The sequence below is a fragment of the Burkholderia sp. APQ4-4ca genome (assembly GCF_057837105.1).
Genome location: NZ_JBYQCG010000234.1, coordinates 105,586 through 163,256 on the forward strand (window position 1 = coordinate 105,586; position 57,671 = coordinate 163,256).

At 65.8% G+C, this 57,671-nt stretch carries 49 protein-coding genes and 1 pseudogene (1 of these 50 running past the window's edge); 21 read left to right on the top strand and 29 right to left on the bottom strand.

Features of this window, described 5'->3' with window-relative positions; all coding sequences use genetic code 11:
* A pseudogene (locus AC3IFE_RS29490) lies at positions 1 to 372 on the bottom strand (M20 peptidase family dipeptidase); the annotation flags it as partial.
* A 134-nt stretch (positions 373 to 506) separates the two neighbouring features.
* Here AC3IFE_RS29490 and AC3IFE_RS29495 point away from each other — a divergent pair.
* A complete protein-coding gene (locus AC3IFE_RS29495; RefSeq protein WP_489193714.1) occupies positions 507 to 1,403 on the top strand; it encodes a LysR family transcriptional regulator in 897 nt (298 codons plus the stop codon).
* A gap of 272 nt (positions 1,404 to 1,675) precedes the next feature.
* Here the strand turns inward: AC3IFE_RS29495 and mdeB are convergent, their stop codons facing one another.
* Together mdeB and AC3IFE_RS29505 are read right to left on the bottom strand one after the other, a co-directional pair.
* On the bottom strand, positions 1,676 to 4,333 hold the full coding sequence (gene mdeB, locus AC3IFE_RS29500) for an alpha-ketoglutarate dehydrogenase (protein WP_489193716.1): 2,658 nt from the start codon (positions 4,331 to 4,333) through the stop codon (positions 1,676 to 1,678).
* Between the two features lie 110 nt (positions 4,334 to 4,443).
* Positions 4,444 to 5,460 (bottom strand): 1-aminocyclopropane-1-carboxylate deaminase, encoded by a 1,017-nt coding sequence (locus AC3IFE_RS29505; protein ID WP_089471069.1) that lies wholly within the window; start codon positions 5,458 to 5,460, stop codon positions 4,444 to 4,446.
* 173 nt (positions 5,461 to 5,633) lie between these two features.
* On the opposite strand from AC3IFE_RS29505, the gene AC3IFE_RS29510 reads away from it, so the two are divergent.
* The 5 genes from AC3IFE_RS29510 to AC3IFE_RS29530 all read left to right on the top strand — a co-directional run bounded on the left by AC3IFE_RS29510 (position 5,634) and on the right by AC3IFE_RS29530 (position 9,989).
* Positions 5,634 to 6,146: an Lrp/AsnC family transcriptional regulator gene (locus AC3IFE_RS29510; protein WP_089471068.1), complete on the top strand. Its 513-nt coding sequence runs from the start codon at positions 5,634 to 5,636 to the stop codon at positions 6,144 to 6,146.
* A gap of 461 nt (positions 6,147 to 6,607) precedes the next feature.
* The gene (locus tag AC3IFE_RS29515; protein WP_489193719.1) at positions 6,608 to 8,338 is read left to right on the top strand and encodes a methyl-accepting chemotaxis protein; all 1,731 of its coding nucleotides are present in this window, start codon (positions 6,608 to 6,610) and stop codon (positions 8,336 to 8,338) included.
* Between the two features lie 34 nt (positions 8,339 to 8,372).
* Positions 8,373 to 8,903, top strand: coding sequence for a chemotaxis protein CheW (locus tag AC3IFE_RS29520; protein WP_489193800.1), 531 nt, complete (start codon positions 8,373 to 8,375; stop codon positions 8,901 to 8,903).
* Positions 8,900 to 9,313, top strand: coding sequence for a hypothetical protein (locus tag AC3IFE_RS29525; protein ID WP_089471065.1), 414 nt, complete (start codon positions 8,900 to 8,902; stop codon positions 9,311 to 9,313). The genes AC3IFE_RS29520 and AC3IFE_RS29525 overlap by 4 nt, the downstream gene beginning before the upstream one ends.
* A gap of 406 nt (positions 9,314 to 9,719) precedes the next feature.
* Entirely contained in the window at positions 9,720 to 9,989 is a 270-nt protein-coding gene (locus AC3IFE_RS29530; protein ID WP_489193721.1) for a hypothetical protein, read from the top strand.
* A 205-nt stretch (positions 9,990 to 10,194) separates the two neighbouring features.
* On the opposite strand, the gene AC3IFE_RS29535 is transcribed toward AC3IFE_RS29530, so the two are convergent.
* Positions 10,195 to 11,763 (bottom strand): methyl-accepting chemotaxis protein, encoded by a 1,569-nt coding sequence (locus AC3IFE_RS29535; protein WP_489193723.1) that lies wholly within the window; start codon positions 11,761 to 11,763, stop codon positions 10,195 to 10,197.
* A 275-nt stretch (positions 11,764 to 12,038) separates the two neighbouring features.
* On the opposite strand from AC3IFE_RS29535, the gene AC3IFE_RS29540 reads away from it, so the two are divergent.
* Entirely contained in the window at positions 12,039 to 12,329 is a 291-nt protein-coding gene (locus tag AC3IFE_RS29540) for a hypothetical protein (protein WP_489193725.1), read from the top strand.
* On the opposite strand, the gene AC3IFE_RS29545 is transcribed toward AC3IFE_RS29540, so the two are convergent.
* The 13 genes from AC3IFE_RS29545 to AC3IFE_RS29605 all read right to left on the bottom strand — a co-directional run bounded on the left by AC3IFE_RS29545 (position 12,291) and on the right by AC3IFE_RS29605 (position 33,098).
* Positions 12,291 to 13,205 carry an endo alpha-1,4 polygalactosaminidase gene (locus AC3IFE_RS29545; RefSeq protein WP_489193727.1) on the bottom strand — a complete coding sequence of 305 codons (915 nt, stop codon included), beginning with the start codon at positions 13,203 to 13,205 and terminating at the stop codon, positions 12,291 to 12,293. The genes AC3IFE_RS29540 and AC3IFE_RS29545 overlap by 39 nt on opposite strands.
* A gap of 66 nt (positions 13,206 to 13,271) precedes the next feature.
* Positions 13,272 to 14,645 (bottom strand): exopolysaccharide Pel transporter PelG, encoded by a 1,374-nt coding sequence (gene pelG / locus AC3IFE_RS29550; RefSeq protein ID WP_489193729.1) that lies wholly within the window; start codon positions 14,643 to 14,645, stop codon positions 13,272 to 13,274.
* On the bottom strand, positions 14,645 to 16,291 hold the full coding sequence (gene pelF, locus AC3IFE_RS29555) for a GT4 family glycosyltransferase PelF (RefSeq protein WP_489193731.1): 1,647 nt from the start codon (positions 16,289 to 16,291) through the stop codon (positions 14,645 to 14,647). Before pelF ends, pelG begins: the two co-directional genes overlap by 1 nt.
* Complete coding sequence (locus AC3IFE_RS29560) at positions 16,288 to 17,382, bottom strand: tetratricopeptide repeat protein (protein WP_301736746.1); 1,095 nt, start codon at positions 17,380 to 17,382, stop codon at positions 16,288 to 16,290. Before AC3IFE_RS29560 ends, pelF begins: the two co-directional genes overlap by 4 nt.
* Positions 17,375 to 18,835: a PelD GGDEF domain-containing protein gene (locus AC3IFE_RS29565; protein WP_489193733.1), complete on the bottom strand. Its 1,461-nt coding sequence runs from the start codon at positions 18,833 to 18,835 to the stop codon at positions 17,375 to 17,377. The genes AC3IFE_RS29560 and AC3IFE_RS29565 overlap by 8 nt, the downstream gene beginning before the upstream one ends.
* A 34-nt stretch (positions 18,836 to 18,869) precedes the next feature.
* Entirely contained in the window at positions 18,870 to 19,367 is a 498-nt protein-coding gene (locus tag AC3IFE_RS29570; protein WP_080287820.1) for a penicillin-binding protein activator LpoB, read from the bottom strand.
* Between the two features lie 171 nt (positions 19,368 to 19,538).
* Complete coding sequence (locus tag AC3IFE_RS29575) at positions 19,539 to 23,672, bottom strand: tetratricopeptide repeat protein (protein WP_489193735.1); 4,134 nt, start codon at positions 23,670 to 23,672, stop codon at positions 19,539 to 19,541.
* A complete protein-coding gene (locus tag AC3IFE_RS29580) occupies positions 23,662 to 26,436 on the bottom strand; it encodes a bifunctional glycoside hydrolase/polysaccharide deacetylase family protein (RefSeq protein WP_489193737.1) in 2,775 nt (924 codons plus the stop codon). Before AC3IFE_RS29580 ends, AC3IFE_RS29575 begins: the two co-directional genes overlap by 11 nt.
* A gap of 91 nt (positions 26,437 to 26,527) precedes the next feature.
* Positions 26,528 to 26,998, bottom strand: a complete 471-nt coding sequence (locus AC3IFE_RS29585; RefSeq protein ID WP_489193739.1) for a hypothetical protein — start codon at positions 26,996 to 26,998, stop codon at positions 26,528 to 26,530.
* Between the two features lie 536 nt (positions 26,999 to 27,534).
* A complete protein-coding gene (gene prnD, locus AC3IFE_RS29590) occupies positions 27,535 to 28,620 on the bottom strand; it encodes an aminopyrrolnitrin oxygenase PrnD (protein ID WP_489193802.1) in 1,086 nt (361 codons plus the stop codon).
* Between the two features lie 24 nt (positions 28,621 to 28,644).
* Positions 28,645 to 30,345: a monodechloroaminopyrrolnitrin halogenase PrnC gene (gene prnC, locus AC3IFE_RS29595; protein WP_089471057.1), complete on the bottom strand. Its 1,701-nt coding sequence runs from the start codon at positions 30,343 to 30,345 to the stop codon at positions 28,645 to 28,647.
* A gap of 51 nt (positions 30,346 to 30,396) precedes the next feature.
* The gene (gene prnB, locus AC3IFE_RS29600) at positions 30,397 to 31,482 is read right to left on the bottom strand and encodes a monodechloroaminopyrrolnitrin synthase PrnB (protein WP_089471056.1); all 1,086 of its coding nucleotides are present in this window, start codon (positions 31,480 to 31,482) and stop codon (positions 30,397 to 30,399) included.
* Entirely contained in the window at positions 31,482 to 33,098 is a 1,617-nt protein-coding gene (locus tag AC3IFE_RS29605) for a tryptophan halogenase family protein (RefSeq protein WP_489193742.1), read from the bottom strand. The genes prnB and AC3IFE_RS29605 overlap by 1 nt, the downstream gene beginning before the upstream one ends.
* Positions 33,099 to 33,892: 794 nt before the next feature.
* Here AC3IFE_RS29605 and AC3IFE_RS29610 point away from each other — a divergent pair.
* The 4 genes from AC3IFE_RS29610 (at position 33,893) to AC3IFE_RS29625 (ending at position 38,361) form a co-directional block, all read left to right on the top strand.
* Positions 33,893 to 34,495, top strand: a complete 603-nt coding sequence (locus AC3IFE_RS29610; RefSeq protein WP_489193744.1) for a LysE family translocator — start codon at positions 33,893 to 33,895, stop codon at positions 34,493 to 34,495.
* A gap of 470 nt (positions 34,496 to 34,965) precedes the next feature.
* Positions 34,966 to 35,892, top strand: a complete 927-nt coding sequence (gene rbsK / locus AC3IFE_RS29615) for a ribokinase (protein WP_089471053.1) — start codon at positions 34,966 to 34,968, stop codon at positions 35,890 to 35,892.
* A 40-nt stretch (positions 35,893 to 35,932) separates the two neighbouring features.
* Complete coding sequence (gene fucP / locus AC3IFE_RS29620; RefSeq protein WP_489193747.1) at positions 35,933 to 37,306, top strand: L-fucose:H+ symporter permease; 1,374 nt, start codon at positions 35,933 to 35,935, stop codon at positions 37,304 to 37,306.
* A gap of 2 nt (positions 37,307 to 37,308) precedes the next feature.
* Entirely contained in the window at positions 37,309 to 38,361 is a 1,053-nt protein-coding gene (locus AC3IFE_RS29625) for an aldose 1-epimerase family protein (protein ID WP_489193749.1), read from the top strand.
* Between the two features lie 19 nt (positions 38,362 to 38,380).
* Here AC3IFE_RS29625 and deoR read toward each other — a convergent pair whose 3' ends face one another.
* Positions 38,381 to 39,151: a DNA-binding transcriptional repressor DeoR gene (deoR, locus tag AC3IFE_RS29630; RefSeq protein ID WP_012337409.1), complete on the bottom strand. Its 771-nt coding sequence runs from the start codon at positions 39,149 to 39,151 to the stop codon at positions 38,381 to 38,383.
* Between the two features lie 146 nt (positions 39,152 to 39,297).
* Here deoR and deoC point away from each other — a divergent pair, with 146 nt between their 5' ends.
* Entirely contained in the window at positions 39,298 to 39,978 is a 681-nt protein-coding gene (gene deoC, locus AC3IFE_RS29635; RefSeq protein ID WP_089471049.1) for a deoxyribose-phosphate aldolase, read from the top strand.
* Between the two features lie 116 nt (positions 39,979 to 40,094).
* On the opposite strand, the gene AC3IFE_RS29640 is transcribed toward deoC, so the two are convergent.
* The 3 genes from AC3IFE_RS29640 to AC3IFE_RS29650 all read right to left on the bottom strand — a co-directional run bounded on the left by AC3IFE_RS29640 (position 40,095) and on the right by AC3IFE_RS29650 (position 43,174).
* A complete protein-coding gene (locus AC3IFE_RS29640; protein WP_301736734.1) occupies positions 40,095 to 40,547 on the bottom strand; it encodes a hypothetical protein in 453 nt (150 codons plus the stop codon).
* Positions 40,548 to 41,297: 750 nt separating this feature from the next.
* Complete coding sequence (locus AC3IFE_RS29645; RefSeq protein ID WP_489193752.1) at positions 41,298 to 42,269, bottom strand: ATP-binding protein; 972 nt, start codon at positions 42,267 to 42,269, stop codon at positions 41,298 to 41,300.
* Complete coding sequence (locus tag AC3IFE_RS29650; protein ID WP_489193754.1) at positions 42,266 to 43,174, bottom strand: DMT family transporter; 909 nt, start codon at positions 43,172 to 43,174, stop codon at positions 42,266 to 42,268. Before AC3IFE_RS29650 ends, AC3IFE_RS29645 begins: the two co-directional genes overlap by 4 nt.
* Positions 43,175 to 43,265: 91 nt before the next feature.
* On the opposite strand from AC3IFE_RS29650, the gene AC3IFE_RS29655 reads away from it, so the two are divergent.
* A complete protein-coding gene (locus tag AC3IFE_RS29655; protein WP_489193756.1) occupies positions 43,266 to 44,066 on the top strand; it encodes an AraC family transcriptional regulator in 801 nt (266 codons plus the stop codon).
* On the opposite strand, the gene AC3IFE_RS29660 is transcribed toward AC3IFE_RS29655, so the two are convergent.
* The 4 genes from AC3IFE_RS29660 to AC3IFE_RS29675 all read right to left on the bottom strand — a co-directional run bounded on the left by AC3IFE_RS29660 (position 44,023) and on the right by AC3IFE_RS29675 (position 48,301).
* Positions 44,023 to 44,364: an anthrone oxygenase family protein gene (locus AC3IFE_RS29660; protein ID WP_489193758.1), complete on the bottom strand. Its 342-nt coding sequence runs from the start codon at positions 44,362 to 44,364 to the stop codon at positions 44,023 to 44,025. The two genes, AC3IFE_RS29655 and AC3IFE_RS29660, sit on opposite strands and share 44 nt — an antisense overlap.
* Before the next feature lie 128 nt (positions 44,365 to 44,492).
* A complete protein-coding gene (locus tag AC3IFE_RS29665; protein WP_489193760.1) occupies positions 44,493 to 45,347 on the bottom strand; it encodes a 3-hydroxybutyryl-CoA dehydrogenase in 855 nt (284 codons plus the stop codon).
* Between the two features lie 38 nt (positions 45,348 to 45,385).
* A complete protein-coding gene (gene bktB / locus AC3IFE_RS29670) occupies positions 45,386 to 46,579 on the bottom strand; it encodes a beta-ketothiolase BktB (RefSeq protein ID WP_089471044.1) in 1,194 nt (397 codons plus the stop codon).
* A 48-nt stretch (positions 46,580 to 46,627) separates the two neighbouring features.
* Positions 46,628 to 48,301 carry an electron transfer flavoprotein-ubiquinone oxidoreductase gene (locus tag AC3IFE_RS29675; protein WP_489193762.1) on the bottom strand — a complete coding sequence of 558 codons (1,674 nt, stop codon included), beginning with the start codon at positions 48,299 to 48,301 and terminating at the stop codon, positions 46,628 to 46,630.
* A gap of 179 nt (positions 48,302 to 48,480) precedes the next feature.
* On the opposite strand from AC3IFE_RS29675, the gene AC3IFE_RS29680 reads away from it, so the two are divergent.
* Together AC3IFE_RS29680 and AC3IFE_RS29685 are read left to right on the top strand one after the other, a co-directional pair.
* Positions 48,481 to 49,263 carry an SDR family oxidoreductase gene (locus AC3IFE_RS29680; protein ID WP_089467273.1) on the top strand — a complete coding sequence of 261 codons (783 nt, stop codon included), beginning with the start codon at positions 48,481 to 48,483 and terminating at the stop codon, positions 49,261 to 49,263.
* Between the two features lie 32 nt (positions 49,264 to 49,295).
* The gene (locus AC3IFE_RS29685; RefSeq protein ID WP_089434924.1) at positions 49,296 to 49,736 is read left to right on the top strand and encodes an acyl-CoA thioesterase; all 441 of its coding nucleotides are present in this window, start codon (positions 49,296 to 49,298) and stop codon (positions 49,734 to 49,736) included.
* A gap of 120 nt (positions 49,737 to 49,856) precedes the next feature.
* Here the strand turns inward: AC3IFE_RS29685 and AC3IFE_RS29690 are convergent, their stop codons facing one another.
* Entirely contained in the window at positions 49,857 to 50,402 is a 546-nt protein-coding gene (locus tag AC3IFE_RS29690; RefSeq protein ID WP_089467274.1) for a LuxR C-terminal-related transcriptional regulator, read from the bottom strand.
* A 216-nt stretch (positions 50,403 to 50,618) separates the two neighbouring features.
* Between AC3IFE_RS29690 and AC3IFE_RS29695 the strand changes: the two genes are divergently transcribed.
* Positions 50,619 to 51,323, top strand: coding sequence for a CoA transferase subunit A (locus AC3IFE_RS29695; protein ID WP_489193765.1), 705 nt, complete (start codon positions 50,619 to 50,621; stop codon positions 51,321 to 51,323).
* Position 51,324: 1 nt separating this feature from the next.
* Entirely contained in the window at positions 51,325 to 51,966 is a 642-nt protein-coding gene (locus AC3IFE_RS29700; RefSeq protein ID WP_089467276.1) for a CoA transferase subunit B, read from the top strand.
* A gap of 76 nt (positions 51,967 to 52,042) precedes the next feature.
* Here the strand turns inward: AC3IFE_RS29700 and AC3IFE_RS29705 are convergent, their stop codons facing one another.
* From AC3IFE_RS29705 to AC3IFE_RS29715, 3 genes are read right to left on the bottom strand one after another with little or no spacing between them, the layout of a single operon-like run.
* Positions 52,043 to 52,756: an SDR family oxidoreductase gene (locus tag AC3IFE_RS29705; protein WP_489193767.1), complete on the bottom strand. Its 714-nt coding sequence runs from the start codon at positions 52,754 to 52,756 to the stop codon at positions 52,043 to 52,045.
* Positions 52,757 to 52,809: 53 nt separating this feature from the next.
* Positions 52,810 to 53,820 (bottom strand): polysaccharide deacetylase family protein, encoded by a 1,011-nt coding sequence (locus tag AC3IFE_RS29710; RefSeq protein ID WP_489193769.1) that lies wholly within the window; start codon positions 53,818 to 53,820, stop codon positions 52,810 to 52,812.
* Between the two features lie 11 nt (positions 53,821 to 53,831).
* The gene (locus tag AC3IFE_RS29715) at positions 53,832 to 54,389 is read right to left on the bottom strand and encodes an ester cyclase (RefSeq protein WP_489193771.1); all 558 of its coding nucleotides are present in this window, start codon (positions 54,387 to 54,389) and stop codon (positions 53,832 to 53,834) included.
* A gap of 134 nt (positions 54,390 to 54,523) precedes the next feature.
* Between AC3IFE_RS29715 and AC3IFE_RS29720 the strand changes: the two genes are divergently transcribed.
* The 4 genes from AC3IFE_RS29720 to AC3IFE_RS29735 form a co-directional block, all read left to right on the top strand.
* Entirely contained in the window at positions 54,524 to 55,432 is a 909-nt protein-coding gene (locus AC3IFE_RS29720; RefSeq protein WP_489193773.1) for a LysR family transcriptional regulator, read from the top strand.
* 125 nt (positions 55,433 to 55,557) lie between these two features.
* Complete coding sequence (locus AC3IFE_RS29725; protein ID WP_489193774.1) at positions 55,558 to 56,454, top strand: alpha/beta fold hydrolase; 897 nt, start codon at positions 55,558 to 55,560, stop codon at positions 56,452 to 56,454.
* A gap of 79 nt (positions 56,455 to 56,533) precedes the next feature.
* The gene (locus AC3IFE_RS29730) at positions 56,534 to 56,887 is read left to right on the top strand and encodes a RidA family protein (protein ID WP_006486103.1); all 354 of its coding nucleotides are present in this window, start codon (positions 56,534 to 56,536) and stop codon (positions 56,885 to 56,887) included.
* A gap of 39 nt (positions 56,888 to 56,926) precedes the next feature.
* On the top strand, positions 56,927 to 57,671 hold the 5' end (the start) of the coding sequence (locus tag AC3IFE_RS29735; RefSeq protein WP_489193777.1) for a RelA/SpoT family protein. 1,493 nt of this gene lie beyond the right edge of the window; only the first 745 of its 2,238 coding nucleotides appear in the window; it begins with the start codon at positions 56,927 to 56,929; the stop codon falls past the right edge of the window.

A 57,671-nucleotide genomic window follows, 5' to 3' on the forward strand; every position in this document is an offset into this window, starting at 1 on the left:
GCCCCGCCCAAACCATCGGTCTCCTTCGACCGTGACGTTCCATGGCGACATCTGATCCTGCCACTGTCCGTCATGGCCACGGACGACATCACCGTGCCCGTACATCAGGATCGTCGGAAGCGAGGGGTCCTCCATACGCGTCGCAATCAAAAACGGCGCGCTCCCCGCAACCGGGTTCTCGACGATACGAGACTCGAAACCCATACGGTCGATCGACGGCGCGATCTCGTCGACGAGGTAGGCTCGAAGCTCGCTTGCCCTTCCGGAATCCTGACTTTCCGTCATCATGTGGACGCGTCGCGCGAGATCTTTCAGGAAGCTTCCCGAATCGAAATATGTTGTGGCAGAGTCGATTGCTTGGTGGCGCGTCATGGAGATCCTCGCGTGTATCGTGGAAGAGCGGTTTGTTCAACCCTGATGGATCGAGCGTACGAAGCCAAAACGCGCACTACAATTGACTTTTTTGCGCGCCCTGCTTTCCAATAACGCAAACTTGGCGGCCCGTCATGCACAACGCTGCACTCCGATACTTCCTTGCCGTTGCCAACACCGGTTCGTTGAGCGAGGCGTCCGAGAAGCTGCACGTTTCGATCTCGGCGCTCAGCCGTCAGATTACGAAGCTCGAGGAGGAGGTCGGCTGCCCGCTGTTCGAGCGTCAGGCGCGTGGCATGGTCCCCAACAAGGCCGGGGAGCTGTTGGCTGCGCATGTCCGACGGACCCTGCTGGAAGGTCAGCAGGTGATCGACGAGATCAAGGCGCTGAACTCGTTCGATCGAAGCACGATCCGCGTCTCGACGTCGGAGGCGTTTTCCCGAGATGTGCTCCCTCGCGCCATCACGCAATTTCTGGAAAAGTCGCCCGGTACCCGTTTCGAGGTGGCGGTGACTGCGCCGGCAGAGGTAACGGCACACGTAAGGAGCGGCGAAGCGGATATCGGCCTGACGTTCGGTGTCGTACGAGAGCCGGAGATCAACGTCGAGTACACGCAGAGCGCGCCCATTTGCGCGGTCATGCCTCGTACACACGCGCTGGCCGGGCATGCGACGGTATCGATGGACGAGTTGCGGAATTACCCGATTGCCTTGCTTGATCGCGGCACGACGATCCGTCAGCTTTTCGATACGACGGCGAGCCTTGAGAATCTTCTCTTCGAGCCCATCCTGACCTGCAACAATTCCGGCACTCTGTATGCATTCACACAAATGTCGGGGGTGGTGTCCCTGACGAGCCGCCTGACGGTGCAGGCGCGTCTGGCGACGGACGGCCTGGTCGCGATCCCGATCGATCATCCGGGCATGTCGTTACGTGCGATCCAGATCCAGACCTTGACTGGAAGGGTGTTGTCGACCGTATTGATCGACTTCGTTGGCGAATTGGTGAAGCAACTGCATACGACCGACTAGGTACGCAGCGACGTCGTACCTGTATAACAACCGCCCCGAATACCACGAACTGGGGCAGCAAACAAAACACGAACCTGAGCAGAGCCTCCTTTGCCGTCCGCCCAAGGACGCGCCTTTCTTTTGGTTACTTTTCTTTGGAAGACAAAGAAAAGTGACCGCCGCCCCGCGCAGGGGCGACGCTAATAGACCGCCAGCAAAACAGGTTCAACGACAAGCGCATGGAGCGCGCCTAAAAGAACGACCCCCGCACATATCCAACCGATATCCCACCGTTATCCCGCCACCAACCCGACGACATTAGCAGCACCCGATTGCTTGCAAACCTCATTCCCCGCCCCCTGCCCCTCGAGGGCCCGCAGGCTTGCCTGCACGATGGCATGAGCATCCACCTCAAAATACCGCCGCAACTCCGCCCGCGAATCGCTCCGCCCAAACCCATCGGTCCCAAGCGTGACATATCGCCGCCCTTCCGGAATATACGCACGAACCATTTCCGGAAGCGCCTTCACATAATCTGACGCGGCGACGATCGGCCCGACCGTCGCGCGCAGCCGGCTATAAATCCACGACTCCCCGATATCGCCGGAACCAAGCCGCCATTCCCGCTCACATCGCGCGCCATCGCGCCCCAGCTCGACATAGCTGGTGACACTCCAGACGTCCGCGCCCACCCCATGTAACCGCTCGAGTTCGTCCGCCGCCTTGAGCACCTCGCCCATGATCGCGCCGCTGCCGAACAACTGAACCCGCCTCTGAAAACGGCCGCCCTGTCGAAACAGATACATGCCTTTCACGATACCTTCGTGCGAAGCATTGGCAATACTTGGTTGCGCGACGTTCTCATTGGTCACGGTGACGTAATAGAACTCGTCCTGCGCATCACTCAGCATGCGCCGCAGCCCATAGTCGACCAGGACAGCCAGCTCGCCGGCAAAGGACGGATCGTACGCCCGACACGTCGGTATCGTCGACGCGAGAAGATGACTCGAACCATCCTGATGCTGCAATCCTTCTCCACCGAGCGTCGTGCGACCCGACGTGGCGCCGACGAGAAAACCTCTGGCTCGCTGGTCCGCGGCCGCCCAGATCAGGTCGCCGATACGCTGAAAGCCGAACATGCTGTAGTAAATGTAGAACGGCATCATCGGAACACCGTGCACGGCGTAACTCGTCGCAGCGGCCGTCCACGACGAGATCGCCCCTGCCTCCGTGATCCCTTCCTCGAGAATTTGACCATCGGACGCTTCACGATACGAGAGCATCGATGAATTGTCTTCCGGATCGTACAACTGCCCGAACGGCGCGTAGATTCCGACCTGTCGGAAAAGATTCGCCATCCCGAACGTTCTGGCCTCGTCCGCCACGATCGGAACCAATCGCGGGCCGAGGTTGGCGTCCTTGAGCAGCGCACCGAGCTGCCTGACGAAGGCGGTCGTCGAACTCATGACCTTGCCGTCCGCATTCATCGAAAAACCCGCGACGCTCGCCAGCGGGGGCACCACGAGTCGCTCGGATGCCGCACGTCGCTCAGGGAGATAGCCGCCGAGCGTCTCGCGACGCGTGCGCAAGTACCGCAGTTCATCGCTATCGTGCGGCGGCCGATAAAACCGCGCTTCCGATGCCGCTTCGTCGGAAAGCGGGAGCGCGAATCGATCCCGAAACGCGATCAGGTCGTCCCGTTCCAGCTTTTTCTGCTGATGCGTCGTCATGCGCCCTTGCGCGATCGTGCCCATGCCATAGCCCTTCATGGTCTTGGCCAGCACGACCGACGGCCGGCCATTCCTGACCGTCGCCGCGGCAAAGGCGGCATGGATTTTCACGGGATCATGCCCGCCGCGCCGAAGCATCGCGATGTCGTCGTCGGACAACGAATCCACCAGCGCTCGCAGTTCCGGCGTCCGACTGAAGAACGTCTCGCGATTGAACGCGCCGTCATTGGCCGACAATGTCTGAAAATCGCCATCGACGGTGTTCGCGAAAGCCCGCTCCAGCACACCCTCACGATCGCGGCCGAGCAACGCATCCCACTCGGAGCCCCAGATGCATTTGATAACGTTCCATCCGGCGCCGGCGAACAACGCCTCGAGCTCGTCGATGACCCGGCCGTTGCCGCGAACCGGCCCATCCAGTCGCTGGAGATTGCAGTTGATGACGAATACGCAGTTGTCGAGCCGCTCGCGAGCCGCGAGCGTCAATGCGGCGATCGACTCGGGCTCGTCCATTTCTCCATCGCCGAAGAAACCCCACACGCGACGCTCGCCGTGCTCCTTCAGGCCGCGATTTTCCATGTACCGCATGAACCGCGCCTGATAGATGGCGTTGAGCGGCCCCAACCCCATCGATCCGGTTGGAAACTGCCAGAAGTCCGGCATCAGGAAGGGATGAGGATATGAACTCAATCCCCGGATGCCGCGAGCCTCCGCCACGATCTCCTGGCGGTAATGGGACAGCGATTCTTCCGACAGTCGTCCCTCGAGGAACGCCCGGGCATAGACGCCCGGCGCGGAGTGCGCCTGGAAGAACACCAGATCGCCGCCGTGCACCGCATCCGGGCCGCGAAAAAAATGCTGGAAACCGACCTCGAACAAATCCGCGGCGGAAGCATAGCTTGCAATGTGCCCGCCCAGTTCACCTTGCGCACGGTTGGCACGGACCACCATCGCGAGCGCGTTCCACCGTATCAACGCCGCGATCCGCCGCTCGATTTGCAGATCGCCCGGATAGGCCGGCTGCTCGTCGGGCGCCACGGTATTGACGTACGGCGTGACCAGGGGCGGCCGCCACCCGACGCGACGGGCCTGTGCGTGGGCCAACAACGAATCGAGAAGATGGCGCGCACGTGCGTTGCCTTGATCGCCGCCCCACGCATGCAACACGCCATCGAGCGCGTCGCACCATTCCCGGAGTTCCTCCGGGTCGGGATCCGTCATCGTGCTGGTCGGAAGTCGATTCTGCATGTCCATACTTGGCACCCCGAATTGGCGATATGCACGCCGCGTTCCGACTCTGACTCTAGTTGCAGCCGGAACGCGGCCAAGCCTCAACCGTTCTTGAACAGGAAGCTGTAGGCGTTCAATGCGGGGACGCCGCCGAGGTGCGCATACAAAACCCGGGACCCTTCCGGAAACTCGCCGCGGCGCACCTTATCGATCATGCCGTGCATCGACTTGCCTTCGTAAACCGGGTCGGTCAGCATCCCCTCGGTCTTCGCGCACAGGCGAATCGCTTCGAGCGTGCCTTCCGACGGCAGGCCGTATTCCGGGCCGCCGTAGCGCGTGTCCAGCACCACGTCCGCGTCCGCGATCGGCCGATCGAGTTCCACGAGATCGGCGGTCTGGCGTGCGATGCGCAGAATCTGCTCGCGCGTCTGCTCGGGTTTGGCCGACGCATCGATACCGATCACGCGATCCGCGCGTCCGTCCGCCGCGAACCCGACGACCATGCCGGCCTGCGTGCTTCCGGTCACCGAACACACGACGATGTAGTCGAACTTGAATCCGAGTTCCGCTTCCTGGGCGCGTACTTCCTCCGCGAAACCGACGAACCCGAGGCCGCCCAGCCGATGCTCGGAACAACCGGCGGGGATCGGATACGGCTTCCCGCCCGCGTTGCGAACACTCTCCATCGCCTGTTCCCAGCTCGGGCGAATGCCGATGTCGAAGCCGTCGCTGACCAGCCGAACGTCGGCGCCCATCATGCGGGACATCTGGATGTTGCCGACGCGGTCATACACCGCGTCCGAGTAGTTGACCCAGTTTTCTTGAACCAGCACGCATTTCAGGCCAAGATGAGCCGCGACTGCGGCGACCTGACGCGTCTGGTTCGACTGGATGCCGCCAATCGATACGAGCGTGTCGGCGCCGCTCGCCAGAACGTCCGGCACGATGTACTCGAGCTTGCGGGTCTTGTTGCCGCCGAACGCCAGGCCGCTGTTGCAGTCTTCGCGTTTTGCATAGAGATGCACTTTTCCACCCAGCTCCTTGCTGAGGCGCGGCAACTCATGGATGGGGGTGGGTCCGAAGGTCAGCTTGTGGCGAGGAAAGCGATCGAGGTTCACGGAGGTTCTCCGAAAGATGGGCGGTGGGTTCCGACGCCCGATGTCGCCGGGGCGACCGGGCACGAAGAAATTCTAGTTAAATACCCGCGAAACGTGGTTGCAAACATATTTCCTTCTCCGTGCCTTGAAATACAATTTCCAGCATCTCCACGAACGTAAATTTTTTCGAATCGATGAAATCGACAACAAAATTTCTCGACAAATCGCGCCCGGACGACGCCAGCCACGTCGAACTTGACCGCACGGACAAAGCGATCCTGCGCGCCCTTCAGAAGGACGCATCGATCTCGAACGTGGCGCTGGCGGCGAAGGTGAATTTGAGCGCGCCGGCCTGTTTGCGCCGCGTCGAACGGCTCAAGAGCCTGGGTTTGATCCGAGGAATCGTCGCGCTACTCAACGCGCCTGCCCTCGACGCGGGCATGGTCGTCATCATCGGGGTCGTGCTGGATCGATCGACCCCGGAATCCTTCGCCGCGTTTGAAAAAGCGGCCCAGAACGTATCCGGCTGCATGGAATGCCACGTGGTGACCGGCGAATTCGACTACTTCATGATGCTGCGCACCCGCGATAGCGAAAGCTTCAACCGACTCCATGCCGAGCAACTGCTTTATCTGCCCGGCGTGCGTCAGATCCGGACTTTCATGGTGCTCAAGCAGGTCTTTTCTTCGACGCAGATCGCCATATAGCGGCTGAGCCAGGCCGCCGTTTCCCGCGCACGCCGGAACTCGCCGGCGACGATCGCGCGGAAGCAGCGAAGCGGCTCGGCATCAGCCGCCAGCCTCCGCGCACGCGCATCGCGAGCCTCGACATCGGCTAGCGTCGGATTTCCGGACACGCGTGTCCGGGCACGTTGACACTCCCGCCGCCGCACTGCCGGCACAGCCTTGTCCGACAGTCCCCTTTATGTGGCACACCGCTTGCATGTATTGCCCGGAACGATCTCGCGGATCGCACCGGGCGGGCGGCGTTCATCCTTCGCGAAACGGCACGCGAAGACATCGAAGCCGGTACCGGTCCCTGCGTGGTCGTGATTTCAACGACGGGAGGCGGATGAGCTTCGACGCATGTCGACGCCTTCCCGACCCGACGTTCATAACAAGCACAACGACAACCGCTCACCGGAGCGAACGACAGGGGAAGACCAAAGATGAGCTTCGGACAATTGACCGTGCGAGTAAAACTCGCGTCGACCTTCGGCATGATGGCCGCGTTGGTGGTTCTGGTTTCGGTGCTCGCGCTCAGTGCGCTCGGCGACGCGAACGACGGCTTTGCCGGCTACGTCGACGGCGCGCGCGCCCGCGCGGCGTTGACGGAGACAATTCGTGCGGCGGTACTGCGGCGTGCGGTCGCCGTCCGTAATCTCGTGCTCGTGACGAAGCCCGACGATATCGAAGCCGAACGCGTTGCGATGACGCAGGCGCACGACGAAGTGCAGGCACGGCTTCGCCAGTTGAACGAAGCCATCGCCACCGATTCCGACGTGACGGCGAACGCCCGTGCGCTGGTGGCCGAGATCAATCGCATCGAGTCTCGATACGGCGCGGTGGCCATCGCGATCGGCGACGCCGCGTTGCATGGCCAGCGAGACCAGGCGATCGCGATGATCGTCGATCAATGCCGGCCGCTACTGAAGGAACTCGTCGCGGCAGCCGACACCTATGCCGGTTTCGCAAGCAATCGGGCGGCTGAAAGCAAGCAGGCGTCCGTGCAACAGTACGGCCGACACCGCGTCTCGCTGATCGGCATCTGTCTGGCTGCACTCGCGGCAGCCGTCGTGGCGGCCTTCCTGATCACGCGCGGCATCACGCGGGCACTCGGCGCGGAACCCGGCGACCTGAGCGACATCACACGCCGCGTCGCGGCGGGCGACCTCGGCACCGTCGACGGCGCCGCCGCCGCGCCGCGGGGCAGCGTGCTCGCCTCGATGGGCGAGATGCAGGCGAGCCTCGTCCGGCTGATCGGGCAAGTCCGCACCGCCGCGGACAGCATCGCGACGGGATCCAGCCAGATTGCATCCGGCAACCAGGACTTGTCGTCCCGCACGGAGCAACAGGCGGCGTCGCTACAGGAGACGGCATCGAGCATGGAACAGCTCACCGCCACCGTGCGGCAGAACGCGGAGAGCGCGCAACAGGCGAGCGCCCTGGCCGACGGCGCGTCGGACGTCGCGCAAAAAGGCAGCGCGGTGGTGAGCCAGGTCGTGGACACCATGACCGACATCAGCCACAGCTCGTCGAAGATAGCCGAGATCACCGGGATCATCGAAGGCATCGCGTTCCAGACCAATATTCTCGCGCTGAACGCCGCCGTGGAAGCTGCCCGCGCGGGCGAACAGGGTCGCGGCTTCGCCGTCGTGGCGAGCGAAGTCAGAAGCCTCGCACAGCGTTCGTCGGGTGCGGCCAAGGAAATCAAGGCGTTGATCGGCGCATCCGTGCAGAAGATTCAGGATGGGTCGCGTTTTGCCGACGACGCGGGCCACACGATGGCCGAAGTGACGAAAGCCGTGGCGCGCGTGACGGACATCATGGGCGAAATCGCCGCGGCCTCCTCCGAACAAAGTCGCGGGATCGAACAGGTCAACATCGCGATCACGCAGATGGACGAAGTCACGCAACAGAACGCGGCACTGGTGGAGGAAGCGGCGGCCGCGTCGAAGTCGCTCGAGGATCAGGGCCGTCGATTGACCGAGGCTGTCTCGTTCTTCCGCGTCGGCTCCGCGGACAGCCGTGCATACGACCAGCCGGCCGCGCACCGGGGTGCGGCAGCCACGGCGGCCGTGTCCCGGCCGGTGCGACCGGGCCGCACGCCCGTGACGGTGGCGAGCACACCGTCACCCCGTGCCGCGATGGACGCTGCAACAGACTGGACCACCTTTTGATTCGGCACGAACCATCCATTTTTTGGAGCATGACATGACGGAAGCAGTTGAAATCGCGGAGAGCACACCCGTACGCGATGGCGCCGGCGACGCGACCACGCAGGTATTTGTCGCCTTCGTGCTCGGCGACGACGAATACGGAATCGATATCCAGAGTGTCCGCGAGATTCGCCCTTATGTAGAACCGACGCCCGCCGCCGATGCGCCGCCGTTCGTCAAAGGCACGATCAACCTGCGCGGCTTCGTCATGCCGATCGTCGACCTGCGCATGACGTTCTCGCTGGACCCGATCGGTGGCACCGTGCCGACCGCCATCATCGTGCTCGACGGTGCGGAACAGGCGACCGGCCTGATCGTCGACTCGGTGAGCGGCGTCGTCGATATCGATCGCTCCGCGCGCCGCCCGGCGCCGGAGGTCGGGGCCGCGATGCAAACGGAATGCGTCACGGGCCTCGCCGCCTACGAAGGAGACGACGGCGAACAACTGCTGGCCCTGCTCGACATCGATCGACTGATGGAGACGATCGACGTCGGCGCGCGTTGGAACCGTCCGAGCAAAGCTTGATCGACATTCAAACGATGACGAAAGACACACAACGGCCGCCGGTATGGCGGCCCATCGAGTTTTTGCCGAGCCTGTTCTATCTGGTCGACGCTCAAGTGGACGAAGCCCGGGCGACCTTCGACAAATTGACCCGGCACACGACGGAACGACACATGCCGGACCCTGCGATGCGCGAGCGAGTCAGGCATGACTACATCGGGCAACGGAAGCTGTTGCCGATTCAATACGAGCAATTCATGCGTTGGCAATGGGAAGCCACGACTGCGGAGCAACGGGACATGCTCAAGCGGATCGGCGAGCGCGCCGACCACCTCGCCGCGCTGTACGATTCGATCATCGCGTGGCTCGACGAATCGTCCCGGGCCACATCCGGCGTCAAGCAGCCGAACGATTCGTCGACGTTCGCCTGAGCTCGATTCGAGCCGGCGCCATCAGCCTATGCGCGCCGGCTTTGCTTCAACCCGCCGAGCGATTGAATGGTATCGGCGATGTAAACCGGCCTCGCGTCCCTTTCCAAACTATTTCGGTTGATTGACGACAATAAAACACGCCCCACATCAACCTCGATCGGCGTCTAATTCGTTGACGCCGGTGTATCGATTGATTGACACATCCGATTGTTCGCTGTTGGCAGTGTCTTGTCCGGCATAGGCCTTGACGTGGCACGTCGCTTGCATATTTCGCGCGCACAGGAAGCGGCCCATGCAACGGCGGACGTAGTCGAAAGCGGGCCGGATAGCGCGGCGTGCTCGCCTGACCGTCATGCCGACCCGATGCGCGACGAAATACCGTATGGTTTTCAGACAGGTGCCAGGGATGAACATGCAACCGATCGAGAGCACGCTGCCCGTTTTGACGGATGCGGCCACGCTGCAATTTTCCGCTTATGGATTCGGTTGGGGATATCGTTCGTTTTCGTTATTGCGCGAGACGATGTGCGCCTTCCTGGGCGCCCGGGATACGAGCGAGCAGCAGATTCGGCTGGCCTTCGAACTGAACCGGCATCGAATCCTTCGCGCGGTCGGACCGTTCTCGGCGATGCCGTATCAAGGCGAGACGATCCCCGTTCCGGTCGAGAACCTGTAGACGGCTTGCGCCGGCATTCACCGATGCCCGGATAGCGGGTGACGACATGCGTGCACGATGTCGTCGCACCCCGAAGGGCGATACAGCCGGCGTTCGTTTCACTGAACATCCCGCGGCAAACTGCTTCGGCCGGCGAAGCATCGCCGCGCGAGCGGCTCGGCTCCCGCTCGCGTCGACTTCCGGCGAAGCACCGGGGCCGAGCCCGTCAGTGCGCAAGCCCGCGACCGATCCTGAATACCCCGACGACCTCGCGCAGCGTGGTTGCCTGCTGCGCCATCGCCTGCGCCGCTGCCGATGCCTGCTCCACGAGCGCCGCGTTCTGCTGCGTGACCGAATCCATCTGGCCCACGGCGACGTTCACCTGTTCGATACCCGTTCCCTGCTCGTCCGACGCCGATGCGATTTCACTCATGATGTCGGTCACGCGCCGTACGGACTGCACGATATCCGACATGGTCGCGCCCGCGCGTTCGACCTGCTGCGACCCCTGCGCCACGCTCTCCACCGAACTCGTGATGAGATCCTTGACTTCCTTGGCCGCGTTCGCGCTGCGTTGCGCCAACGTGCGCACTTCGCCGGCCACCACCGCAAAGCCACGCCCCTGCTCGCCCGCACGCGCGGCCTCGACTGCCGCGTTCAACGCGAGAATGTTCGTCTGGAACGCGATCCCTTCGATCACGGTAATGATTTCGGCAACCTTGCCCGAACTGCTCGAAATGGCGCGCATGGAGTCGACCACCTGGTTCACCACTTCGCCGCCGCGCATCGCGACCTCGCAGGCGCTGCCCGCAAGCGCATTCGCCTGCTTGGCGTTTTCCGTATTCTGACGAACCGTCGCGGTCAACTGCTCCATGCTGGCCGCCGTTTCCTCGAGCGAAGCCGCCTGCTCCTCCGTTCGCTGCGAGAGATCCAGGTTCCCCTGCGCGATTTCGCCGGCCGAAGTCGTGATCGATTCCGCGGTCGACTGAATTTCCGACACGATGCCGCTCAGTTGCCGTCGCATCGATTCGAGCGACGCCATCAGGCTGCCGCGATCGTTCGGCGCGACCGGCACGGGCGCTTCGAGATCGCCTTCGGCAATCCGCCCGGCCACGACCGCGGCGTCGGTGGGCTCGCCGCCCAGCGACCGCATGATTCCACGCGTGATGACGGTCCCCAGCACGATCGAGAGGATGACGGTGATGATGCCTGCCGCCGCGAGCGTCAACTTGGTCAACGCAGTCAAGCTGGCCACCTCGCCTGAACGTTGATCGAGCAGCGACTGCTCGGCCCCGGTCAGTTCGGCGGCCACGGCTCGATAGCGATCCATGAACTGCTTGTCGTCGCCCTGCTTGAAGTAGTCGATCAGCACGTTGGCAGGCTGCGTACCGGCATTGACGTCGCGCCGCATGGCGATCAGCTTGTCGTCGACCTCCGCCACCTTCCGATGCATGTCGCGCAGTGTCTCGAGACGACGCTGTTGTGCGGCATTGTCCGAAGTGAGGCTGCGCACGACATCGAACGACGTGGCGAACTGCTTGAGGCCGGCCTTATAGGGCTCCAGGTACCGGTCATCCCCCGCGGCCACGTAGCCGCGCACGCCCGTCTCCATGTTGACCATGCTGGTCAACATGTCGTCGTTCGCGCGCAGGACCTGGTAACTATGAACGTTCCAGCCGTTCGCCTGGTTCAGCTTCAGAAAATTGACGATCGAGATCGCGCTGCCGATCAACGATATGAGTACGACGATACCGAATGCTGCGCCCAGCTTCCTGCCGACTGTCATGGAGCCCATGCTTGCTTCCCCCTGTGTTGTTGTTCGTTATGTCGGCACGCAAGCAAACTTACTGTAATGCCCACCCATCCGGCCCGAAGAGACATTTCGCAAGATGGCCGGCCATATCGGTTGGCTTTCCCCGACACGCAGCCGCATCCGGTGACTATCCATCCTCGCAAACGATCGCGGACGTATTATCTTTTTATCGGTTTCCGCAAAAAACATTGCGTCGGGCGGGATAAACATGCCGAAATCCTCTGACAAATTCGGAATTCGGAGAATTTCTCCCGTAAATGGAACCGCACGTGCCGGACGGTGCGATGCTCGGACGAATCCGGCATTACCACACCCGGCAACGAACAACGTTACCGCGTCAAGACGAGCAGTTCATGCGCTGGCAAGCAGAGGCGACGACCGCGAAGCAGCGAGAAATGCTTGCTCGCATCCGTGTGCACGCAAACGCACTCTCCACGCTGTTCAATTCGATCATCGCGACAATCGACGCGCTCTCCAGAGATGCGCTCGACAGCAGGACGCTGGATGCGTCACCCTCCGCCCAACTTCGCCTCGCGGCATTGCCATGATGCCGTCGCATCGGGGCCCGTGCCGACGGTGCGCAACGCGCCGTCCGTCACGTACGGAATGAGACCCGTCGCGCGAATCTTCGCGGCGATCGTGCTGCGGCACGCCGCGTCGTCCGGCGCGCAATAGTCGATCGAGATCACCGGCAGCGCGTAGCGCTCTTCAATGGCCTTGGCTTGCGCGAGCAGCCAGTCGCGATCCGCTGCAGGGACGGCGCCGTAACGCCGGTTACGTTGATCCCAGTTGCCGAACAGCGATTCGAATGCAACCGCGGCGATCGCATCGTGCACCCTCGGCAAGATCTCGAAGCCGCGGTTCAGGATCAGTTGCGCGCTCGGGTAGCGTGACTTCACCGCGCGGATCACAGCGACAAGGCCGGCCTCCTGCTTCGCGCGCGCCGCTTCCGTCTTCGCGACGAGCTGGTACGAATCCAGCGTATCGAAAAAGAAGCCGCGGTACCCACGCGCCCACAGCGGCGCGATCACCTGTTCGACGAAAAACGACGGCCACCCCGGCGCCGACTGATCGACGACCGTCGACGCCCATGTCGTATTCCGCCCGAGCAACCACTGTTTCGGCATCCTGCGCGCATAGTCGCGCTCTGGTGTGACCTCGCCGACGCTCACATAGGCAAACCACGCAGGGCGTCGCGCGTCTTGAGAACGTGGATCGAAGCCGCTGTCGGGTTCGACGACGACGACATCGAACTTCTCCAGCTGACGAACCGGCACGTCGTTGCCGTAGAAGAACGCGACGGAACGCGGACGCATCGCATCGGCCGGATCGCACGCGTCAGGCGACGATACGGGCGGTGCGGGTTGCGCATAGCCTGCCCGCCCGCACAGCGCTCCAAAGATGACGACTGCGACGGCGGCCACGGACGACGCCGCTGCCCTCATCGGCGGCCTGCTCGACCGACGGATTCGGAATGAAAACATATCCCCTCAATGACGCAACATATAGGTTTCGTATTCGAGGCGGCCGAACTTGCGGTCGAGCAGCAGCACCGCCGCGACATCGAGAATGAGCAGCGCAAGCGCGAAGCCGTAGCCGTATGCATCCGGCGTCATCCATAGCGTGATGCCGGTCAGTACGCCGTTGAGCACGACGAAAGCCGCCGACAGCGCCACGACCAGACGACGCGCGTCGAGATAGAAGAATACGTTCAGCAAACCCAACAGCAGCACCTGCAGACTCGCGGCGATCACGTCGACGAGCAGAAGCGGAAGGTACAGCATCGAAATGTGCAGGGCCGCCAGCAGCCAGTGACCGAAAGCGACGATCAGCACCAGCACGGCGGCCTGCACCTTGATGATTTCATACAGCCCGGCGCGCACGCTGCCGACCATCATGTCGCGCATGTCGTTGATGTGCCGCAGCGTCGCACCGCTGCGCACGGCTTCGTAGAACGCGTCGTAATACTCGACGAAGTCCGCCTCGATGCGTACCAGGAACGTCGCCATCCCGGGCATCACGCAAACGTACGCGATGAACACGGGAATGTCGTAGATCACCGATGCATGCAGCGGCCCGATCACCGGGGCACCCGTGCCCGGCGCATACCAGAACATGAACTTGTCGAGCCATACGCCGAGATTGAACAGCAGTCCGACGAGCGCGAGCGTCGGATACGCGAAGCGCCGGTCGAGCATCTCGAACGACACGAAGCGATCGCTGCGGTAGTTTCGGTAGATCAACCCCGAAAGCCCGGCGAACAAGACGAGGTGCCCTGCGACGAAACCGCCGAGCAGGCCGCAGATGCCCTGACGGTTCAGCATCAGCGCGAACGCGACCGTGCAGCCGTAGCCGACCAGGAACACCGCAAGAATCTGCCGGTACTGTTTCACGCTGGACAAAAAGATCACCGCGATCCAGATGTTGCTGACGATGACGAATCCCGCGACCATCAGCAGCCGATACAGCAGCGGCTCACCGCGAAATCCCGCCGCCACCGCGATGAAGCCGATGCATCCCGATGCCGCCGTGGCGATGAGCGCCACGCCGTTATAGTTCGACAGCACGAGATCGTCGCGCTTTTCGAACAGCCGGTCGGAGATGAAGCGTGTGAACGACAATTGCAGCGGCCCGGTCAGAATCAGACTGCACGCGATCAGGTAAGTCACCGACACCTGAAACTGGACGATCGCATATTTGGGTATCACGAACGCGATGCTCATCACGCCGATGATCAGGATCCCGAATATCGAAAGAATCAGCGGCCCTGAGCTGATCAGCCCCGCATACGCGTATGCGCGTGCGACGCCGAAAAACGTCTGCTGCCGCAGGATCTTGCGCAATTCGAAGCCGATGCCGGCCATCAGCGGCCCTCCTTGCGCGAGCCGGACGCAGCCACGCCCGCACCCGCATGGTTCACCGGGCATCCGGCTTCGAACGGCTGCCCGCGACGCATCCGGTCGGGGGCGATCGCGAGCGCATCGTACAACGCCCGATACCGGTCGATCATCTGCGCACGCGTGTAGAAGCGCCGGACCCGGGAGAGGCCGGCTTGCTGCGCGGCCTGCCAGCGCCGCGCGTCGCCGAGCAGGTCGAGCGCCGCCTGCGCGAACGCGGCCGGATTCGCGATCGGCACGACCGCACCGGCGGGCCCGAATGCGCGGTCGTCCTCTCCGAGCCCTTCGATCAGTTGCCGGCACGACCCGACGTCCGTCGTAATCGACGGCACGCCGGCCGCAAAGCCTTCGAGCACGACGAGCGGGAGCGCCTCGCTGATCGACGTCAGCGCGATCACGTCGACTTTCGGCAAAATGTCGTGAATCCGCTGGAAGCCGAGAAAGCGCACCGTCGTCGCGAGCCCGAGGCTCTGCGCGAGCGCCCGGCATTCCAGCGCATAGGCGGGATCCTCTTCTTCCGGCCCGACGATCCAGCCTTCGATTTCCGGCATCGTCCGCGATGCGATGAACATCGCGCGAACGAACGTCTTGATGTCCTTGATCGGCACCACACGGCCGATCAGCGCGACGACGCGGCGCGGGCCGCCGTCCCGCTTGTCCAGCAGCGGCGCGAAGCCGTCCACGTCAACGCCGTTCGGAATGTTGCGCGTCCGGGCGGCATCGGCGCCGTCGGCGATCTGACGGTGTCGATTGGCCTCGTAGAGCGCGACGATCTCGTCGGCCGCGTCGTAGGCGAGCTTGCCGAGCGCTTCGAAGAAGCGCACCCACAGCGCGCGGAAATAGCTGATCGTCGATACGTCCCGCTCGAACGCGCCGCGGTTGTCGCGGATCCACTCGCTTTGCAGCAGATCGATCTTGCGTTCCTTGGTATAGATGCCGTGCTCGGAAACGAGCAGCGGACGGCCCGTGCGGTAATGCAACAGCGCACCGAGAAAGCCCGCGTAACCCGTCGATACGGTGTGATAGACGCGCGCCGGCGGCAGTGCGCGTGCGATCCGCGCAAGCTGCCACAGCGGCTTGTGCATGATCCGCACCGTCCAGAAGTAGTCGGTGAAGGAAGGGTCGGTGCAGTAGCGGTGATAACGCTCGACGATGAAGTCCCACGCCGCGCGGCTGGTGGAAAACTGCTGCTCGTTCAGTGGTCCGTCGTCGCCGATCAGTTGGACCAGGTCGGCCATCAGCGCAGCCGGGTTTGCCGCGGCGCCGTCCGTACCCGGCCCGCGCCACGCATCGTGCAGCGCGGCCGATCGCTTGAACGCTTCGGGGTCGCCGGGAATCTCCCGTGCGCCGCCCGTATCGGCAGGCACGTCGCCATACAGATAATGGGATTCGAAGTGAACGACGTTGTCGGGCAATGCGTACGTGGCGCCATGATAGTCGCCTTCCCGGCTGCCGATGAACACGATCGCGAAGTGCTTGTGCGGGTATGCACGAATCATCTCGTTGACCCAGCTCGATACGCCGCCTCGCACATACGGGAACGTGCCTTCCAGCAGCAGGCAGACGTCGATCGCGGTCGACGGCCCGGCACGGCGGTGAATGGACGGTTTCATGACGACCAGTAACGAACGACGGGATTGAGAACGGGCAGCGCGGCCGCGTTGCCGAGCGACGCGAGCAGCTCGGCCGTGCGCGAATACTCGCCGCGCAGGAACGCGGCCTCGGCGAGCCACGGCACGAGACGCTCGCGCGGAAAGCCCCATTCGAGCGCGCGGCTCATGTATTGCATGGCCGCATCCGCGTCGCCGGTCGCGAGTGCGAGGCGGCCGCGAACGAGCCACATCGCCGCGTCGCCCGCGTCGATCGCGAGCGCGGCCTGCGCGTGGCGGTCGGCCTGTTCGCGCGTGTGCCCGTGCACCGCACCGAGCACGAGATTCTGATAGACCAGCTCGAAGTACAGCTCGGCAAGCCGGCGATGGGTCGCCTGGCGCGTTGCGTCGTCGGTGGCAGCGTCGAGCGTCTGCTGCGCGTGGAAGATGTTCTGCGCGATCTCGTTCTCGGCGCGGTCGAGCGTGCCGTATGCGATGAGCCGCACGTCTTCGAGCGGATCGGCGAGCAAATCGCGCAGCAGCGTGCCGGTCGTGCGCGTCGGCATGCTCTGGATCGCAACGAGCGCGGAGAGACGATCCGACGCGGCCACCCGGGTATTCACGAGACGCGCCTGCAGACGCGCGCCGCCGCCGTGCGAGACGCGCGACACGAGATAGGTGACGAACTCGGGCAAAGGCACGTCGGCGTATGCGTCGTCGCCCTGCTTCGCGGGCCAGCAAGCCGCCCACGCACAGCTGGCCAGCACGACGAGGCCGCCGCCGACAGGCACGAACGTACAAGCCAGCCAGAGCGCCGCGAGCGTCCCGTTGCGCGGGGTTCGGTAACGTTGCGGCAGCAACTGCCGGTACAGCAGCGCCTGCGCCGCGCCGCCCACCACCATCGCGCCGAACACGGGCCACAGGGGGTCGACCGGCGATGCGGGAACGGGCATCGCCGCCCCCGCCCGGGCGAACCCGCCGAACCGCGCGAGCACGGCATATTGCAGCGCCGCGACGATCGCAATGCCGACGGATGACGCGAGTGCGGCCAGCATCGACGCCGATGGCACCCGTAACGCGCCGGGGGGCCACGAACCGGATCGCAGCCTAGACATGGATGCCGCTTCCCTTCAGCAGGCGCTGCAATGCCGGCCCCGGTTCGAGGCTGCCCAGATGCAGCGTATGCACGCCGATGCGCGCGCCTTCGAGATCGAGACCGAACTGCGCATCGAGGCTCGCCTCGACGCGTGCGAGATAGCCGTCGACGCCGGCCGTATCGGTCGCCGGCATCAGATTCACGAGCACCGATTGCGTCGGCGTCTTCAGCGGCCATACGAGATCGAGCGAACGGCGCCCGCGCATCACGTGCTCGAACAGCGAATCGTCCGCCTCGTCGTGCTGGAACACGAGCGCGACCACCGACGACGCAATCCCCGATTCGCGCTGCAGGCGCGTCAGACGCGCGATGTCGAGCGCGAATTCGTACGGGCACGCCGGTACTGCCGCCATCACGTCGCGCACGCACGCCGCATGCTCGACGCCGTCCGCGTAATAGCCGAGCAGCACCAGCAGCAGTTGCAGATTGTCGAAGTTCAGCGACAGAAACGGCATGCGCTTAATCGCGAGCAATGCGATCAGGCGGCCGTCTGCGCACACGACCGGCGCGGCGACGAGCAGCGCCGTATTCGGCGCCACGTCGCCGCTGCTTTTCGGATGGGCGATGCATTTCGTCTCGAGCGCGCGGGCCACGAGGCTGTCGCGCGGATCGAAATCGAATGCATCGCCGAGCCGCGCAACCGGTTCGCACACGATTCCGGGCGAGTTCGTCGCGCCTTCGACCGGATACAGCGCCGCCACCTCGATCTGACACGCCTGCGCGACGAATTCGAGCAGCGCGTGCGCACCGGGTAGCCGTACCGTGCTCGCCGCACCCTGCGGCGCCGCATCGAATCCGTGCGCGAGCGACAGCCGGCGCAGTTCGGTGATCGAATCCCGCAGCGTGGTCGGCTTCGACAGCAGGTCCTTTTCCAGCCGCTCGTGCGACAGACGCATCAGGTAGTGGCTCTTCGTGATCGCGACGAGCCGGTCGTTCAGATAGTCGTTGAGCGCGTTCGCCCGAGTTGCGCGAGCGCCCCACGTGTCGCCGAAATGGCCGACGACGATCGTCTGCAGCAACCCGCCGGCGAAGCGCTGCAGCGGCCACGCTTCGCCGGCCGCGGCAGGATGCAGGTGGGCGACGCATTGCCATGCGCCGATCATCAACGCGTTCGCGAGCAGCCCGAGCAGCGTCCCGTAACGCAGCGCGACGATGAGCGGGCCGAACCACAGCCACGGAAAGTCCGCACGCAGCAGCAGCGGATCGCTCCGGTCGAAGTACCAAGCAAGCGCGAGCACGAGCAGCATGAACACGATCGTTTCCACGACCGAAACCGGCCGTGCAGCGGCAGGCGCGACGAGACGGCGTACCGTACTCAGGTGCCCGAACGGATTCGCCTGACGCGATCGAGGCGACGCCGGTGCAGGGCCGCTCCCCCCGTGCGGGTTGCCGGTAGCGTTCGCGGCGCTCATGGTCGCCTCCGGGTCCAGTCGTGTCGGGCACGCATCACGAGCGCGGCCGCAACGGCGCGAGCAGGCGGCCGACCAGCGCATTCGCGACGCTCGACAGGCTCGAACGGCTCCAGCCGCTGCGCGTGCCCGCCGCGCTCCAGACGACCCGGCCCGACTCGACGTCGACGAGTTCGAAGGTCAGCCCCGCGACCGGCTCGCCATCGACGCCCACCTTGTAGCGCCACTCCTCGACGGCGCCGGCCAGCACGTACTTCACGTGATGCTCGCGCGCCCACGCGAGCCGACGCTCGCCCGTGTCGCGCTGCGCGGTGTCGAACATCGCGTTGCCGTCTCCGTCGGCCGGCGCGAGACGCACGTCGGCCAGCCCGTTCGCGCGCAATACGGTCGCCGCGAGCGCCGCGGCGCTCCCGCCGGCCGCAGGCGTTTCGGTGAAGTTCGCAATCGGTGCGATCGCCACCGCATCGCTGGCCGCGAGCGTCGGCGCCGCGGTCTGTCGCATCGAGCCGCAGCCCGCCAGCACCGCCGCCGACATCGCGATCGCCGCGCCCCAGCGGACGAGCCCGGCTGCCTCCGCGCCGCTCAACCATCCGGACCGTACAGTCGCTTCGTTCATCTCGTTCATCGAACCACTCCCTACTCACTTCGTTGCATGCATCATCGTGCGCGTCGTTCCGTTCGCGCCGCGCAACGATGGAAACCGGAATCAATAAAACCAGCGGTATTGCGCGCCGACCACCGTCACGGGCGTACCGAGGCGTGATACACGCTGGTGCTGGATGAACAATGCGGCGTGATCCCCGCCGAACACCGAACCCGCCATGCCGGCATCGACGGCCGCTCCGCCGCCCTGAATCGAATCGTGCAGGACGCCGACCTCGAGAAACGGCCGCCACCGATGCGTGTACCGCTCGCGCAGATCGGTCCCGAACCCCGCGAACAATCCGTATTGCGTGTACGTGGCCGGCATGAAGTTTCCCGCGGAGCCCGACCGGCTCGCGGCAGGCAGAAGCGACGAAATCAGCGTGTCCGCCCGCCCCCCCGCACCGTAATCGCCGTGCGTGCCCACGACGCGGATCGTATAGTCCGGGTACGCCGTACGAATTCGGTAACTCACCTGCGCGGTCGACAGCACGCCGCTGCCGAGATAGGTGCGCGCCTGGCTGTAGAAACGGTCCATCTCGACACTGCCGGACACCGTCACGCGTTCGTTCGCCTGCCAGCTCCCATCGGCGATCAGGTTGTCCTTCATCCCGCCGATGCGCAACGTCGGCAGCTCGTCGGCGACCTGATCGCGGCCCGCACGTATGCCGAACTGCAACGGTCCGTTGCGTCCGAATTCCGCGCCCAGTCCGATCGTATAGAAGGCGTCGAGTCCTTCGCGGCGGCCCGCACTCACCGTGAACGCATCGTCACGCGTCTGCCGCCTGGCATGGACCACCAGCGAGCGGTCCGCCGACGGCACGTTGACCAGTTGCGACGCGTCCGTCGATCGCTGGAGGTCCAGCGTGGCGGTCATGCCGATCAGGTAATGCCCGGCGATCTTGCGGCTTGCCGCGATCGTCTGCTCGCTGTAATCGAGCGGATGTTCGGCGTAGCGCGTCACGGTCGCGTCGAGCGACTGCGGCCACGCGAGCGCGGTTTCGACGAAACGCCGATGCATTTCGCTGTCGTCGGGCGCGCCATCGAGGCCGTCGAACGCGAGCGTTTGTGCTTGCCCCGGACGGTCGACGGCTTCGGCCGCATCGATCCGGTCGTAGCGCGGCAGGCGCACGCCCTGATCGAGCAGACGCTCCATCGTTCCGATGTCGCCGTCGGCGAGCGCGACGGTCAATTGCGCGGACGCCGGCCGCGCGAACAGGTTCGCCGCCTGCAACGCGAGCCACCGCTTCGCAAGCGGATTCGCCTCGTGCGACAGCGCCCACGTGATCGCCACCTCCTGCGCGACTGCCGCGTACGCACGGCGATCTTTTTTCAGCATGTCCTGCATCGATTTCGCGCTACCCCGCGCCGACGATTCGAGCGGCGAAAGACCGCGTGCATCGCCGAGCAAGGTACGGCGTTCGCTGATGAAATCGGCAGCCGCCGAGCCGTCCTTCAGCAGTGCGTCGAGCAGCGCGACCGCGTGGTCGGCGTCCGAATATTGCGCAGCCAGATCGACGCCGCGGCTGCGCAGCTCCAGGCGCGTCTCGACGTCCTGCGACGTACGCGCCGGAACACCGCGTTGCATGGGTTGAGCGGCTTGCGGCGCCTGCGTCGTCCGTCGCGGCGGCGAGGACGATGCATCCCGTTCCTGCGGCGTCTGCCTGGCCTGCTTCCGGCCGAATGCGCCGATCTGCAGCCACACCTTGCGGCGAATCGACCACGCGAGATCCGGACGTCCCGCCATTTCCTGCGCGTCGGCGTACGTAAGCAGCCACAGCGGATCGTGCGACATCATCACGGCCTGACGGCGCAGATATTCGAGTGCATCGACGGGCCGGTTCAGGCGCAGTTCGGCCGCGGCATACGGTCCCCATAGCGGCGCGTCAGCCGAAGCCTTGTCGCGCCAGCGCTTGAGCGCCGCACCCAACTCGGCATCCGTGCCGTAATCGACCAGCGTCCACAATAGCGCCGCATTCAGATCCGCCGATGCGCCAGGCAGATCGACCGCACGCTGCAGATCGCGCAACGCATCGAGCGGACGCCCCGCTTGCCGCTCGTACTCGGCGCGCACGCCGAGAAAACCCGGCGACGCCTCGGCTGCTTCGCGCTCCTGCGGCGTGAGGCTCGCGAGCAGCGCGTCGATGCGTTCCATCGCGCCGGCCGCCGTGTAGTAGTAAACCGCCTGCTGCAGCGCACGCACGGTATGGTCGCGCCGGTAGTGCAGCGCCGAGATGCGGCCGGCGTCGATCGGGTACGCATCGTAGAAGTACGACATGTCGGCCAGATCCTCGGGTGTCGCCGCATCGCTCGCCAGCAGGTGGCGATACGCGTCGTGCGCCGCGTCATCACGTTGCAGCAGGCGCGCCAGTTCGCCGTAGTTGCGCCAGAACGCTACTTCGCCGTCCTGCGCGTAACGGCTCGCGTTCGTCATTGCATCGAGCGCGCCCGCGTAGTCGCCGTCGCGGTACAGGACGTTGGCGGTATGCAACGCGTAGCGCGGATTGCGCGGCTCGCGCCGTTGCAGCCGACGGTAGATTGCGAGCGCCTCGTCGTCGTGGCCGGCACGTTCCGCGAGCGCACCGGCGCGTTCGTCGAGCGCGTTCGCTTCACGGCCGTGCGGCAGACCGTCGAGGAACGCGATCGCGTCGTCCGGCCGCCCGAGGCGCTCATACGTTGCGGTGATGGAATCGACGAGCTTGAGATCGTCGGGCGTCGCCCGCGCCGCCTGCAGCAAAGCCGCCAGGTAGGCGTCGTCGGCGTCCAGCATCGGAGCGATGCGCCGAACGTTCCGCCAGCCGACGGGGTCGCCCGTTTGTCGCGCATAGTCGAGCCAGGACTTCAGCGCGAGCTGCGACGCCCCGTTCCATTCGGCCACCTGCGCCAGGCGCTTGCGCCACAGCGCCGAATGCGGTTCCTTGGCGAGCTGCGCGAGCGCGACCTTCTGCGCATTGGCGGGATCGGCGGACTCCAGGAACGACTGATAGAGGAGATCGGCAATGCCCGCCCCATCGGCAGCCGGCGGCGACGGAAGTTGCCCGGCGCCCGCATGCTTCGATACCTGCGTCGCGGCGACGAAGCGCATCATTGCGTCGCGCCGTTGCAGCGCGACCTTCACGACGTGCGCCCGCGGTTGCGTCTGTGCGGTGACTTGCGCTTGCGCCGCATCGATGAACGGGCCGTGGCCGTCACGGCCTGCCCGGAGCTGCCGCGCAACGCCACCGCGACGTGCGCTGCCCCATGCCATCGGACCGTCCAGATACGCGTACGCCCGCGGCGTCGAATCCGACCCGTGAACCGCCGGCATGGCGAGCACGCGCTCCGCGCGCCGGCTCCGATAGGCAATCCCGCCGATCCCCGCGCGCCGCGCCAACGCCTTCGCATACCGCTCGATCAGGTCCGGCCGCTGCGCCGCCCGTGCGAGATCGAGCAACGCGACGAGCGTCGGCTGATCGTCGATGAACGCGTCGTTCTGGCGCTGCGCAACCGCGATGGCATCGGCGGTCAGATTGCCGGCCTGCAGCACGCGAATGCCCGCGATGAAGCAGCGTCGCTGGGCGCCGAGCGTCGTCGCGTTCTGCTGACGCTCGAACCAGCTGTCGGCCGCCTCCTTGTAGTCGCCGATCTGCAGCGCGTAGCGCGACACGTATCCGTCCCACGTATCGCGATGTGCGGTGTCGCGCCGCGCGAGGCGCACATAGAAACGCAGCGCGAGCGCGGGGGCACCGACCGATGCCGCGGATTGCGCGAGCCATTCGAGATCGCGATCGGACCAGTCGAGCGCGGCCGCGTCGGAGAGCTGCCGGCGCAGCGCGGCAAGCGCAGCGGAACGGCGCGGATCGTCGGCCAGCATCGCGTTCGTGCGTTGCTGCGCGATCGCGAGCCGCAGCTTCATCGCGGCCTGCCGCAGCGGCGCAGAAGCTGCCTCGTCCATCCGTTGAACGACCCGCCCTGCATCGGCGAGCCGGCCCAGCGACACATATTGCTCACCGAGCATCGCCAGTAGCGCTTCGTCGCGCGGCCGCACTTTCAGCCATGCTTCGAGATACGCCGCGCTCAGATCGCTCGGGCCGCCAACCGCGGCCATCCGCTCACGCAGCCCGTCGTGCGGTGCAACCGCATAGCCTGCCAGCAGCACGACGCCTGCCAGCACCAGCACCAGCCATGGCGGCGCGATACGCGGGCGCTTACCGGCCACACGCAATCTCGACCGGTTGGTAGTGCATCGGGTGACGGACGTCGGCCGCCGTTTCGAAACGGAGAACCGTTCCATCGCGCCGTGCATCGATCGGTCGGCCCGCGATGCGCACACGGCAGCGCTGCGCGTCGGCGAGCTCGACGAACGGCTGATAGTAGCCGCCGAACTCGAACGACATCCCGTCGGCGGTACGGTGGAAGTTCCGGACGAATCCGTTCGCTTGCGCGATATACGGCGTCCCGCCCGGGCCATGCGGTTGCGCTGCGCCGCGCAAGCCGTTCTCCGTGTCGCGCTCGAACACGACACGCGCCGCGCCGTCGGCAATATGGATATAGAGGCCGTCCGGGCCGGGCGCATAGCCGGTCACGCCCTGCGATGCACGCAGGTCGGGCACGTCGTTGCGCGGCCAGTGCAATTCGCGCACGTCGCCGTTGCCGCGCACGACCCATGCGCCGCCGGCCACTTCGCGCGCGACCGCGAAACCGCGCCAGTCCAGCACCTTGTGCGTGTAATCGGTGATGTAGACAGGCAGCACCGGCTGCTTCAGCACGGTCGAGTAGATCTGGTCCAGCGCGCGCAGCGACGCGAGCTTCGTGCCGCTGTACATGTGGTAGTACACGTCGATCGGTTTGAAGCGATATGGATGCTCCGTCATGTCGTAGGTCTCGAGTACCTGCGTGAAACCATAAAACGGGCCCTGCCAGTCGTTCGTGTAAACGTTCTCGTCCTGGTTCGGCGCGTATACCTGGTACGCGCCCGGCCCCTTGTCGACGCCGAGCGGCGCGATATGGGTCCAGCTGTTCATCGACTTGCGGATGATCGTGTCGCCGCCGTTGATGTTCTGCACGCCGGCCGCATAGGCCTTGCGCACGGCGATCGCGGGCGGCTCGCAGTCGCCCGGCCATTGCAGCACTTCGGTACGCTTGCCCGGCGGCGCGAGACGCGAATCGATGTACGCGATCGAACCGGCGATCTCGCGGTCGAGATCGAACGTGTAGCCCGGGATATCCAGCGAGAACGCCGTGTCGCCGCCGTTGCCGCGCTCGACGTTGTTCCGGTGGTCGACGCGTGCGCCCGTCGTCGCATCGAGGTCGGCCATCTGGAACGGATGCGAGTAGGTATGCGAACCGATCTGCACCCACGGCAGCGCGAACATCTGCCGCGCGAGCGCTTCGAGGCGCGGCGACAGTTTCGGATACAGGCCGGTCGGCCCCACTTCGCCTTCGATGACCGACAACGTCATCGGCACCTTGTAGCGCGTGAAGATCCGTCGATAGAGCGCGTCTCCCGAATAATCGGCGCCGGGGAATTCCGCGCGCGACGCATAGCCGTCGCCGTCGACGTGCGACATGAACAGGCGCCGGCCGTTCTCGGTCGTGACGCTCGGCGACGGCATCCGCACGAGACGCAGCGCGTCGGTCACGAACGAGATCGGCTGAATCGCCCAACGCGTCTGCCCGATGCCGTTCAGCGAAACCACCGTGTACGGACTCAGCGTATAGCCGCCCCACGGCGTGATCGCGGCCGCGTCGACGTTCGTGCCCGCCGCCGCGAGCCGCAACAGCACACGGCTGCGCGATCCGACGCGCATCCCGACGAGATCGCGCGCATCCGGCCTCGGATCGATCTCGAAGTGCATCATCGGATCGCGCGTCACGACGCTGAGCGGCGCCGTGAACGGGCCGGGCACCGGCTGCAGATCGAGTGCCGCGCCCTCTTCCTGCGCGGCGTCGAAGCCGAACTGTCCCATGAAGGCGACCGGCACGTGATCCGCGATGCGCGCATCGATCCAGCGCCGCCATTTCGCGGGATCGGCGGGCTCCGCGCCTTCGATCCAGGCGACGACGCCCGCGTAACGGTCCGGTGTGATATCGGTCGGCAACGGGGCGTCGAGATCCGCGTATTCGACGTCGTAGCCAAGATAATTGAGCGGCATCGCGAGGTCGCGCACGCCGCGCGTTTCGTCCACTGGCGTATCGGCGTCGCGGTTCTGTACGATCAGCACCTTGCGCGGCAGCACTTCGATCGCACCGATGCCGACGACGTCGCGGCCGGCGTCCGTCACGTACGGCGTCACGCCGGTCGCGACGACCTGCGCGGCCGTCGCGCGGGCACATGCCCGGTCGGTGCGCTCGCAGATCTCGAGCGACAGCACCGGCACGTGCGTCTCGCGCATGAAAAGCCGCGCCGCGTCGACGCGTGCGCTGCGGTCGGCGGCGGCGACGTCGCGTACCGAACGCATGTCGTCGCCGTCCATGAAACCGCGTACCAGCGGCGGACCGAGCACCGCGTAAAGCACGCTCGCATGCGATTGCGCCGCACGCAGCGCATCGTTGCCGCCGACGATCAGCCGCGCGTCAGGATAAGTCGCATGAATTGCCTCGCTCGATGCAATCGCCTCCGGCGTGTCGAGCAGGAAGCCGCGATAACCGCGCGCCCACAGCGGCTCGATGCGCTGCGAGACAAACGCCGCGGGCCCGAGTGCCGGGCCCGACGCGCCGTGCGGTACGCGTGCGACCCAAACGGTATGCGCGAGCGGGTGCGTCGCCGGATCGAAGCCCCGGGCGGGATCGAGCACCACGGCGTCGAACGCTTGCAGCAAGCCTTCGGGCGGCTGGGCACCGTCGAAAAACGCGACGTTTGCACGTGGCGCGGCCGGCGGGGATGGATGTTCCGGGGTATCGGCCGCCAGGGCGTGCAGCGAAACGAACGCAAGCGCGGCGATGCACAGAGTCGCGGCAACGCTGCCGCGGGCAGCAAGCATGGAGGCCGTGCTCGCTCTGGGTTGGTGATTCAATTCGTGTCGTTCCGGACGTCAGGCAATGCCGGCGCATGCCGCCCCGGCACAGGTAAGATTAGCGGATGGTGTCTACAGCCGGGAGCCGTCCCCACATACGCACGGGACCGTCGCGCCCCATCGGCGCACGCGCATGCAGCAACCACGATGCAGGGGAGATCGTTTGCGCACGCACCGTTTGCCGGCGCCCACGCCCGCTGCGCCCCTCGTCAGCGATACGCGGCATCTGCAAGCGCGTGGCGACGCCGAAACCGGCGGCCCTGTCGGCAGTCAATACCAGAGCGGCTTGAAGTGCGCCCATGCCGTGTATGTCCGAGTAATATGCGAGGCGATCCGTGCTCTCGATCTTCGCCGCGGAGGGCAGCACTTCGCCTCGATAGACGACGAAAAAACAGCACGTGATGATCCACACACACAAGACCCGCACCGCAAATGGCTGCACGCGCGGCGCATTGCAGCCATCGACCGCGGAAGAGCCGATGGAACTGGCGACAAGCATCGAACCGGATGCTTTTTCCGACTTGGCCATACTTATTATTTCCCCGTTTGTTCTTCTTTTTAAAATTACCATGCCCAATGGTGAATTTTATGTTCTTACATAAATTTATGTTTTGATGCGACATCGTAAAGATGGCGAAGGCATTTCGACGGAAATCCGCCGCGTGATGGGATAACACCTTCGCCCAATCGGACCATAGCCATCCGGCGAGAGCGAAGTCACCGCCGACGTTTGTGGATTATCCCGGCCCAAGATGACCTGCCTATGGCATTCGACTCTTTCGATACGTCGTAGAGGGCGCGACGCGCACCATGGCCGCACACGTTTGCGCCGCCGCACTGCCATGGATTGCGATTGCTCCGAATATCGCATTCAATTGCCGTGCAGCCTGCCTTTAACCGGGATTTACCCGCGCTGCTGCACATGCGGTTGGCGTGCCTACGCGCAGGCACGCCCGCATTCGCTTCGATCGATACCCTCGCCGGCCGGGCGCGACCCGGCCATCTTGTCATCGCGTATCGCGCATATCGATGTCGCCGGCAATCCCCGGCATCGCCGCGGCACCGCTATCGGCCGACGCGGTCGACCCAGCCGCGATAGAACGCGCGGTACTTGAGCACGAGCTTGTCGTACTTGCTGTACGCGCCACCGCCGTCCGGCTTCATCCCGTTCCAGATCTTGACGTCGTACCCCGCGGCTTGCCGGGTCTGAAGCCCGAACAGCACGTAGTCGGTCGCGCGGCGCAGGACGCCGCCCACCTTCTTGATCGAGATCAACATGTGCATGACGTTCTTGCCGTCGCTCACCGGCGTCACGCACTGGAGCAGCTTGTACTTGACGACGCCATCCAGCGCGACGGTCATCACGCACCCGCCGGGGTAGCCGTCGAAGTGCAGGTTCATCTGCGACATGTTCAGGCCCAGCGCGCGCGACAGCATGCCGAGAGGCCCGAAATACCGGTTCACGGTGAAGTCGATCCCGGCGCCGAACCACGCGCCGGCCCGCGCCAGCGACTCGACCTCCGGCCACGCGCGCCAATCGTCGAAAAGCTTGAGCTCGAAGGCCGAGATCGGGAGCGCGTGGACGGGCGTCGCGTGCTGCGCGTCGTAGAAGTTCTCGACGATCCGCAAGACCGCCGTCGTCGTCTCGAACGCGAAGTGCAGGTGCATGAAATCGCCGTTGTCGACGTCGGCCGCGGCGATCTCGGGCAGCGGGTGCTGCGGCTGCGGAGAGCCGTACCAGACCCACACGTAGCCATACCGCTCGGCGGTGACCCACGTCGGCTGGCGCGCCCCGCGCGGCACCGGCTCCAGCCGGTGCACCGTCGCGCTGTGGCCGGGAATATGCACGCACTGGCCGTGCTCGTCGTACCGCCAGTGGTGAAACGGGCACTGGATGCACCCGTCCTTGATCTGCCCGTCGGCCAGGTTCGCGCCGAGATGCGCGCAGTGGCGGTCCATCACCACGGCCCGGCCCGTCGTGCCGCGCCACGCGACGCACGGGCGGCCGAACAGCGTCAACGCGGTCGGCTTGTCCTTGAGGTCGTCCGAGCGCATCGCGACGTACCAGCTCGCGGCCACGCGCGTGGTCGCGTCATACGCCGCCGACGGATGCTCGCCGGCGCGCACTTGATTCAATTGAACGTCGTCTATCATTTTCATTCCGGGGTCGGTCGACTACTTCAGCGCCAGGCCGATGCGGGTCGTGACGTACGCCCTGAGCAGCGCGAACATCGGGTTGTAGTCGAAATACCGTTTCACCTCCGCCGGCGCGCTGGTCTGCGTCCAGTGCAGCAGCTTCATCGCCGGCAGCAGGCTGTACTTCGAGTTGTTGAGCTGCGGTTTGGCGCCTGTGATGCAATATCCGAAGCCGAACATCGGCTTCGCGAATTCGCGTTCGTTGATCAGAACGTGAATCCGCGCCGCGGCTTCCTCGGCCGACTTGAGCCCGGCGCTCACGGCCTCGACCTCGGCCTTGGCGTCGTTGAACAACTGGTAGTACCCCTCCATGTCCGCGCACAGGAACCCGAGGTACGGCGCGTTGTCGTCGAGGTGATCGAGATCGCGCTCGTCGCGCGACGCGCGGAACCTCGCATGCGCTTGCACGAGCCGGAACTGCCCGAGGATCGTGCCGACCGCCCACAATCGGTGGAACGCGTCCCACAGGCGGAAGTCCGAGAACGCCGTGTAGCAGCAGCTGACGAAGTCGTCGTTGTGGTCCAGCAGCTTCTGCTGCAGGCGCTCGATGTACTCGAAGCGCTCGGGCGAGAAGTCGTCGTCGCGCAGCGCCTTGATCAGGCGCGCCGCGAGCGCATGGATCGTCACCGCGGTGTTCTCGAGCCCGCGGGAAAAAAGCGGATCGATGAACCCGTTCGCATGCAGCATCAGGCAGTAGCGGTCGCCGACGCAGGCGCTCGACGAAAACTGCAGGCGGTCGGTCTTGACCCAGTCGCGCACCGGCACGGCATCGCGGAACTGCGCCGCGATGCTCGGGAACCGCGCGAGGAATTCGTCGAATTCCTGCTGCGCGGAGATATCCGTTTTCGGGTAGACACGCGGGTCGAGCTGCAAACCGACGCTCACCAGGTTGTTGGTCGAGCGCGGGTGGTTGTTGAACGGAATCACCCAGAGCCAGCCGCCCTCGAACATGTGGTGCAGGGTCCCCTCGTGCCAACGCCAGCGCTGCCCCTTGACCTTGAAGATGTCGTCGAACGGCTTGACCCCGAGCATGTGCGTGTAGAGGCTGCGCGAGTGCGTCTTGAAACGGCACGGCTCTTCGCGCAGCCCGAACTTGGTCGCGAGCGGCGCGCGCGGGCCGCCGCAGTCGATCATGTAGCGGCCGGTGAAACGTTCGCCCTGGGCGGTGGCCACCGCGACGCCGTCCTTGTCGGCGTGGTATTCGGTCACGCTCGTCTTCTGGCGAACCGTGCAGCCGTACTTGATGGCGGCTTGCAACAGGTACGCGTCGACGTCCTGCCGGTAATAGTGGCTCTCCGGCCCCCACGGCAGCTCGGGAATCACGCATTGCGTGAATTCCTTCGGGTCGTGCTCCTCGCCGGGCTTGTGGAACACGAAACCGAAGTTGCGCTTGATGCCCGTGCTCGACGCGACGTAACGCTGCGTCGCATAGAACGACGTGATGTGGTCGAGCTCCGGAATGCCGTAGCGATCGGCGATGATGCGGTTCATCAGCGACGTCTCGGGGATCGACGATTCGCCGATCGTGAAGCGCGGGTGCGACGATTCCTCGAGGATCAGCACGCGAAACCGCTGCTTGGCCAGGATGGCGCCCATCTGGGTGCCCGACATGCCCGAGCCGAGGATGATCACGTCGTAGTGGTTGCTGTCGCGCCCGTTCGCGGGGCTCTGCTGAGTCATGGGGAAAACTCTCCTGGTGAGATGGAACACATGGCCGCCCGCGCCAAGCCGTCAGCGCGCGCCGAGCGCGGCGCGAACGCGTGAGCGCGCCGCGCGTGTGAGCGTGAGCAGATCGCCGAGCATGCTCGGCGCGTACCCGCCGCTGCCGATCGTGGGGCCGCTTCGGCCCACTTCGTACGCGCGCTCGGCCAATTTGCCGTGCGGCGCGCGAAAGCGCAGCAGCACCTCGAATACGCGGTCGAGGGCCGCCAACCCGGCGTCGACCGGCTCGCCCCGCGCACGGGCCGCTTGCGCTTCGCCGAGCACGCGGTCGACGAGCGCCGGCCGCCCGGCGAACCGCGCGTAGATCGCCCTGAACGTGGGAAGCACGTAGGGCAGGTACGTCTCCTTGAATTCCCGATAAGCCCGGTGGTCCGATTGCGCCCCCCACAGCACGTGCTCCAGCACGAAAAGAGGCATTTCGACCGCACCGGGGCCGAGGTAGTCGTGACCGCCGACTCGAATCGGTTCGTAATACGGACGAAGCTCGTCGTAGAACACCTGCAGCGAGATGAAGCGATACGCGTAGACGATCGAGTCGACCATTTTCTGCAGATAGTCCGCCAGCGTGTCGCACCCTTGCGCGAACGCGGGCGAGCGCAGCGGCACGTCGGTCAGTTCGACGGTCAGCGCGATGGCCGCCTCGAGCGCCGCCATCGAGATGCGCACGCTCTCGAGCAGATGCGCTTCGTCGCGCAGCCCGGTGTAGCTGCGCTGCGCGTCGGCCGCCGCGGGGTTCCAGACCGTCACGTGCAGCAGCGTCTCGCGCGGCGGCAACTCGGTCGCGCGCGCCAGGTCGAGCAGCACCGGCTCGAGCCCGGGCACCGCGTCCACGGGCTCGTGTCCGTGCCGCTTGAGCGATCCCAGGAAGAACCCGATGTCCCGCATCGCGGCGGCGGCTTCGACGAAGCCCCAACCCGAGGGCACGCCGCGTGCCGGAAGGAACTCGCGCAACAGCCCGACGATGCCGGGCACATCCTGTCGACGGTTCAGGCCCGGCAGCCGCAGGACGAGCGCGCGCGCCTGCAGCGGGTCGCAGGCCGCCACGGCAGCGTGCGTGGCCGCGATCGCGCGCACCCGGTCCGGAGCGCGCTCCACTACAGGATCTCCGGCGTCGCGAGCGTCGGCCCGGGCCGGCTGCGCGACAGCGCCGCGTCGCCCTCGCGCAGCGAGCGCAGGTAATCGTAGTTCGTCGGCAAGCTCGCCCGCAGATGCTCGGCGTCGCGCCGGATCCGCGCGAACATCGCCTCGGCCTTGTCGATCGATTCCGGCCGGTGCCGCAAGAGCGGCAGCGAACGGTCGGGCAACAGCCCCAGGCCGGCAAAAATGCAGTAGTAGTTTCCGTTCAACCAGAAGTTCTTGAACTCGTAGTCGAAGGTGTCGTAGTACGTCGAATCGTCGAACGACGTGGTGGTCAGCGGCAGCCCCGCCTTGTAGCGTTCGACTTTCTCCTGGATCGCGTCCGACAGCCGCAGGTCGTGCCGGTTCGCGCGCCAGAACGCGGTGTCGTCGCGCGACGTGGTGAAATAGTGCGCCTGCACGAAATCCCGGCAGTCGTCGAACATGTAGACGATTTCGGCGTTGAATGCGTCGGCCAACCGCGGGTCGAACGACGTATCGGGGAAGTGCTTCACGAGCTGGTACAGCGCCGCGTAGATGAAGTAGATGCCCGTCGATTCCAGCGGCTCAAGAAAGCACGACGACAGCCCGATCGCGATGCAGTTGTTGACCCACGCGCGCCTGTTGCGCCCGACCCGGAACTTGATCTGGTTGAGCGGCTGCTTGTCCGACAGCCCCCACAGGTCGAGGAAGTCGGCGGTGGCCTGATCGCGCGACGTGAACTTGCTCGAGAACACGTAGCCGCTGCCGAACCGGCCCAGCATCGGGATCTTCCAGGTCCACCCGGCGTTCATCGCGATCGCCGACGTGTACGGCTCGATTCCCTCGCGCGCGTCGTCGGCCGGCACGGCGCTGGCGACCGCGCTATCGCACAGCAGATGGTCGGACATGTCGATGAAGGGCTCCTTCAGCGCCTGGTTGATCAGGAGCCCGCGCATGCCGGAGCAGTCGATGAACAAGTCCGCTTCCAGCGTGCGCCCCTCCTTGGTGGACAGGCTGGCGATGTAGCCGCGATCGTTCAGGTGAACCTGCTCGACCTCGTCGACCACGCGCTTCACCCCGCGTTCGGTGGCCCAGCGCTTCAGGAAGTCGGCCACCAGGTGCGCGTCGAAGTGCCATGCATGGGACATCTGGCGGGTGCCGTCGGGCAGGCACGGCGCCAGCCTGGCGTCGAGCGCCTCGGTCTGCGGGTAGCACGCGTATTCCATCGGCTGCGGGAAGCCCTGTTCGCGCTTGCGCAGCCAGTAGTGGGTCAGCGGCACGCCGTCGCAGTTCGGCACGTTGCCGAACAAATGGTAAAAGTGATCGCCGCGCGAACCATCGGGAGCCTTCCTCCAGTTCACGAACCTGATCGCGGACTTGAACGCGCCGTTCACCTGGGGCATCCACTCCCGCTCCGGTATCCCGAGGAAGTCGAAGAACACCTTCTGCAAACTCGGAATGGTCGCCTCGCCCACGCCGATCCGGGGGATCGCCGCGGATTCGACGAGCGTGATGTTCGCGTGCTGCTGGAGCGCCCGGACGAGGTACGAGGCGGACATCCAGCCCGCCGTGCCGCCGCCCACGATGACGATATTCTTGATCGGGTGAGTCATGACACGCTTCCCATAGGATTGAAAATCGGAATGGATAGTGCCGCCTTGTCGAATTGAATCGGCAACGCTTCCGGTAACGCGTGATGACGCGTCCGGCCCATCACGACAAATGACATCGAAAAGGCGGAGTGAATCGCAACGAACGCATGCAACAACGGGAAGCACCCATCGCACGCGGCGGCACACCGCGGAATGGATTCTGCTTCGGCAAATTGACTTTCGGATACGGCGACTGTTACTAGCGCATTTATAAACTCAGTCTACCTAATTGTTTCCAGGATCGTCGCACCGCGCGCTTGACCCTCCGACACACCATAGCAGCGTTCATGACGGCGCACTTCGAAAAATTTCATATCAATCTCCGGTTGTTCAGAGAAATTCTAAATGCCGTTAAATTTCGACGAAATACCGCACAACGATCGATTCAACTTTTTCGAAACAACAGAATTCATCTTTTCATTTTAAGCACATTAATCCAGAATCTTTTCTATCTTTAATATGCGAAATGGCAGACTGAATTCACACGAAAGAAACAAAGAATTCACAACATCAAATACAAAACCGATGACCTTTTCACATTTTGTCGATCGTGATCTCGACCTAAAAATAATTCGACTCGTCGGCAGAGAAATTCGTCATGATGTGCGCGAGCGAACACGAAGGTCATGCGATGAGCATGGGCAAGTTCGCGAAAGCGCGGATCGAACGACCGTGCATGCAGGGCAACCGCTATTTCACGGTGCACCAACTTCGACCGGACACGAACCGCGACACTGACGAATCGAGGAGGCCGCGTGCCCATCCAGGAAGCGTTGCTGAAGATGGCGATGTACGTCTCGCTGGTGCTGATCGTGCCGGGGCCGACCAATACGCTGCTGCTGTCGTCCGGGCTGAAGGTCGGCCTGCGCGGCACGTGGCCGCTGGTCGTCGCCGAGGCGCTCGGCTACGCGATCGCGATTGCCGTATGGGGATTCTTTCTGTCCACGTTCGCTGCCGGCCGGCCCTGGCTTTATGACGTGGTCAAGCTCGCGAGTTCCATCTACATCTTTTTCCTCGCGCTCAGGATGTGGACGCATAGCCGCGTGCTGCAGGACGTGTCGGTCGCGCCGGTGCGCTTTCGCGACGTGTTCGTCGCGACGATGATGAACCCGAAGGCGCTGTTGTTCTCGAGCACGCTGTTTCCGCTGGAGGCGTTCAGGTCCGCGCACTATTTCGCTTGGGCGCTCCTCGTATTTCTGGTCGTGCTCGCGCCGATCGGCATGGGCTGGTCGTCCCTCGGCGGGATCCTCACTTCGCAACGCGCGTGGGCCGCCCGTACGTCGACGCTGCTGCGCGGCGCGTCGCTCGTGTTGTTGATGTTCTCCGGCACGCTCGTGTACTCGGTCGTGAACCGCTGATCGACGCGGCGTCGCACGCGACGCTTCTCGGTGCGCCCGTCATTTCTTTCGACATCGTTCGCGTGCGAACCCGAACGGGAGCTATCGAGCGGTCAGAAATGAAGGAATCGGCGAACCGGCGCGCGCCGGCTATGGCCACGTTACCGGAATCTCAGCCCCCGCGGCACCCTGCCGGGCACGCCCCGAATTCTCTCTGCACCGCAGAGAGAATTCAGCCAATTTCCCACCCAAGCCCCCGCTTCTCACCGTGCCCAATGCGAGCGTCCGCAATTGCGCTGCAGCACCGCCCGAGGCGAAGCCTTCTCTCCAGCAGGCATGGGCGCATTCTTCGCCTTGCCCCTCGACAAACAAGTGACCCTCCTAACATCAAAGGATTGCATTTTCACATTCAATGTGATTTTATTATCACCCATCGCGCCCCGCCCCTAACCCTGCGCGGTCGCACCCCATATACCAAGGAAGACACGCAGATGGAGACAATCGCCGTCATCGGCAGCAACATGGTCGACCTCGTGACCTACGTCACACGCATGCCCGCCCGGGGCGAAACGCTAGAGGCGCCGAACTTCGAGCTCGGCTGCGGCGGCAAGGGCGCGAACCAGGCCGTCGCGGCCGCCCGCCTCGGCGCGCGCGTCGTGATGGTCACCAAGGTCGGCGACGACGTGTTCGCCGACAACACGATCCGCAACTTCGAGCGCGAAGGCATCGACACCACGCACGTGCGCAAGGTCGCCGGCGTGCCGAGCGGCGTCGCGCCGATCTTCGTCGAGCCCGATTCAAGCAACAGCATCCTGATCGTCAAGGGCGCGAATCGCCATCTGCGGCCGGCCGACATCGACGCGGCCGCGCCGATGCTCGCCGAATGCGCACTGATCGTGCTGCAACTCGAAATCGAGCTCGACACCGTCTATCACGCGATCGAATTCGGCGCGCGGCACGGCATTCCCGTGTTGCTGAACCCGGCCCCCGCCGTGGCCGACCTCGATTTCGAACGCATCCGTTCCGTCGAATTCTTCGTGCCGAACGAAACCGAGCTCGCGATCGTGTCGGGCATGCCGGTCGATTCGCGCGAGAGCGCCGCCCGCGCTGCCCAAGCGCTGGTCGCGCGCGGGCTCGAGCACGTGCTCGTCACGCTCGGCGGCAACGGCTCGCTGCTGGTGTCGCGTGACGGCGTGCACCACGTGCCGGGCGTCCCGGTCGACGCGCGCGACACGACGGGCGCCGGCGACGCGTATATCGGCTGCTTCGCACGCTGCTATGCGGCGTCGCGCGACGCGATCGATGCGATGCGTTACGCGTCCGCGTACGCCGCGCTTTCGGTCACGAGCCTCGGCACGCAGAAGTCGTACGCCGACGCCGCGACGTTCGAACGCTTCCTCCGCGACGCCGGCTTCTGACCGGCGCCTTCATCGACGAGACATTGGGAAGGAGACACCCATGAGCCGGACCCCGATCGAACACACACCCGACGGCTATTACCTGAATCGCACGCCGCTCTTCGCGTTCACGCTGCTGTGCTGCCTGTTCGCGCTGTGGGGCACCGCCGCGAACCTGAACGACGTGCTGATCGCGCAGTTCAAGAAATCGTTCTTCCTGTCCGATTTCGAATCGGCATTCGTGCAGTCCGCGTTCTATCTCGGCTACTTCTTCCTCGCGATTCCGGCCGCGACGGTCGTGAAGAAGTTCAGCTACAAGACGACGATCCTCGTCGGCCTGCTGCTCTACACGACCGGCTGCCTGCTGTTCTTCCCGGCCGCGTCGATGGCGAAGTACGGGATGTTCCTCGTCGCGCTGTTCGTGATCGCGGCCGGCCTGTCGTTCCTCGAAACGGCGTCGAACTCGTATTCGACGCTGATGGGCCCGCGCGACACCAGCACGCGGCGGCTGAACATCTCGCAGACGTTCTATCCGTTCGGCGCGATGGCCGGCGTCTACATGGGCAGCTTCCTGATCTTCAAGGAAGGCGACGCGTCGCATGCGCAGCTCGCGGCGATGTCGGCCGCCGACGCGCACACGCACCAGCTCGCGATGATCCAGGCCACGCTCGAGCCTTACAAGTGGCTGATCGTCGTGCTCGTCGCCGTGTTCATCGTGTTCGCGCTCACGCCGTATCCGGCCTGCAAGGGCAACGGCGCGAGTACGGTCACGCACCGGATCGACGCGCGCGGCACCCTCGCGCGACTGTTCGGCAACCGGCGCTTCGTCGCGGGCGTCGTCGCGCAATTCCTGTATGTGGGCGCGCAGGTCGGCGTGTGGAGCTTCACGATCCGGCTCGCGATGCAGATCGGCGGCCTCACCGAGCGCGGCGCGTCGCGCTACCTGCTCGCGACGTTCTTCGCGTTCTTCGTCGGCAAGCTGGTCGCGACGCTCGTGATGAAACGCGTCGGCCCGGCCAAGGTGCTGATCGTCTACGGCATCCTGTGCATCGCGCTGCTCGCCTACACGATCAGCGTGCACAACATCACCGCCGTGTATGCGGCCGTGTGCGTGAGCATCTTCCTCGGCCCGTGCTGGCCGACGATCTACGGGCTGACGATCGACGGCCTCGGCAAGGACACCGAATACGGCGGCTCGATCCTCGTGATGAGCATCGTCGGCGGCGCGGTCGTGCCGCTGATCCAGGGGCTGATCTCCGATCACACCGGCGGCAACATGCAGCTTGCGTTCGTCGTGCCGCTCGTCTGCTTCGTCGTGATCGTGTACTACGGCTTCTACTGCCTGCGTCACCTGCCGGCGGCGACACCCGACGCGGCGGCCGACGGCCATGCGGCCTCGCGCTACGCCGCGACGCGCAACACGTCGGGAGCCTGATCATGCGCGGCGAGATCGAATTGCGGCGCGACGACTTCCGCGAAGCGCCGCGCACGCTGTACCGCACCGACGGCCTCACCGTCACCGCGTTCGCGTATCCGTCCGGCGTCGAGGCGCTGAAGCTCGAGAACCGCCGCGGCCATCTCGTCGTACTCCCGTATCTCGGCCAGATGATCTGGGCCGCCGAATTCGACGGTCGCGACCTGACGATGAAACACATGTTCCGGCAGCCGAAGCGCGCGGCGTCGATCATCGATACCTACGGCTGCTTCATGTTCCACAGCGGGCTGCTGCGCAACGGCTGCCCGGGGCCGGACGACACGCACGCGCTGCACGGCGAGATGCCGTGCGCGCCGATGGACCGCGCGAGCCTCGTCGTCGGCATGGACGCGCGCGGCGCGACGGTCGAAGTGACCGGCGAATACGAATACGTGCAAGGGTTCGGGAGCCACTACGTCGCGCGTCCGTCGGTGCGGCTGGCCGAGCACGAGGCGCGGATGACGATAGCGATGGACGTGACGAACCTCGGCGGCACGCCGATGGACCTGATGTACATGGCGCACCTGAACTACGCGTATATGCCGGGCGGCCGCTTCGTGCAGTCGCTGCCGCGCGGCGGCATGCGGCTGCGCGACAGCGTGCCCGCGCACGTGAAGCCGACCGCCGCGTGGCGCGACTACACGGCCACGCTCGCGCGCGATCCGGCGCGACTCGCGACGCTCGATGCGCCCGCGCTGTACGACCCCGAGATCGTGTTCTTCATGAACGAGGTTGAAACGGACGCCGACGGCGTCGCGCATTTCCGGCTTGCGCATCCGGACGGCGGCGCGTTCCACACCGCCTACCGCCCCGCGCAATTTCCGCATGCGACGCGCTGGATCCTGCACAACGCGGATCAGCAGGTCGCCGCGTTCGCGCTGCCGTCGACCTGCGAGCCGGAGGGTTACGAAGCCGAGCGCCGCAAGGGCCACGTGGCGGCGCTGGCGCCCGGCGCATCGCGCCGCTTCGAAGTGCTCACCGGCTACCTCAGCGCGGCGGAAGCGCACGATGCGTGACGCGATGCCCGGCGCCGCGTCAGGTCACGAGCGCGATCCCGTGCTCGCGGATCGCCGTTTCGTAGCGGCGGCTCAGTTGCCCGTCGGAGATCACGTAGTTGAAATCGGTCAGTTCGGCGAAATAGGCCGCGCGCACTTCGTCGAACTTCGTGTGGTCGACCAGCAGGAAGCGGTTCTGCGCGCGCGCCATCACCTTCTTCTTCGCATCGACTTCGTGGAAGTTGAAGCACGTGACACCGCAGCGCTCGCTCACACCGGCCGCCGAAATGAACGCCTTCGACACGCGCACGGAATCGAGGATGCCCGTTTCGGCGACCGATTCGAACACCATGTTCTGGCGGTGATACGCGCCGCCGCACAGGATCACGTTGCAATGCGGCTTCTGCTGCAGCTTCGCGAACACGTTCAGCGAATTGCAGACCGCCGTGAATTCGAGGTCGTCCGGAATGAAATCGACGATGAACGGCGTGGTCGACCCGCAGTCGACGAAGATCGTGTCGCCGGTCGTCACGAATTGTGCGGCCAGCTTGCCGATGCGACGCTTTTCCTCGGTCTGCCGGTTGTTCTCGGCGCTGATCAGGTACTCGCCGATATCGCTGCGCTGCGCGGCGAAATGGCGCGTCACGTAGCCGCCGATCAGGCTGAGGCCGTGCGGGTTGTCCGCGAGATCGCGGCGGATCGTCATTTCGGATACGCCGAACAGCTCGGCGACTTCCCTCAGATGAATCGCGTTCTGCCCTTGCAGCACGTTCATCAATGTCTTGATCCGTTCGCCCTTCTTTGTTTCCATGCCTGTATCCTGCGTGCCCGCCGCGTGAGTCGCTCGTCGTGCCGGGCGCGCGGACCCGGCCGGAATGTCGTATTTGTAACAAACCGATGTGAAAACATCAACTTTCCGTGTGCCCTTTCCGCACATGATCCGTGGAGTCCTGACACATGCCGCTTTCCAACGCCCAACTCGCCCAAACCATCGATCACACGCTGCTCGCGCCCGACGCGAGCGACGCGCAGATCCGCGAACTCTGCCGCCAGGCGGCCGAGCATCGCTTTTACTCGGTCTGCGTGAATTCGGCGAACGTGCCGCTCGCCGCGCGCGAGCTGGCTGAGACCGGCGTGCTCGTCTGCGCGGTGGTCGGTTTCCCGCTCGGCGCGGGGCTGTCCGCCGCGAAGGCGTTCGAAGCCACCGCCGCGATTGCGGCGGGCGCCGGCGAGATCGACATGGTGATCAACATCGGCGCGCTGAAAAGCGGCCGCGCCGACGACGTAAAGGCCGACATCGACGCCGTGCATCGCGCTTGCGGCACGGTGCCGCTCAAGGTGATCCTCGAAACGGGGCTGCTGACCGACGACGAGAAGGTGCGCGTGTGCGAGATGTGCCGCGATCTCGGCGTCGCGTTCGTGAAGACGTCGACCGGGTTCGGCCACGGCGGCGCGACGCTTGCGGACGTCGCGCTGATGCGCCGCACGGTCGGGCCGACGCTCGGCGTGAAGGCGTCGGGCGGCGTGCGCGACCGCGCGGCCGCGCTCGCGATGCTCGAAGCCGGCGCGACGCGGCTCGGGACGAGTTCGGGGGTGGCGATCGTCAGCGATCAGGGAGCGAGCGCGTCGGGGTACTGATCGCCAGGGTCACCCGCTTTCGTCGGCCACCCGTGAGAACGTTCGTCAACGTGCCGCAAGCAGGCGTCCTGCTCGCGGCCGGACCGGCACGCATCCTGGCCGGCGGCGCGCGACGCTCACACGGTAATATCCGACTTGAACGCTTCGGGCGCGTGCCTGCGCAGGATCTCGAGGCATTTTTTCCGGTCGTCGATGCGCATTTCGGCAAAGGGCAGCTTGACCTTGCGCACCTTGCCGGCGCCCGAGCGCGTCGCAACCCGGTACAGCACGACCAGCGAGAACGGGCCGCGCGTCACCTCGACGACATCGCGATACGGCACCGAGATTCGCTGCACCTTGAAACGGTCGCCGAAGAACACGGCGCGCGTCATCACGAACAGGTAAGCGAGGCCACCCAGCGCGCCGACGAACGGCATGATGAACGACGTGAAGCTGAAAAACGGATTCGCGCTCGCGGCCCAAATGAAACCGCCGCCGATCACAACCAGCGCGAACACCAGGGTCGGCAACGCGAAACGGCTGCCGCGCACGATCAGCTCGGGCTCGGATAACTGCGTCAGATCGTTCATGCTTGCCTCCCGGCGTGAAAAAACAGCGGTCGTCGAATGCCGGAAATTCTACGCTGGATCGGTGCGTGCGCAACCAAGCGCGCTTGGCCCGCCGGGTCGCCCCTTCCGGGCCCGGCAACCCCGGCACAATGCTGCCCATGCGCTACGACAACGCCTTCGTCTACCCGTCCTCCGGCCTCGCCGGCCGACTGCGGCGCGTGTTTCCGTCGCCGCTGCAGAGCAATTAGCGGCTCTACGTCGATACGCTGCCGGACGGCGCGCCGGCCGAGCGCACCGTGCTGTTCGTGAAGAACGTGTTCGATCACCCGCTCTATGCGCTTGGCAGCCGGCTGTTCAGCGACGCGCTGCCGTCGCATCTCGCGCGGCCGTTCACGCATACGGCACGCGACGGACGCTACGACACGCGGCCGGCGGGGAGCGGCGGCAGCGCGCCCGACTTCCGCTGCACGGCCGAGCGTCGCACGACCGGACGCTGCCCGACGCCTTCGCGCCATTCTTCGGCGACTGGCGCGCGGCCAGCGCCGCCCTGTCGCTGCAGCGCGCGGCCGTCACCCATGTCGAAGACTGTGACCGCCTCGCGTATGCGTCGATCGACCGGCCGATCGACGCATACGCGGTGCGGCCGCTGAAGACGGTCGGCCTCGCCGACGGCGCCCCCTCGCCCGCATCGGCGTGACCGGCGAACCGCTGTGCTTCGCCGTGCCCGACGTCGCATTCCGCGTGCTGTCCGAGCGGCTGCTATAGCGCGGCTCAGGCCGTCCGGCGCGCGGACGCGCCCTCGCCGCTTTCGTCCGCGAGCCGCCCCGCATAATCGCGCGCGAACTGCACGGCGATGCGGCCCGAACGCGCACCGCGTTCGAGCGCCCACTGCAGCGCGGGCTCGCGCGCCGCGCCAATCTGCGCGTCATCGAAACCGGCCGCGCCGAGGCGGCTCGCGACGACGGCCAGGTACTCGTCCTGCGTGAAGCCGTAGAACGTGACCCAGATCCCGAAGCGCTCGGACAGCGAAATCCGCTCCTCGACCGCATCGCCCGGGTGCAGTTCGCCGTTCTCCGCGCGCGTCACGTTCGCGTTGTCGCTCGCCTGCTCGGGCATCAGGTGGCGGCGGTTCGACGTCGCGTACACCAGCACGTTCGACAGATCGCTCGCGACCGAGCCGTCGAGCACCGTCTTGAGCCCTTTGTAACCGGTCTCGCCGACCTCGAACGACAGGTCGTCGCAAAACACCAGGTAGCGCTCGGGCCGCGTGCGCACCAGTTCGACGATCGCCGGCAGATCGTTCAACCCTTCCTTGCTGACCTCGATCAGCCGCAAGCCGTGCGCCGCGAACGCATGCAGGCACGCCTTCACGATCGACGACTTGCCGGTGCCGCGCGCGCCGGTCAGCAACACGTGGTTGGCCACGAACCCGTGCACGAACTGGCGCGTGTTCCGCTCGACGATCGCCGCCTGCCGGCCGACGTTGCGCAGCGTGTCGAACGCGACGAGCGCGGGCGAGGCGATCGGCTCCAGCGGCGCCGTTCGATGGCCGCCGCCGAAACCGCGCCAGCGAAACGCAATGGCCGCGTCGAAATCGACGGCCGCCGGCGGCGAGGTGCCCGCCAGCGCCTCGAGTGCGGTCGCGATCCGTTCGAGCTGGCGCGCGAGCGCCGGCGCGGCCCCGGGCGCACGTCCGTCCGGCAGCGCGGCCGGCAGGTCCTGCATGTCGGGATGGGCGCTCATTGCCGAACGCCTTGCGCCGTGCCGGCATGAAACGGAAAGCGCTGTGCGATCGCGACGCCGAGCAACGCGACGCCGCCGCCGATCAGGTGATACAGCCGCAGCGATTCGCCAAGCAGCACGATCGCGCCGCCGGCCGTCATCACGGGCAGCAGGTTCATGAACATCGCGCAGCGGCTCGGGCCGAGCCGCCGCACGCCCTGCATCCACAGATACGGGAGCACCACCGACGCCAGCACGCCGGCGTACAGGATCAGCGGCACGCTCGCGCGCGTCGGCCACGCGGCCTGCGCGGGCAGCCGCAGCAGCATCGGCGCCATGAACACGAGCGCCGCGAGCGCCTGCACGTAGGTCGACTGCCAGGCCGGCAACGCGCCGATGCGCCAGCGCTTGAGCAGCACGCCGTAAAGCGCGTACGCGGCCGACGCGGCCAGCATCAGCAGGTCGCCCGGATGCACGCCGTGCGCGACAATCGCCGCCGGGTGCCCTTCGGCGATCAGGTAGACGACACCCGCGAGCGACAGCACCCCGCCGCCGATCATGCCGGCGCCCGGTGGATCGCCGAGCAGCAGCGAGCTCAGCAGCATCGTCATCAGCGGTACGAGCGCGGTGATGATCGCCATGTTGGTCGCGCTGCTCGTCTTCGCGGCCTCGTAGGACAGGCTCTGGAACAGCGCCATCGCGAGAAAGCCGAGCACCGCGAGCTTCGGCAGGTACGCGACGAGCACCGCGCGATTGCGCCACGCGGGGGCCAGCGTGAAGACGCTCATCAGCGCGACGGCGAGCAGCAGCCGGTAGAACGTGATGGCCGACGGATCGATCGTCGAGGCGGACAGCTTCGACACGACGACGTTGCCGGCCCACAGCGCGATCGCGCAGAAGGGGAGCAGAAAAGGAGACTTGTTCATCGCGTTTGTCGGATTAATATCGTGACAGGAGGGTCTGGCGTGAATCGGAACGCCATCGTGCCCGGCCGCCCACTGCCTGTCTCACGCCAAAATGTCACGACTTGTCGCCAATCGGACACTCGAGTCCACCCCGCCCTTCGCCCACCTGCGCTACGAATCGACGCCGATGCCCGTGTCGGCGATGGCGGCCACGTACGCGCACGGCACGTCGATCGCGCCGCACCGCCATCGCCGCGCGCAACTGCTCTATGCGATCGAGGGCGTGATGCACGTGGAGTCCGAAGGCGCGTCGTGGGTCGTGCCGCCGACGCGCGGCGTGTGGCTCGAAGCCGGGCTCGACCATACGGTGCAGATGAGCGGCGACGTGCAGATGCGCACCGTGTTCGTCGAACCGGGCGCGGTCGAGCACCTGCCCGCGCGCAGTTGCGTCGTCGAAGTGCATCCGCTGCTGCGCGAGCTGATCCTCGCCGCGGTCGACGTGCCGCTGGATTACGCGCCGGGCTCGCGCCACGATCACCTGATGCACCTGCTGCTCGCGGAAGTGACCGTCGCGCCGCTGCTGCCGCTGTATCTGCCGTGGCCGCACGACGCGCGCCTGCGGACGATCTGCGACACGCTGGTCGCCACCCCCGACGATCAGCGCACGATCGCCGAGTGGGGCGACCTGCTCGGCCTGTCGGTCCGCACGCTGCATCGCGCGTTCCGGCGCGAGACGGGGCTCAGCTTCCGCCGCTGGCGCGAGCAGGCGCGGCTGCTGCTCGCGCTCAAGCGGCTGGCGCACGGCGAGAAAGTGCTGACCGTCGCGATGGATCACGGCTACAGCAGCCAGAGCGCGTTCTCCGCGATGTTCAAGCGGCACTTCGGGATGTCGCCGTCGGCGTTTTATGCGTAACGGCAGCACGACCGCTACCGCGCCGCGATTGCCGCGACGAAACACGCGCATGCGGCATGCCGACGCCACGGGGGCGCACGTGATTCCACCTCGTCCGGCCGTGCAGGTAGCGCATCCACAGCGCCGTGCCTTGCGTCGCGGCCGGATCGGCCGCAGCGAGCACATCGTCACGCGGCACATTGACGGCCCTCGTCACCGCGAAGATGCCGAACACAGGGAGCACGCCGCCTGCGAGCGCGGCCATCGCGCCCGGCGAGCCGCGATAGAACAGCGCGATCGCGACGAGCGCGAGCACCATCAGCGTCGTACCGAGGAACAGCGGCATGAACGGCGAACGCACGATGTCGACGTCGATCGATGCTCGGCGGCGCCCTCAAAGTAAACGGCCGCCCGAAGGCGGCCGCTCGAAGTGGAATGAAGTACCGCTTACTTGCTGTAGTCGTACACCCCACGCCCGGTCTTGCGCCCGAGCCTGCCCGCCGACACCATCTCGCGCAGCAGCGGACACGCGCGATACTTCGGGTCGCCGAAATCCTTCAGGAACACGTCCATCACCGCGAGGCACACGTCGAGCCCGACGAGGTCGGCCAGCGCGAGCGGCCCGATCGGATGGTTCGCGCCGAGCTTCATCCCCGCATCGATCTCCTCGGCCGACGCGATGCCTTCGGCCAGCACGAAGAACGCCTCGTTGATCATCGGCACCAGGATCCGGTTCACGACGAAGCCCGGCGAATTGCGCACGCCGATCGGCGACTTGTCGAAACGCTCGGTCAGCGCGCGCACGGCCGACGCGGTCGCGTCGCTCGTCTGCAGCCCGCGGATGATCTCGACGAGCGGCATCAGCGGCACCGGGTTGAAGAAGTGCATGCCGAGAAAGCGCGACGGATCGGCGAGCGGCGCGGCAAGCGCGGTGATCGAGATCGACGACGTGTTGGTCGCGATGATCGCGTCCGGGTGCGCGACCGCCTCGATCTGCTTCAGGATGCGGCCCTTCAGCTCGACGTTCTCGGTCGCGGCCTCGATCACGATGTCGATCGAGGCGAGCGTCGCGTAGTCGGTCGACGTCGTGATGCGCGCGAGCGCCGCATCGCGTGCATCGGCCGCGAGCTTGTCCTTCGACACGAGCCGTTCGAGGCTGCCCTTCAGCGTCGCGAGGCCCTTGTCGAGCGCGGCGTCGCTGACGTCGATCATTACGACGTTCAGTCCTGCAACGGCGGCGGTTTGCGCAATGCCGTTACCCATGGTTCCGGCGCCCACGACGCCGACGGTTTCGATGGCCATGACGATTCCTGTGTATTCGGATGCTGAGCGGTCGATTATCAGATGTTCTCGAAGATCGCGGCAATCCCCTGGCCACCGCCGATACACATCGTCACGAGCGCGTAACGCCCGCCGATGCGCTTCAGCTCGTACAGCGCCTTCACCGTGATCAGCGCGCCGGTCGCGCCGATCGGGTGGCCGAGCGAGATGCCCGAGCCGTTCGGGTTGACCTTGGCCGGATCGAGGCCGAGTTCCTGCGTGACCGCGCACGCCTGCGCGGCGAACGCTTCGTTCGCCTCGATCACGTCGAGATCGGTGATCTTCAGGCCCGCGCGTTCGAGCGCCTTCTGCGTGGCCGGCACCGGGCCGATGCCCATGTACGCCGGATCGACGCCCGCATGCGCATACGCGACGAGGCGCGCGAGCGGCTTCGCGCCCTGCGCGCGCGCGGCGTCCGCGCTCATCATCAGCACGGCGGCGGCGGCATCGTTGATGCCCGATGCGTTGCCGGCCGTCACGGTGCCGTTCTCCTTCGCGAACACCGGCTTGAGCTTCGAGAAGTCGTCGGGGCCCGCGTCGTGCCGCACGTGCTCGTCGGTGTCGAACGCGACTTCGCCCTTCTTCGTGCGGATCGAGATCGGCAGGATCTGGTCCTTGAAGCGGCCTTCGGCGATCGCACGCGCCGCGCGACGATGCGATTCGAGCGCCAGCGCATCCTGCGCGTCACGCGAGATGTCGTATTTCTTCGCGACGTTCTCGGCCGTCACGCCCATGTGGATCGTCTGGAACGGGTCGTGCAGCGCGCCGAGCATCATGTCGACGAGCTTCGCGTCGCCCATGCGCTGGCCGAAGCGCGCGGCCGGCACGGTGTACGGCGCGCGGCTCATGCTTTCCGAGCCGCCGCCGATCGCGACGTCGGCGTCGCCGAGCATGATCGTCTGCGCGGCCGACACGATCGCCTGCAGGCCCGAGCCGCACAGGCGGTTCACGGTCAGCGCCGGCGTGTGCTGCGCGACGCCGCCGTTGATCGCCGCGACGCGCGCGAGATACATGTCTTTCGGCTCGGTGTTCACGACGTGGCCGAACACGACGTGGCCGACCGCATCGCCCGGCACGTTCGCGCGCGACAGCACTTCGGCGACCACCTTCGCACCGAGGTCGGTCGGCGAGAAATCCTTCAGGCTGCCGCCGAAATCACCGATCGCGGTGCGGACACCGCTCACCACCACGACTTCCTTCGCTGCATTGCTCATCGTCTCACTCCGGTTCGTTCGCGCCCGCGGGCGCGGGGATGCGTTGCGTTACATGTTCGGGTAATTCGGCCCGCCGCCGCCTTCCGGCGTGACCCACACGATGTTCTGCGTCGGGTCCTTGATGTCGCAGGTCTTGCAGTGCACGCAGTTCTGCGCGTTGATCACGAGGCGATCGCCGCCGTCGTCGTTCTTCACGAACTCGTACACGGCCGCCGGGCAGAAACGCGCCTCCGGCCCCGCATACGTGCGCAGGTTCACGTTCACCGGCACGCTCGCATCCTTCAGCGTCAGGTGCGCCGGCTGGTTTTCCTCGTGGTTCGTGTTCGAGATGAACACCGACGACAGCCGGTCGAACGTCAGCTTGCCGTCCGGCTTCGGATATTCGATCGGCTCGCACTGCGACGCCGGCTTCAGCATCTCGTGGTCCGCATGCTGATGATGCAGCGTCCACGGCACGTTGCCGCCCATCACCTTCTGCTCGAGCCCGACCATCAGCGTGCCGAGGTACAGGCCCTTGGCCATCCACTGCTTGAAGTTGCGCGCACGGTACAGCTCCGTGTACAGCCACGATTGCCTGAACGCATCCGGGTACGCGTTCAGTTCGTCCGACTGACGGCCGGCCTGCACCGCGTCGAATGCGGCGTCGGCGGCCAGCATGCCGGTCTTGATCGCCGCGTGACTGCCCTTGATCCGCGATGCGTTCAGGAAGCCCGCATCGTCGCCGATCAGCGCGCCGCCCGGGAACACCGTCTTCGGCAGCGACAGCAGGCCGCCGGCCGTGATCGCGCGCGCGCCGTACGATACGCGCTTGCCGCCTTCGAGAAACGCGCGGATCGACGGATGCGTCTTGTAGCGCTGGAATTCCTCGAACGGCGACAGGTACGGGTTCGTGTAGCCTAGGCCCACCACGAAGCCGACCACGACCTGGTTGTTGTCCATGTGATACAGGAACGAGCCGCCGTACGTGTCCGACTTCAGCGGCCAGCCGGCCGTGTGGATCACGAGGCCCGGCTTGTGCTTGGCCGGATCGATTTCCCACAGTTCCTTGATGCCGATCCCGTACGCCTGCGGATCGGCGTTCGCGTCGAGCTTGAACTTCGAGATCAGTTGACGGCCGAGATGGCCGCGGCAGCCTTCGGCGAACAGCGTGTACTTCGCGTGCAGCTCCATGCCGAGCTGGAAGTTCTCGGTCGGCTCGCCGTCCTTGCCCACGCCCATGTTGCCGGTCGCGACGCCCTTCACGGAACCGTCGTCGTTGTAGAGAATCTCCGCGGCGGGGAAGCCGGGGAAGATCTCCACGCCCAGCGCCTCGGCCTGCTGGCCCAGCCAGCGCGTGACGTTGCCTAGCGAGATCACGTAGTTGCCGTGGTTCTTGAAGTTGTCCGGCAGCGCCCAGTTCGGCGTCGTGACCGCGCTCTTCTCGGACAGGAACAGGAAGCGGTCTTCGCTCACCTCGACGTCGAGCGGGGCGCCGCGTTCCTTCCAGTCGGGAAACAGCTCGGTGATCGCGCGCGGGTCCATCACCGCGCCCGACAGGATGTGCGCGCCGATCTCGGAACCCTTCTCGAGCACGCACACGCCGATCTCGGCGCCTTTCTCGGCGGCCAGTTGCTTGAGCCGGATCGCCGCCGACAGCCCGGCGGGGCCGCCGCCGACGATCACGACGTCGTATTCCATCGATTCGCGCGGGCCGTATTGCTCGATGAGGCTTGCGGGGGTCATTGGCGTTCCTCTAACCGTTAGAATGCTTTTATTCGGGAGCGTATTGTCTGCGAAACGAAACGCTTGCCGCAACAACATGCAAGTAGATTAGCACGATCGTTCTATTTTTTGTGCTAGGGTAATGCCGCCCGGGCTGTGCCGCCCGGGCTGGCGCAACGACATCGAAAGGGGATGTGCAAATGGGTCGATCGATCAATCTGGAAGGCAAGGTCGCGCTGGTCACCGGCGCGTCGAGCGGCCTCGGGCAGCGTTTTGCGCAGGTGCTGTCGCAGGCGGGCGCGAAGGTCGTGCTCGCGAGCCGCCGCGTCGAGCGCCTGAAGGAGTTGCGCGCGGAGATCGAGGCGGCGGGCGGCGCCGCGCACGTCGTGTCGCTCGACGTGACGGACGTGCAGAGCATCAAGGCGGCCGTCGCGCATGCGGAGACGGAAGCCGGCACGATCGACATCCTCGTGAACAATTCGGGCGTGTCGACGATGCAGAAGCTCGTCGACATCACGCCGGCGGATTTCGAGTTCGTGTTCGATACGAACACGCGCGGCGCATTTTTCGTCGCGCAGGAAGTCGCGAAGCGGATGATCATGCGCGCGAACGGCGGCGGCAACGGCAAGCCGCCGTGCCGGATCATCAACATCGCGTCGGTGGCCGGGCTGCGCGTGTTCCCGCAGATCGGGCTGTACGCGATGAGCAAGGCCGCGGTCGTGCAGATGACGCGCGCGATGGCGCTGGAGTGGGGGCGCCACGGGATCAACGTGAACGCGATCTGCCCGGGCTATATCGATACCGAAATCAATCATTACCTGTGGGAAACCGAGCAGGGCCAGAAGCTGCAGTCGATGCTGCCGCGCCGGCGCGTCGGCAAGCCGCAGGATCTCGACGGGCTGTTGTTGCTGCTCGCGGCCGACGAGTCGCAGTTCATCAATGGCTCGATCATCTCCGCGGACGACGGCTTCGGCCTTGCGTGAGCGGATGACATTTCGCAACAAAGAAGACTGCCATGAGTGCAACTAGCGATTACTCCCCTGTTTTTGAGATGTCGATGCCGATCCGCTGGGGCGACATGGACGCATTCGGCCATGTGAACAACACGGTCTATTTCCGCTACATGGAGCAGGCGCGGATATCGTGGTTCGAGCAGCTCGGCATTGCGGGCGGCAATGGCGAGGGGCAGGGGCCCGTCATCGTCACCGCGTCGATGGAGTTCCTCAAACAGCTGCACTATCCGGGCGACGTGATCGCGAGGATGTCGGCCGCGAAGCCCGGCCGAAGCAGTTTCGACACCGGGTTCGAGCTCACGCGCGCGGACGATCCGCAGCATGTTTATGCACGCGGCAACGCACGTTGCGTGTGGGTCGACTACGCGCTCGGCAAGTCGGTGCCGCTGCCGCCCTTGCTGCGCGACACGATCGAGCACGCGCTGGCGACGAAAGTCGGCTGAGCGTGCATATCGGCAGGCGGCGCGTACCGGGTCGCCGGGGGCGCGCCGGGCCGGTCGTGTCCGTCAATCGGCCGCCGTGTGCGGCTGATCGTCATTCGCGCGCCGCGACGCAAGGCGCGTTCACTGCCCGAGCAGGCGCTGCAGCAGCTCCGGCGTATTGTTCGTTCCGTATTTGCGCATCAGCCGCGCGCGGTAGATGTCGACCGTGCGCGAGCTGATGTCGAGCACGCGTCCGATTTGCTTGCTGGTCTTGCCGGTCGCGAGCTGCGCCGCGATCTCGCGCTCGCGCGGGGTCAGTTCGACCGCGACGCGGCGCGTCGCGCTCAAATCCTCGAAGGTCCAGACGCCGGCCGCGAGCGGCTCGGTGCGGTCGAGCGCGCGGCCCGTCACGTGGCACCAGAACAGTTCGCCGTCCGCGCGCTTCATGATTCTGTCATCCGAATAGACACCGTTCGCGACCATCACGCGTGCGATGCGCTCGCCGATTCGCTGGAATTCGTCCGTGGACGGGTAGAGCACCGCATACGATTGTCCGATCAGGTCGGCCCGCGCGCAGCGAAAGATCGACGCGAGCGCGTCGTTGCAGTCCTCGATCACGCGGTCGCGCGACAGCACGAGGCCGAGCGGCGCGAGGTGGAAGGCGGTCTGGTAATCGAGATCGGGCATGGTGCGGGGGGCGGAGGGAAATGCTTATGTATTTTTGCGTATTGTGCCGCATCCGCGCCGCATCGTACCCTTTCAGGCATCTCGCGGCGTTCGTCGCGACATAAAAAGCGCGCCTCGACGCAGGCATCGCCGCGCATGCATAGAATGGTGCGGCGGGCTTGCGCCACGTGGCGCGTGAACCGGTTTTGCTGGTTTCCATAGAGGAAGGGACAACTGATGAACAAAGTCTATCCAAGCGCGGCTGCCGCGCTGGAGGGGATCGTCCGCGACGGACAGACCTTCGCGGTGGGCGGCTTCGGCCTGTGCGGCATTCCCGAGGCGCTGATCGCGGCGTTGCGCGATTCGGGCGTCAAGGGCATCACCTGCATCAGCAACAACGCGGGCGTCGACGGTTTCGGCCTCGGCCTGCTGCTGGAAACGCGCCAGATCAAGAAGATGATCTCGTCGTACGTCGGCGAGAACAAGGAGTTCGAGCGCCAGTACCTGGCCGGCGAACTCGAGCTCGAATTCGCGCCGCAGGGCACGCTCGCCGAGAAGCTGCGCGCGGGCGGCGCGGGCATCCCCGCGTTCTTCACGAATACCGGCTACGGCACCGTGATCGCGGAAGGCAAGGAAACGCGCCAGTTCGGCGATCGCCACTACGTGCTCGAGCCGTCGCTGACGGCCGACGTCGCGCTCGTCAAGGCGTGGAAGGCCGACAAGTCCGGCAACCTCATTTACCGCCGCACCGCGCGCAACTTCAACCCGATGTGCGCGATGGCCGGCAAGATCACCGTGGTGGAGGTCGAGGAGATCGTCGAGAACGGCACGCTCGATCCGGATCAGGTTCATACGCCGGGGATCTTCGTGCAGCGCATCGTGCTGAACGCGACGCCGGAAAAACGCATCGAACAACGCGTCGTACGCGCGAAAGGAGACTGACATGGCCTGGAATCGTGACCAGATGGCCGCGCGCGCGGCGAAGGAACTGCAGGACGGCTTCTACGTGAACCTCGGCATCGGCCTGCCGACGCTCGTCGCGAACCACGTGCCGGACGGCGTCGAGGTGTGGCTGCAGTCGGAGAACGGCCTGCTCGGCATCGGCCCGTCGCCGACCGAAGACGAAGTCGACGCCGATCTGATCAACGCCGGCAAGCAGACCGTCACGACGCTGCCCGGTTCGTCGATCTTCTCGTCGGCCGATTCGTTCGCGATGATCCGCGGCGGCCACATCAACCTCGCGATCCTCGGCGCGATGCAGGTCAGCAAGCAGGGCGACCTCGCGAACTGGATGATCCCCGGCAAGATGATCAAGGGGATGGGCGGCGCGATGGACCTCGTCGCGGGGGTGGGGCGTGTCGTCGTGCTGATGGAGCATGTCGCGAAGGGCGACCAGCACAAGATTCTCGAGGCATGCAACCTGCCGCTCACGGGTGTCGGCGTGGTCGACCTGATCATCACCGATCTCGGCGTGATCGAAGTGACGCCGTCCGGGTTGAAGGTGCTCGAACTCGCCGACGGCGTGAGCGTCGACGAGATCCAGGCGAAGACGGGCGCGCCGCTCGACGTCAGCGCCGTGGCCTGAGCACTACCCTGGTGCGTGATCCTCGACGCCCCGCGTTCCCGACGGAACGCGGGGCGTTTTGTCATGCATGCACGTGTCACGCAATCGCGCCGCCGCCGTCGATCAGTACCGTCGAGCCGGTTGCATAAGGCGTGGCCGCCAGATACAGGATCGCGTTCGCGACATCCTCCGGCTGGCCGACCCTGCGCGCCGGAAGCCGCTGGGCGGCGCCCGCGTACATCGCGTCGCGGGCGTCGGGTGCGAGCTTGTCCCACAGCGGCGTCGCGATCAGGCCCGGCGACACGGTATTCACGCGAACCGGCGCCAGTTCGAGCGCCAGCCCGCGGGCGAGCGCCTCGAGCGCCGCGTTGATCGCGCCTTGCAGGACGGACGACGCGCTCGGCCGCACGCTGAGGAAACCCGACACGAACGTCAGCGAGCCGCCTGGCGCGATATCGATCGCGCGGGCGATGCGATAGGCGCCCCAGAACTTGCTGTCCATCGCTGCCTGCGCGTCGGCCAGCGGCAACGCCCGGACCGGGCCCGTGGCCGTCTTCGCGGCTGAAATCACGACGTGGTCGAACCGGCCGGCGCGCGCGCAGAACGCGTCGACGTCCGCCGTATCGGTGATGTCGAGCGCGGCGGTCCGCACCTGCGCGCCCGGGATGGCGTCGACGTCGAACCTGGCCGGGTCGCGCGACGCGATCGTCAGATGCGCGCCGCGCCGCGCGAATGCCGTCGCGGTGGCGGCGCCGATGCCGGAGCTTCCGCCGACGACGAGTACGTTCTTTCCGTGGAGCGGATCGTTCATGGAAGTCATCTCCTGGATGATGAGTTAAACGGAATGAGCTGAGCGGAATCCGGTCAGATCGTTTCGGTCTCGCGCAGCGTCGACGGGCTGTGCAGCGCGAAGCGCGCGATGTCGTCCTTGCGCATGAAAGCGACCCCCGGGTGTGATCGAGCGTAGTGCAGGAAGGCGTCCCACGCGCGGACCATCTGCGGCGTGCCGCTGATCCGGTCGTGCGCGCTGATCGACATCAGTTTGCGCCGCTGTCCGGCTTCCGCGTACAACTGGTCGAAATCGAGCTTGATCTGCTCGAGGAACATCGTCGGCGAGTAGTTGCGGCCTTCGATCAGCAGGATGTCGTTGTTGCGCAGCGTGTACGGGACCACCGCGAAATCGCGACCGCCGACGAGCTCGATGAACGGTTCGTCGCGACTGACGTCGTCGATGTGATACAGGTAGCCGAGTTCCTGCAGCAGCGACAGCGTATGCGGCCCGCGCCGCAGCCAGTTGCAGTTGTAGCCGGTCGGGCGCTGGCCGGTCACCGCTTCGACCATGTCGCGCGCTTCGGTCAGGAAGCGGCGCTCGTCGTCGCGGCTCATCGCGAATTGCGCGCGCCACGTCGGGCCGTGCGCGGCGGCTTCGTGGCCGCGCGACACGATCTCGCGCGCCAGTTCGGGGTGCCGGCGCGCGGCTTCCCCGATCATGTGCGACGTCACTTTCACGCCGTGCCGGTCCCACAGATCGAGCAGCCGCGGAATGCCTTCCCGGTAGCCATACGCAAACCAGGTGGCCGATGCGAGATCGACCGGCACCGACGGCGGGAACGCGACGGCCGGAAACGGGCTGTCCGCCCCCGTGGGCGGTTGACCGCCCGCCTCGAACTGCATCGAGATCGAGATCACGAGCCGCGCGCCGTTCGGCCAGAACGGCGTGGCGCCCGGTGTCGCGGGCGCCGGCGTCGGCGCGGCGGTGGCGGCCACGGACGTGCCCGCGGCCAGCGCGACGCCGGCCGCGAGCCCGGCGCCGGCCTGGGCCAGGAACGTGCGGCGCGGCAGAGGCGTCGCGGAAGTGTCGTTATCGTGAGTCATGGTCCCCTCCGTCAGCCGACGAGCCCGAGCTGACGCATCAGCGTCAGGTTGTCCTCGATGTGCCAGTTTTCGGCGATCCGGCCGTGGTCGATCCGATAGATATCGGTCGCGATGAAGTCGATCGCCTGCCCGCGCCCGGCCGTTCCGTTGAACGCCCCGGTGAAATGCCCGCGGAAATGCAGGTGCACGACGACCCGGTCGCCGGCGACGATCATCTGTTCGATGTCGCAGCGCAAGTCGGGGATCGCGCCGCGCATCGTGCTCGAGGCCGCGAGCGGCCCCGGTACGCCTTGTTCGCGGCCGGGCGGCAGCGTGCGGTCGGTGAAGTCGTCTGCGAGCGCGGCGCGGGCGAGCGCGGGGTCGCCGGTATTCCAGAAGCTGCCGTAGCGGCGCGCGGCCAGCACTTGTGCGCGGGCCTGCGCGGCCGGCAAGCCTGCCGCGACGGTCAGGGTGTGCGGCGCGACGAGATCGGCGGCATGGGCGGCGGCGGGCCAGAGCGCCACGACGCAAGCGGCTGCCGCGAATGCGTGCGCGACGGGGCGGGTGGCCGAACGAAGGCGGATCGACATGGTTTCGAGGGTCCTGTGAAAGCGTCAGGCGACGACGCGGAACAGGTATGGTAGGTTTCCGTTCTGCATACAAATACGGGCAAAAGGCGAATGGATTATTCGAAAAAAGGAAAGGTTGGGGTGAGGCGAGCGCCATGACGCTGATCGACGATTTTCCGGCGCTCGATACCTTCGCGCGGATCGTGTCCGCCGGCAGCCTGTCGGCGGCGGCGCGCGAGCTCGATCTGTCGTTGTCCGTCGTCAGCAAGCGGCTCGCGCATCTCGAATCGCGGCTCGGCGTGCGCCTGCTGCACCGGACGACGCGGCAGCAAACGCTCACCGACGACGGCGCGCAGTTTCACGCGCAGGTGCTGCGCATCCTCGCCGAGATCGAGCATGCGGAAACGCTGATGCGCGATCGCCGCGGCACGGTTAGCGGCGTGCTGCGCGTGACGGCGCCTGGCGAGCTCGGCCGCCTGCGGATCGCGCCGCTTGTAGCGGCCTTTCAGCAGCGACATCCTCAACTGACCGTGCAATTGATGCTGACCGATACGGTCGTCGATCTGCTCGCGTTCGACATCGACGTCGCCGTGCGGATCGGCAATCTTGCCGATTCGACGATGATCGCGCGCGAGCTGGCGCCGAATCATCGCGTGCTGTGCGCGTCGCCGGGCTATCTCGCGGCGCACGGGGCGCCGGCCCATCCGGCCGAGCTTCGTGCGCATCGATGCATCGTGATGGGCGACCAGCCGCGTGCCGAATGGCGATTCGACGGCACGCAAGGCGGCGTGGCGGTCGAGGTGACGGCCGCGCTGCTGACCAACGACGGCGGCGCGGCGCGCACGCTGGCGCTCGAGGGCGCGGGTATTGCGCTGAAGTCGATCTGGGACGTCGGCGCCGATCTCGACGCCGGCCGGCTCGTACGCGTGCTGCCGGCCTTCGCGGCGTCCGCCGCGCCGCTGCATGCCGTCTATCCTGGCGGCCGTCACGTGCCGTTGCGCGTGCGGACGTTCGTCGATTTCCTGCGCGAGCAGTTGCGTGACGCGTGGCGCCGCCACGACTGAACCCGTTCCGGGTGGCGGGCCGGGCGCGTGGCGCCCCGTCATTCCGAAGCGGTTTACAATCGTTTGCATCGGGCGCCGCAAGCGTTGCCCCGCGCGTCGCCCCCCCGTTCGACAGGATGCCAACGATGCCAACGACCCCAGCGAATCCCCCGGTTCCCCGCCAGCGGCGCGTGCAGTGCGCGAGCACGGCCGGCCTCCACCACGTCGCCTATACCGAGTGGGGCGACCCCGCGAATTCGCGCGTGCTCGTCTGCGTGCACGGCCTGACCCGCTCGGGCCGCGATTTCGACCGGCTGGCCGCCGCACTGTCCGATACGTATCGCGTCGTCTGCCCCGATGTCACCGGGCGTGGCCGGTCGGACCGGCTGGCCGATCCGCGGCTCTATGCGATTCCGCAGTACGTGGCCGACATGGTGACGCTGATTGCCCGGCTCGACGTCGAATCGGTCGACTGGTTCGGCACGTCGATGGGCGGCCTGATCGGCATGGCGCTCGCCGGGCTGCCCGGTTCGCCGCTGCGCCGGATGATCGTCAACGACGTCGGCCCGCGCATCGAGCCCGATTCGCTGACGCGCATCGGCGAGTACCTCGGCGTGCAGCCGCGCTTTGCGACCGAGCAGGAGGGCGTCGACTATCTGACGTCGCTATCGCTGCCGTTCGGTGCGCTGAGCGCCGACGAGTGGCGCGAGATCAACGGGCCGTTGCTGCACGAACTGCCCGAAGGCGGCTGGACGATGCGCTACGATCCGCGCATCGCCGAGCCGTTCAAGGCGACGACGCCCGAACTGGCCGCGCTCGGCGAGGCCGCGCTGTGGCGCGCGATCGAGACGACGGACGCGACGCTGCTCGTCGTGCGCGGGGAGACGTCCGACCTGCTGTCGCGCGAGACGGCGGCCGAAATGGTCCGTCGCGGCCGGCATGTGACGCAGGTCGAGATTCCGGGTGCGGGCCACGCGCCGGCGTTCGTCAGCGCGGACCAGATTGCGCTCGCGCGGCGGTTTTTCGTCGAAGGCGACGCATAAACGCGTCATAATATGCGGTTCGGCGGCACGCGGGCCGTGCCGTCGCCCGAATTCCTACCCATCACGACCGGAACATTTCATGGCAGTCATTCGTCACCACGTCGGGGCCCGTCTCTCCGAAACCGCGATCCACAACGGTACCGTGTATCTGGCCGGCCAGATCGCCGAAGACACCACGCAGGACATCCGCGGCCAGACGCGCGAAGTGCTCGGCCACATCGACCGCCTGCTCGCCGAAGCGAACAGCGACAAGGCGCATCTGCTGTCGGTGCAGATCTACATTTCGGATCTCGCGAACTTCGAAGGCATGAATGCCGAGTGGGACGCATGGGTCGCGCCGGGCAACACGCCGCCGCGCGCGACCGTCGAGGCGAAGCTCGCGGATCCGGCGCTGCTCGTCGAGATCGTGGTCGTCGCCGCGCAGCGGAGCTGAGCGTTATCCGACGATGACCGCATTCCGGCAGGCCGTGCAATGACCGAATCCGTTTCCGCTTCTCCCGTCGCGGCGCCGTCGTTCGACGACGTGCTCGCGTTCGTGCGCGAGCGGGCCGGCGACGCGCGCCTGTCGTCGGGCGAACTGCTTGCCGATCACTCGGCCGGCACCGCGGCGATCATGCGCACGCTGAACGTCGATCCGCACGCGATGCAGGCCGCCGCGCTGTTCGTGCTGACGCCGCACCTGAGCGATCCCGAGCGCGAGCTGACCGAGCGTTTCGGCGACGAAGTCGCGCGGCTCGTGTCCGACGTGCGCAAGCTGTTGCGGCTCGGCACCGTCAGCCTGCGCGCCGCGCAGAACGCCGCGAGGCCCGACTCCGGGCGCGACGCGGCCGAAGAGCGGCGCACGCAGATCGAGGCGCTGCGCAAGATGCTGCTCGCCTTCGCGCAGGACATCCGCGTGGTGCTGATCCGGCTCGCGTCGCGGTTGCAGTCGCTGCGCTACTACGCGGCCGCGAAGCTGGATCCGCCGCCCGACGTCGCGCGCGAGACGCTCGAGATCTATGCGCCGCTCGCGAACCGTCTCGGTATCTGGCAACTGAAGTGGGAGCTCGAGGATCTCGCGTTCCGCTTCGAGGATCCCGTCACCTACAAGCGGATCGCGAAGCTGCTCGACGAGAAGCGCATCGAGCGCGAGGCGTACGTCACGCAGGCGATCGCGCGGCTGCAGCACGAGCTCGCGCAAGCGCACATCCAGGCCGACGTCAGCGGCCGGCCGAAGC

Coding starts and splice junctions, on each gene's coding strand:
- AC3IFE_RS29585 (WP_489193739.1), bottom strand. CDS start 26,998: ATGGCCAAGTCGGAAAAAGCATCCGGTTCGATGCTTGTCGCCAGTTCC.
- AC3IFE_RS29730 (WP_006486103.1), top strand. CDS start 56,534: ATGGCAGTCATTCGTCACCACGTCGGGGCCCGTCTCTCCGAAACCGCG.
- AC3IFE_RS29565 (WP_489193733.1), bottom strand. CDS start 18,835: ATGAGCGCCGCGAACGCTACCGGCAACCCGCACGGGGGGAGCGGCCCT.
- AC3IFE_RS29580 (WP_489193737.1), bottom strand. CDS start 26,436: ATGCTTGCTGCCCGCGGCAGCGTTGCCGCGACTCTGTGCATCGCCGCG.
- AC3IFE_RS29570 (WP_080287820.1), bottom strand. CDS start 19,367: ATGTCGGCGGCGGTGCTGGCGGGCTGCGGCTCGATGCGACAGACCGCG.
- AC3IFE_RS29530 (WP_489193721.1), top strand. CDS start 9,720: ATGAACATGCAACCGATCGAGAGCACGCTGCCCGTTTTGACGGATGCG.
- AC3IFE_RS29715 (WP_489193771.1), bottom strand. CDS start 54,389: ATGTCGATCCGCCTTCGTTCGGCCACCCGCCCCGTCGCGCACGCATTC.
- AC3IFE_RS29690 (WP_089467274.1), bottom strand. CDS start 50,402: ATGCCCGATCTCGATTACCAGACCGCCTTCCACCTCGCGCCGCTCGGC.
- AC3IFE_RS29495 (WP_489193714.1), top strand. CDS start 507: ATGCACAACGCTGCACTCCGATACTTCCTTGCCGTTGCCAACACCGGT.
- fucP (WP_489193747.1), top strand. CDS start 35,933: ATGAGCCGGACCCCGATCGAACACACACCCGACGGCTATTACCTGAAT.
- AC3IFE_RS29520 (WP_489193800.1), top strand. CDS start 8,373: ATGACGGAAGCAGTTGAAATCGCGGAGAGCACACCCGTACGCGATGGC.
- AC3IFE_RS29700 (WP_089467276.1), top strand. CDS start 51,325: ATGGCCTGGAATCGTGACCAGATGGCCGCGCGCGCGGCGAAGGAACTG.
- AC3IFE_RS29510 (WP_089471068.1), top strand. CDS start 5,634: ATGAAATCGACAACAAAATTTCTCGACAAATCGCGCCCGGACGACGCC.
- AC3IFE_RS29560 (WP_301736746.1), bottom strand. CDS start 17,382: ATGTCTAGGCTGCGATCCGGTTCGTGGCCCCCCGGCGCGTTACGGGTG.
- AC3IFE_RS29705 (WP_489193767.1), bottom strand. CDS start 52,756: ATGAACGATCCGCTCCACGGAAAGAACGTACTCGTCGTCGGCGGAAGC.
- AC3IFE_RS29680 (WP_089467273.1), top strand. CDS start 48,481: ATGGGTCGATCGATCAATCTGGAAGGCAAGGTCGCGCTGGTCACCGGC.
- AC3IFE_RS29675 (WP_489193762.1), bottom strand. CDS start 48,301: ATGACCCCCGCAAGCCTCATCGAGCAATACGGCCCGCGCGAATCGATG.
- AC3IFE_RS29655 (WP_489193756.1), top strand. CDS start 43,266: ATGTCACGACTTGTCGCCAATCGGACACTCGAGTCCACCCCGCCCTTC.
- AC3IFE_RS29515 (WP_489193719.1), top strand. CDS start 6,608: ATGAGCTTCGGACAATTGACCGTGCGAGTAAAACTCGCGTCGACCTTC.
- AC3IFE_RS29645 (WP_489193752.1), bottom strand. CDS start 42,269: ATGAGCGCCCATCCCGACATGCAGGACCTGCCGGCCGCGCTGCCGGAC.
- AC3IFE_RS29685 (WP_089434924.1), top strand. CDS start 49,296: ATGAGTGCAACTAGCGATTACTCCCCTGTTTTTGAGATGTCGATGCCG.
- AC3IFE_RS29725 (WP_489193774.1), top strand. CDS start 55,558: ATGCCAACGACCCCAGCGAATCCCCCGGTTCCCCGCCAGCGGCGCGTG.
- deoR (WP_012337409.1), bottom strand. CDS start 39,151: ATGGAAACAAAGAAGGGCGAACGGATCAAGACATTGATGAACGTGCTG.
- AC3IFE_RS29665 (WP_489193760.1), bottom strand. CDS start 45,347: ATGGCCATCGAAACCGTCGGCGTCGTGGGCGCCGGAACCATGGGTAAC.
- prnC (WP_089471057.1), bottom strand. CDS start 30,345: ATGACTCAGCAGAGCCCCGCGAACGGGCGCGACAGCAACCACTACGAC.
- AC3IFE_RS29660 (WP_489193758.1), bottom strand. CDS start 44,364: ATGGTGCTCGCGCTCGTCGCGATCGCGCTGTTCTATCGCGGCTCGCCG.
- AC3IFE_RS29650 (WP_489193754.1), bottom strand. CDS start 43,174: ATGAACAAGTCTCCTTTTCTGCTCCCCTTCTGCGCGATCGCGCTGTGG.
- AC3IFE_RS29720 (WP_489193773.1), top strand. CDS start 54,524: ATGACGCTGATCGACGATTTTCCGGCGCTCGATACCTTCGCGCGGATC.
- AC3IFE_RS29605 (WP_489193742.1), bottom strand. CDS start 33,098: ATGACTCACCCGATCAAGAATATCGTCATCGTGGGCGGCGGCACGGCG.
- AC3IFE_RS29535 (WP_489193723.1), bottom strand. CDS start 11,763: ATGGGCTCCATGACAGTCGGCAGGAAGCTGGGCGCAGCATTCGGTATC.
- mdeB (WP_489193716.1), bottom strand. CDS start 4,333: ATGACGGATCCCGACCCGGAGGAACTCCGGGAATGGTGCGACGCGCTC.
- AC3IFE_RS29640 (WP_301736734.1), bottom strand. CDS start 40,547: ATGAACGATCTGACGCAGTTATCCGAGCCCGAGCTGATCGTGCGCGGC.
- pelF (WP_489193731.1), bottom strand. CDS start 16,291: ATGAAACCGTCCATTCACCGCCGTGCCGGGCCGTCGACCGCGATCGAC.
- AC3IFE_RS29625 (WP_489193749.1), top strand. CDS start 37,309: ATGCGCGGCGAGATCGAATTGCGGCGCGACGACTTCCGCGAAGCGCCG.
- bktB (WP_089471044.1), bottom strand. CDS start 46,579: ATGAGCAATGCAGCGAAGGAAGTCGTGGTGGTGAGCGGTGTCCGCACC.
- pelG (WP_489193729.1), bottom strand. CDS start 14,645: ATGGCCGGCATCGGCTTCGAATTGCGCAAGATCCTGCGGCAGCAGACG.
- AC3IFE_RS29540 (WP_489193725.1), top strand. CDS start 12,039: ATGGAACCGCACGTGCCGGACGGTGCGATGCTCGGACGAATCCGGCAT.
- deoC (WP_089471049.1), top strand. CDS start 39,298: ATGCCGCTTTCCAACGCCCAACTCGCCCAAACCATCGATCACACGCTG.
- AC3IFE_RS29710 (WP_489193769.1), bottom strand. CDS start 53,820: ATGACTCACGATAACGACACTTCCGCGACGCCTCTGCCGCGCCGCACG.
- rbsK (WP_089471053.1), top strand. CDS start 34,966: ATGGAGACAATCGCCGTCATCGGCAGCAACATGGTCGACCTCGTGACC.
- AC3IFE_RS29695 (WP_489193765.1), top strand. CDS start 50,619: ATGAACAAAGTCTATCCAAGCGCGGCTGCCGCGCTGGAGGGGATCGTC.